Annotated in this window: 60 protein-coding genes (2 of these 60 only partly in view); 21 read left to right on the top strand and 39 right to left on the bottom strand. The window is 69.6% G+C overall.

All coding sequences use genetic code 11. The annotated features are described in order from the left end of the window. Positions 1-1,058, bottom strand: the 5' portion of a protein-coding gene (locus CRP55_RS02195; protein ID WP_245922746.1) for a sensor histidine kinase. It extends 235 nt beyond the left edge of the window; only the first 1,058 of its 1,293 coding nucleotides appear in the window; it begins with the start codon at positions 1,056-1,058; its stop codon lies beyond the left edge, outside the window. A gap of 199 nt (positions 1,059-1,257) precedes the next feature. Between CRP55_RS02195 and phoU the strand changes: the two genes are divergently transcribed. Continuing rightward, positions 1,258-1,911, top strand: a complete 654-nt coding sequence (phoU, locus tag CRP55_RS02190) for a phosphate signaling complex protein PhoU (protein ID WP_097317744.1) — start codon at positions 1,258-1,260, stop codon at positions 1,909-1,911. A 69-nt stretch (positions 1,912-1,980) separates the two neighbouring features. Here phoU and CRP55_RS02185 read toward each other — a convergent pair whose 3' ends face one another. After that, entirely contained in the window at positions 1,981-2,727 is a 747-nt protein-coding gene (locus tag CRP55_RS02185) for a phosphoglyceromutase (RefSeq protein ID WP_179854980.1), read from the bottom strand. A gap of 142 nt (positions 2,728-2,869) precedes the next feature. Here CRP55_RS02185 and CRP55_RS02180 point away from each other — a divergent pair, with 142 nt between their 5' ends. Both CRP55_RS02180 and CRP55_RS02170 read left to right on the top strand, forming a co-directional pair. Beyond that, positions 2,870-4,381, top strand: a complete 1,512-nt coding sequence (locus tag CRP55_RS02180; protein WP_245922745.1) for an MDR family MFS transporter — start codon at positions 2,870-2,872, stop codon at positions 4,379-4,381. 95 nt (positions 4,382-4,476) lie between these two features. Continuing rightward, positions 4,477-5,841: an MDR family MFS transporter gene (locus CRP55_RS02170; RefSeq protein ID WP_097317742.1), complete on the top strand. Its 1,365-nt coding sequence runs from the start codon at positions 4,477-4,479 to the stop codon at positions 5,839-5,841. 718 nt (positions 5,842-6,559) lie between these two features. On the opposite strand, the gene CRP55_RS02165 is transcribed toward CRP55_RS02170, so the two are convergent. The 3 genes from CRP55_RS02165 to mshA form a co-directional block, all read right to left on the bottom strand. Then, entirely contained in the window at positions 6,560-7,315 is a 756-nt protein-coding gene (locus tag CRP55_RS02165) for a hypothetical protein (protein ID WP_245922744.1), read from the bottom strand. A gap of 80 nt (positions 7,316-7,395) precedes the next feature. After that, positions 7,396-7,884, bottom strand: a complete 489-nt coding sequence (locus tag CRP55_RS02160) for a type III secretion system chaperone family protein (RefSeq protein ID WP_097317741.1) — start codon at positions 7,882-7,884, stop codon at positions 7,396-7,398. Continuing rightward, a complete protein-coding gene (gene mshA / locus CRP55_RS02155) occupies positions 7,878-9,146 on the bottom strand; it encodes a D-inositol-3-phosphate glycosyltransferase (protein ID WP_097317740.1) in 1,269 nt (422 codons plus the stop codon). Before mshA ends, CRP55_RS02160 begins: the two co-directional genes overlap by 7 nt. Before the next feature lie 139 nt (positions 9,147-9,285). On the opposite strand from mshA, the gene CRP55_RS02150 reads away from it, so the two are divergent. Together CRP55_RS02150 and CRP55_RS02145 are read left to right on the top strand one after the other, a co-directional pair. After that, the gene (locus CRP55_RS02150) at positions 9,286-10,041 is read left to right on the top strand and encodes an SDR family oxidoreductase (RefSeq protein ID WP_097317739.1); all 756 of its coding nucleotides are present in this window, start codon (positions 9,286-9,288) and stop codon (positions 10,039-10,041) included. Then, the gene (locus CRP55_RS02145) at positions 10,041-10,793 is read left to right on the top strand and encodes an SAM-dependent methyltransferase (protein WP_097317738.1); all 753 of its coding nucleotides are present in this window, start codon (positions 10,041-10,043) and stop codon (positions 10,791-10,793) included. The genes CRP55_RS02150 and CRP55_RS02145 overlap by 1 nt, the downstream gene beginning before the upstream one ends. A gap of 191 nt (positions 10,794-10,984) precedes the next feature. Here the strand turns inward: CRP55_RS02145 and CRP55_RS02140 are convergent, their stop codons facing one another. Both CRP55_RS02140 and CRP55_RS02135 read right to left on the bottom strand, forming a co-directional pair. Further along, entirely contained in the window at positions 10,985-11,371 is a 387-nt protein-coding gene (locus tag CRP55_RS02140; RefSeq protein WP_097317737.1) for a response regulator, read from the bottom strand. Between the two features lie 71 nt (positions 11,372-11,442). Continuing rightward, entirely contained in the window at positions 11,443-12,339 is an 897-nt protein-coding gene (locus tag CRP55_RS02135; RefSeq protein ID WP_281260747.1) for a S8 family peptidase, read from the bottom strand. A 245-nt stretch (positions 12,340-12,584) separates the two neighbouring features. Between CRP55_RS02135 and CRP55_RS02130 the strand changes: the two genes are divergently transcribed. Both CRP55_RS02130 and CRP55_RS02125 read left to right on the top strand, forming a co-directional pair. Next, positions 12,585-12,797 carry a DUF7455 domain-containing protein gene (locus CRP55_RS02130; protein ID WP_097317735.1) on the top strand — a complete coding sequence of 71 codons (213 nt, stop codon included), beginning with the start codon at positions 12,585-12,587 and terminating at the stop codon, positions 12,795-12,797. A gap of 78 nt (positions 12,798-12,875) precedes the next feature. Beyond that, a complete protein-coding gene (locus CRP55_RS02125; RefSeq protein WP_245922743.1) occupies positions 12,876-14,279 on the top strand; it encodes a sensor histidine kinase in 1,404 nt (467 codons plus the stop codon). A 3-nt stretch (positions 14,280-14,282) separates the two neighbouring features. Here CRP55_RS02125 and CRP55_RS02120 read toward each other — a convergent pair whose 3' ends face one another. From CRP55_RS02120 to CRP55_RS02085, 8 genes are all read right to left on the bottom strand, one after another. Next, positions 14,283-15,059, bottom strand: coding sequence for an SRPBCC family protein (locus CRP55_RS02120; protein WP_245922742.1), 777 nt, complete (start codon positions 15,057-15,059; stop codon positions 14,283-14,285). A gap of 82 nt (positions 15,060-15,141) precedes the next feature. Next, entirely contained in the window at positions 15,142-15,876 is a 735-nt protein-coding gene (locus CRP55_RS02115) for a hydrolase (protein WP_097317733.1), read from the bottom strand. Between the two features lie 88 nt (positions 15,877-15,964). Further along, positions 15,965-17,524, bottom strand: coding sequence for a methyl-accepting chemotaxis protein (locus CRP55_RS02110; protein ID WP_097317732.1), 1,560 nt, complete (start codon positions 17,522-17,524; stop codon positions 15,965-15,967). 93 nt (positions 17,525-17,617) lie between these two features. After that, positions 17,618-17,860, bottom strand: a complete 243-nt coding sequence (gene csrA / locus CRP55_RS02105; RefSeq protein WP_097317731.1) for a carbon storage regulator CsrA — start codon at positions 17,858-17,860, stop codon at positions 17,618-17,620. A gap of 82 nt (positions 17,861-17,942) precedes the next feature. Then, positions 17,943-18,341: a flagellar assembly protein FliW gene (fliW, locus tag CRP55_RS02100; protein ID WP_245922741.1), complete on the bottom strand. Its 399-nt coding sequence runs from the start codon at positions 18,339-18,341 to the stop codon at positions 17,943-17,945. 41 nt (positions 18,342-18,382) lie between these two features. After that, positions 18,383-19,237, bottom strand: a complete 855-nt coding sequence (locus CRP55_RS02095) for a flagellin N-terminal helical domain-containing protein (RefSeq protein WP_245922740.1) — start codon at positions 19,235-19,237, stop codon at positions 18,383-18,385. Positions 19,238-19,310: 73 nt separating this feature from the next. Further along, positions 19,311-20,720: a flagellar hook-associated protein FlgK gene (gene flgK / locus CRP55_RS02090; protein WP_097317728.1), complete on the bottom strand. Its 1,410-nt coding sequence runs from the start codon at positions 20,718-20,720 to the stop codon at positions 19,311-19,313. Next, complete coding sequence (locus CRP55_RS02085; RefSeq protein WP_097317727.1) at positions 20,720-21,205, bottom strand: flagellar protein FlgN; 486 nt, start codon at positions 21,203-21,205, stop codon at positions 20,720-20,722. The genes flgK and CRP55_RS02085 overlap by 1 nt, the downstream gene beginning before the upstream one ends. Before the next feature lie 267 nt (positions 21,206-21,472). On the opposite strand from CRP55_RS02085, the gene CRP55_RS02080 reads away from it, so the two are divergent. The 14 genes from CRP55_RS02080 (at position 21,473) to CRP55_RS55530 (ending at position 35,222) form a co-directional block, all read left to right on the top strand. After that, a complete protein-coding gene (locus CRP55_RS02080) occupies positions 21,473-22,696 on the top strand; it encodes a flagellin N-terminal helical domain-containing protein (protein ID WP_097317726.1) in 1,224 nt (407 codons plus the stop codon). Positions 22,697-22,823: 127 nt separating this feature from the next. Beyond that, the gene (gene fliD / locus CRP55_RS02075) at positions 22,824-24,170 is read left to right on the top strand and encodes a flagellar filament capping protein FliD (protein ID WP_097317725.1); all 1,347 of its coding nucleotides are present in this window, start codon (positions 22,824-22,826) and stop codon (positions 24,168-24,170) included. A 45-nt stretch (positions 24,171-24,215) separates the two neighbouring features. Continuing rightward, on the top strand, positions 24,216-24,596 hold the full coding sequence (fliS, locus tag CRP55_RS02070; RefSeq protein ID WP_097317724.1) for a flagellar export chaperone FliS: 381 nt from the start codon (positions 24,216-24,218) through the stop codon (positions 24,594-24,596). A 7-nt stretch (positions 24,597-24,603) separates the two neighbouring features. Further along, the gene (locus tag CRP55_RS02065) at positions 24,604-24,933 is read left to right on the top strand and encodes a hypothetical protein (protein WP_097317723.1); all 330 of its coding nucleotides are present in this window, start codon (positions 24,604-24,606) and stop codon (positions 24,931-24,933) included. A 167-nt stretch (positions 24,934-25,100) separates the two neighbouring features. Then, entirely contained in the window at positions 25,101-25,448 is a 348-nt protein-coding gene (flgB, locus tag CRP55_RS02060; RefSeq protein ID WP_097317722.1) for a flagellar basal body rod protein FlgB, read from the top strand. Positions 25,449-25,450: 2 nt separating this feature from the next. After that, positions 25,451-25,843, top strand: coding sequence for a flagellar basal body rod protein FlgC (locus CRP55_RS02055; protein WP_097317721.1), 393 nt, complete (start codon positions 25,451-25,453; stop codon positions 25,841-25,843). An 8-nt stretch (positions 25,844-25,851) separates the two neighbouring features. Further along, positions 25,852-26,199, top strand: coding sequence for a flagellar hook-basal body complex protein FliE (gene fliE / locus CRP55_RS02050; protein WP_097317720.1), 348 nt, complete (start codon positions 25,852-25,854; stop codon positions 26,197-26,199). Position 26,200: 1 nt separating this feature from the next. Next, on the top strand, positions 26,201-27,829 hold the full coding sequence (gene fliF / locus CRP55_RS02045) for a flagellar basal-body MS-ring/collar protein FliF (protein ID WP_097317719.1): 1,629 nt from the start codon (positions 26,201-26,203) through the stop codon (positions 27,827-27,829). A gap of 67 nt (positions 27,830-27,896) precedes the next feature. Further along, on the top strand, positions 27,897-28,928 hold the full coding sequence (gene fliG, locus CRP55_RS02040) for a flagellar motor switch protein FliG (RefSeq protein ID WP_245922739.1): 1,032 nt from the start codon (positions 27,897-27,899) through the stop codon (positions 28,926-28,928). Continuing rightward, positions 28,912-29,586: a FliH/SctL family protein gene (locus tag CRP55_RS02035; protein WP_097317718.1), complete on the top strand. Its 675-nt coding sequence runs from the start codon at positions 28,912-28,914 to the stop codon at positions 29,584-29,586. Before fliG ends, CRP55_RS02035 begins: the two co-directional genes overlap by 17 nt. 11 nt (positions 29,587-29,597) lie before the next feature. Continuing rightward, positions 29,598-30,911: a FliI/YscN family ATPase gene (locus tag CRP55_RS02030; RefSeq protein ID WP_097317717.1), complete on the top strand. Its 1,314-nt coding sequence runs from the start codon at positions 29,598-29,600 to the stop codon at positions 30,909-30,911. A 727-nt stretch (positions 30,912-31,638) separates the two neighbouring features. Next, positions 31,639-32,085: a flagellar FliJ family protein gene (locus CRP55_RS02020; RefSeq protein ID WP_097317716.1), complete on the top strand. Its 447-nt coding sequence runs from the start codon at positions 31,639-31,641 to the stop codon at positions 32,083-32,085. Next, complete coding sequence (locus CRP55_RS02015) at positions 32,082-33,095, top strand: transglycosylase SLT domain-containing protein (protein WP_097317715.1); 1,014 nt, start codon at positions 32,082-32,084, stop codon at positions 33,093-33,095. The genes CRP55_RS02020 and CRP55_RS02015 overlap by 4 nt, the downstream gene beginning before the upstream one ends. A gap of 33 nt (positions 33,096-33,128) precedes the next feature. Further along, positions 33,129-35,222 (top strand): flagellar hook-length control protein FliK, encoded by a 2,094-nt coding sequence (locus tag CRP55_RS55530; RefSeq protein WP_097317714.1) that lies wholly within the window; start codon positions 33,129-33,131, stop codon positions 35,220-35,222. Positions 35,223-35,276: 54 nt separating this feature from the next. Here CRP55_RS55530 and CRP55_RS02005 read toward each other — a convergent pair whose 3' ends face one another. The 24 genes from CRP55_RS02005 to CRP55_RS01890 all read right to left on the bottom strand — a co-directional run. Next, positions 35,277-35,510, bottom strand: a complete 234-nt coding sequence (locus CRP55_RS02005) for a hypothetical protein (protein WP_097317713.1) — start codon at positions 35,508-35,510, stop codon at positions 35,277-35,279. Next, positions 35,507-37,093, bottom strand: a complete 1,587-nt coding sequence (locus CRP55_RS02000) for a flagellar biosynthesis protein FlhF (protein WP_097317712.1) — start codon at positions 37,091-37,093, stop codon at positions 35,507-35,509. The genes CRP55_RS02005 and CRP55_RS02000 overlap by 4 nt, the downstream gene beginning before the upstream one ends. Then, positions 37,083-39,125 carry a flagellar biosynthesis protein FlhA gene (gene flhA / locus CRP55_RS01995; protein ID WP_097317711.1) on the bottom strand — a complete coding sequence of 681 codons (2,043 nt, stop codon included), beginning with the start codon at positions 39,123-39,125 and terminating at the stop codon, positions 37,083-37,085. The genes CRP55_RS02000 and flhA overlap by 11 nt, the downstream gene beginning before the upstream one ends. 92 nt (positions 39,126-39,217) lie before the next feature. Further along, entirely contained in the window at positions 39,218-40,309 is a 1,092-nt protein-coding gene (locus CRP55_RS01990) for an EscU/YscU/HrcU family type III secretion system export apparatus switch protein (RefSeq protein WP_097317710.1), read from the bottom strand. Positions 40,310-40,322: 13 nt separating this feature from the next. Continuing rightward, positions 40,323-41,087, bottom strand: a complete 765-nt coding sequence (locus tag CRP55_RS01985; RefSeq protein WP_097317709.1) for a flagellar biosynthetic protein FliR — start codon at positions 41,085-41,087, stop codon at positions 40,323-40,325. Further along, positions 41,084-41,932 (bottom strand): flagellar type III secretion system pore protein FliP, encoded by an 849-nt coding sequence (gene fliP, locus CRP55_RS01980; protein ID WP_245922823.1) that lies wholly within the window; start codon positions 41,930-41,932, stop codon positions 41,084-41,086. Before fliP ends, CRP55_RS01985 begins: the two co-directional genes overlap by 4 nt. Then, positions 41,932-42,375: a flagellar biosynthetic protein FliO gene (locus CRP55_RS01975; protein ID WP_097317707.1), complete on the bottom strand. Its 444-nt coding sequence runs from the start codon at positions 42,373-42,375 to the stop codon at positions 41,932-41,934. The genes fliP and CRP55_RS01975 overlap by 1 nt, the downstream gene beginning before the upstream one ends. A gap of 4 nt (positions 42,376-42,379) precedes the next feature. Then, complete coding sequence (gene fliN / locus CRP55_RS01970) at positions 42,380-43,141, bottom strand: flagellar motor switch protein FliN (RefSeq protein ID WP_097317706.1); 762 nt, start codon at positions 43,139-43,141, stop codon at positions 42,380-42,382. Then, positions 43,138-44,088, bottom strand: coding sequence for a flagellar motor switch protein FliM (locus tag CRP55_RS01965; RefSeq protein WP_245922738.1), 951 nt, complete (start codon positions 44,086-44,088; stop codon positions 43,138-43,140). The genes fliN and CRP55_RS01965 overlap by 4 nt, the downstream gene beginning before the upstream one ends. A gap of 111 nt (positions 44,089-44,199) precedes the next feature. Continuing rightward, positions 44,200-44,649: a flagellar basal body-associated FliL family protein gene (locus CRP55_RS01960; RefSeq protein WP_097317704.1), complete on the bottom strand. Its 450-nt coding sequence runs from the start codon at positions 44,647-44,649 to the stop codon at positions 44,200-44,202. Positions 44,650-44,663: 14 nt separating this feature from the next. Beyond that, a complete protein-coding gene (locus CRP55_RS01955) occupies positions 44,664-45,692 on the bottom strand; it encodes a flagellar motor protein MotB (RefSeq protein WP_097317703.1) in 1,029 nt (342 codons plus the stop codon). A gap of 3 nt (positions 45,693-45,695) precedes the next feature. After that, a complete protein-coding gene (locus CRP55_RS01950) occupies positions 45,696-46,487 on the bottom strand; it encodes a motility protein A (protein WP_097317702.1) in 792 nt (263 codons plus the stop codon). Positions 46,488-46,489: 2 nt separating this feature from the next. Then, a complete protein-coding gene (locus CRP55_RS01945) occupies positions 46,490-46,774 on the bottom strand; it encodes a flagellar FlbD family protein (protein WP_245922737.1) in 285 nt (94 codons plus the stop codon). Between the two features lie 193 nt (positions 46,775-46,967). Beyond that, on the bottom strand, positions 46,968-48,242 hold the full coding sequence (locus tag CRP55_RS01940) for a flagellar hook protein FlgE (protein WP_097317701.1): 1,275 nt from the start codon (positions 48,240-48,242) through the stop codon (positions 46,968-46,970). A 27-nt stretch (positions 48,243-48,269) separates the two neighbouring features. Then, positions 48,270-48,842 carry a flagellar hook assembly protein FlgD gene (locus CRP55_RS01935; protein WP_097317700.1) on the bottom strand — a complete coding sequence of 191 codons (573 nt, stop codon included), beginning with the start codon at positions 48,840-48,842 and terminating at the stop codon, positions 48,270-48,272. A gap of 121 nt (positions 48,843-48,963) precedes the next feature. Continuing rightward, on the bottom strand, positions 48,964-49,452 hold the full coding sequence (locus CRP55_RS01930; RefSeq protein ID WP_097317699.1) for a hypothetical protein: 489 nt from the start codon (positions 49,450-49,452) through the stop codon (positions 48,964-48,966). Between the two features lie 7 nt (positions 49,453-49,459). Further along, positions 49,460-49,822 (bottom strand): response regulator, encoded by a 363-nt coding sequence (locus tag CRP55_RS01925; RefSeq protein ID WP_097317698.1) that lies wholly within the window; start codon positions 49,820-49,822, stop codon positions 49,460-49,462. Beyond that, positions 49,819-50,304: a chemotaxis protein CheX gene (locus CRP55_RS01920; RefSeq protein WP_097317697.1), complete on the bottom strand. Its 486-nt coding sequence runs from the start codon at positions 50,302-50,304 to the stop codon at positions 49,819-49,821. The genes CRP55_RS01925 and CRP55_RS01920 overlap by 4 nt, the downstream gene beginning before the upstream one ends. Then, the gene (locus CRP55_RS01915; protein WP_097317696.1) at positions 50,301-50,687 is read right to left on the bottom strand and encodes a response regulator; all 387 of its coding nucleotides are present in this window, start codon (positions 50,685-50,687) and stop codon (positions 50,301-50,303) included. The genes CRP55_RS01920 and CRP55_RS01915 overlap by 4 nt, the downstream gene beginning before the upstream one ends. Before the next feature lie 7 nt (positions 50,688-50,694). Further along, positions 50,695-51,540, bottom strand: coding sequence for a CheR family methyltransferase (locus CRP55_RS01910; RefSeq protein ID WP_097317695.1), 846 nt, complete (start codon positions 51,538-51,540; stop codon positions 50,695-50,697). Beyond that, complete coding sequence (locus tag CRP55_RS01905) at positions 51,537-52,730, bottom strand: protein-glutamate methylesterase/protein-glutamine glutaminase (protein WP_097317694.1); 1,194 nt, start codon at positions 52,728-52,730, stop codon at positions 51,537-51,539. Before CRP55_RS01905 ends, CRP55_RS01910 begins: the two co-directional genes overlap by 4 nt. A 14-nt stretch (positions 52,731-52,744) precedes the next feature. Further along, positions 52,745-53,617: a hypothetical protein gene (locus tag CRP55_RS01900; protein ID WP_097317693.1), complete on the bottom strand. Its 873-nt coding sequence runs from the start codon at positions 53,615-53,617 to the stop codon at positions 52,745-52,747. Then, positions 53,617-54,054: a chemotaxis protein CheW gene (locus tag CRP55_RS01895; protein ID WP_097317692.1), complete on the bottom strand. Its 438-nt coding sequence runs from the start codon at positions 54,052-54,054 to the stop codon at positions 53,617-53,619. Before CRP55_RS01895 ends, CRP55_RS01900 begins: the two co-directional genes overlap by 1 nt. Position 54,055: 1 nt before the next feature. Next, on the bottom strand, positions 54,056-55,854 hold the 3' portion of the coding sequence (locus tag CRP55_RS01890) for a chemotaxis protein CheW (RefSeq protein WP_097317691.1). The gene runs 574 nt beyond the window's last position; only the last 1,799 of its 2,373 coding nucleotides appear in the window; its start codon lies beyond the right edge, outside the window — the gene reads right to left on this strand; the stop codon is at positions 54,056-54,058.

Raw genomic sequence — 55,854 nt, 5'->3', positions numbered from 1 at the left:
CGGTCGACGTCGTGCGGCGCGATGCCGATGCCCTGGTCGGCGACGTCGATCTCGACCCAGTCGTCGTCGTTACGCAGGGTGAGCTCGACCTTAGTGTCATCTCCGGAGTACGCGATCGCGTTCTCCACGAGGTTGGTCACCGCGGTCGCCACCTGACTGTCGCTGCCGTAAACGGTAGCGCCCTTGGGACCGGAGTAGACGACCTCGATGTTCTTGGCCGAGGCGGTGGTGCGGGTGCGGTCGATCACCTCGGCGATGATCCAGTCGACGGCGACCGGCTCGGGGGTGGGCAGCGGCTCGGCGCCCTGGAGCCGGGTCAGCTCGAGCAGCTCGTTGACCAGGCGGCCCATCCGGGCCGACTCGTGGTGGATCCGCTCGGCGAACCGGCGGGCCGCGAGCAGGTCCTCGTTGGCCTCCTCGCCCTCGACGGCCTCGGCCGCCGGCACCTCGGTCGCGTCCAGCAGCGCCTCGGCCAGCAGCTGGAGAGCGCCGATGGGGGTCTTCAGCTCGTGGCTGACGTTGGCCACGAAGTCGCGGCGCACGCGGGCCAGCCGGTGCGACTCGGTGACGTCGGCCGCCTCGACCGCCACGTGCGTCGAGTTCAGCGCCACCGCCCGCAGGTGCAGGCCGAGCGGCGCCTGAGCGGCTCCGGCCCGTCCATGCGGAAGATCAAGTTCGACTTCCCGCCGTACGCCCGTGCGCCGCACCTGGCCGGCGAGCGTGCGCAGGATCGGGTGGGCCGCGATGGTGCCCGGGGCGCCGCCGGAGCGGAGCAGACCCATCGCCCGGGCGGCCGGGTTGACCAGCACCGGGTGATCCTCGGCGTCGAGGACCACCACGCCGACGCGCAGCGAGTCGAGGCTCTTGCGGCCGAGCCCCTTCATGCTGTGCTTGCCGGTGTGCGGCTCGTCCGTGTCGATGGCGCGTCCTCCCTCATCTTTCCGGGAGGCAGCGGCGTCCGACCCGGGCGACCTACGGGCACGGGCGATGAAGACCCCCGCAGCCACGCCGACAGCCAGCGCGACGAGGGTCAGGAGAGTGCCGTACACCAGGTCCACGCTGCGATCGTAGGGTCATTGTTTACCTGAGCCCTAGGGGTATCCGGACAAACCGGGCGCGCGTCGAATAATGTTCACCACTGCGCCCGGCGTCGTTCATCGCCGTTCACGTGTCCGCTGCTGGTTGCCCCTAGCCTGGACGACAACCAAGGTCGCGCCCTGTTTCGGGGCGACCGCGAGCCCCTGGGGACGAGACAACATGCGCGAGGAGTTCCAGGCCGACCTCAACGAGGTCACCCGCCTGCTGGTGACCATGGCAGAAGGGGTGCGCACCGCGCTGCGGAACGCGACCACGGCGCTGCTGACCGCCGACCTCAAGGCCGCCGAGTCGGTCATCGAGCGCGACGTCGAGATCGACGCGATCTACAGCCAGGTCGAGACGAAGGTGGCCGACACCATCGCCCGCCAGGCGCCGGTCGCCTCCGACCTGCGGATGGTCATCACCGCCCTGCACATCTCGGCCGACATCGAGCGCATGGGCGACCTCGCCGAGCACGTGGCCAAGACGGCCATCCGCCGTCACCCGTCGCCGGCCGTCCCGGCCGAGCTGCGCCCGGTCTTCAAGAAGATGGCCGAGGTGGCCGACGCGATGGCCGGCGAGATCACCAAGCTGCTGGCCCACCCCGACGCCGAGCTGGCGGCGGCCCTCGAGACGGCCGACGACAAGATCGACGACCAGGAGCGCGAGCTGTTCCGCATCATGCTGGCCGACGACTGGCCGTACGGCGCCGAGACCGCCATCGACGGCGCCCTGCTGGGCCGGTTCTACGAGCGGTACGCCGACCACGCCGTGAACGTCGGCGCGCAGCTGGTCTACCTGATCACCGGAGACAAGGTGACCGGCCAGAGCTGAGCACCTCGCTCGCCTGGACGGAGCAGGGCCGGGACGCCACGGGGCGTCCCGGCCCTTTGCTGTGTGCTTCTAACGGCCCTGGTTGGCGACGGCCGCGGCCGCTTCCTTGGCCGCCTCGGGGTCGAGGTACGTGCCGCCGGCGGTGACCGGGCGCAAGTTGTCGTCCAGCTCGTAGCGCAGCGGGATGCCGGTCGGGATGTTCAGCTTGGCGATCGCCTCGTCGGAGATGCCGTCGAGGTGCTTGACGATGGCGCGCAGCGAGTTGCCGTGCGCGGCGACCAGCACCGTCTTGCCGGCCCGCAGGTCCGGGACGATCTCGTCGTACCAGTACGGCAGCGCGCGGACCAGCACGTCCTTGAGGCACTCGGCCGTGGGCAGCGCCTCCGGCGGCAGCAGCGCGTACCGCGGGTCGTCGAACTGGGCGAACTCGGAGTCGCGCTCGATCGGCGGCGGCGGCACGTCGTACGACCGGCGCCAGAGCATGAACTGCTCCTCGCCGTACGCCTCGAGCGTCTGCTTCTTGTCCTTGCCCTGGAGAGCGCCGTAGTGGCGCTCGTTGAGGCGCCAGGAGCGCTTCACCGGAATCCAGTGGCGGTCGGCGATGTGCAGCGCGATCTCGCTGGTCCGGATGGCCCGGCGCAGAACGCTGGTGTGCACCACGTCCGGCAGCACGCCCTGCGCCTTGAGGAGCTCGCCGCCGCGGCGGGCCTCGTCCTCACCCTTGGCGTCGAGGTCGACGTCGACCCAGCCGGTGAAGAGGTTCTTGGCGTTCCACTCGCTGTTGCCGTGTCGCAGCAGCACCAAAGTCCCTGTCATGCGCTCCATCCTGCCGCAGCCGGATCGGCGGCGGGCGCGGACCCACCAGTGGCGACCACCACGTGGAAACGGAGTTGCGCGCTCACCTAGGTTGTAAGGCAATAACGCTTGATCACTACTTACTTCACGATCGGGGTGCGGCGTGCAGCGCTGGTTCAGCCAGGCCATCGGTGGTCTGCCACGGCAGTTCTGGCTCCTCTGGACCGGCACGCTGATCAACCGCCTCGGCTCCTTCGTGGTGATCTTCCTGGCGATCTATCTGACCGGCGAGCGCGGCTTCTCCCAGAGCCAGGCCGGCCTGGTCATCGGCCTGTACGGGGTCGGCGGCGCCCTCGGCACGACGGCCGGCGGGGTGCTGGCCGACCGCTGGGGACGCCGGCCGACCATGCTGGTCGCCCAGTTCGGGGCGGCGGCGCTGATGCTCGCGCTCGGCTTCGCCCACGAGTACGGGCAGATCCTGGCCACGACGTTCCTGCTCGGCTTCTTCAGCGAGGCGGTGCGCCCGGCCTTCTCGGCCATGATGGTCGACGTCGTGCCCGAAAAGGATCGCGTCCGGGCGTACTCGCTGAACTATTGGGCGATCAACCTGGGCTTCGCGCTGTCGTCGGTCGGCGCCGGCCTGGCCGCCAAGGCCGACTACCTCCTGCTCTTCGTCGTCGACGCGGCCAGCACCCTGATCACGGCCACGATCTTCCTGATCTTCGTCAAAGAGACAAGGCCGGCCCGCATTGACGTACGGCGGCAGGCAAGCCCCGGCGGCCTCGGCACGGTCCTGCGCGACCGGATCTTCGTCGGCTATCTGCTGGTCTCCCTGGGCGGCGTCGTCGTGATGATGCAGCACATGTCGACGCTGCCGATCGCGATGACCTCGGACGGCCTGTCGGCGGCGACGTACGGCGCGGTCATCGCCGTGAACGGCGTGCTGATCGTGCTGGGCCAGCTCTTCATCCCGAAGCTGATCGGCAACCACGACAACGCGCGGGTGCTGGCCGTGGCCTCGCTGATCATCGGGGTGGGCTTCGGCCTGACCGCCTTCGCGAACGCGGCCTGGTTCTTCACCCTGACCGTGGTGATCTGGACGCTGGGCGAAATGCTCCAGTCCCCCTCGAACGCGGCAACGGTGGCGGGCCTGTCCCCCGCCGCGCTGCGCGGCCGCTACCAGGGCTTGAGCTCCTTGTCGTGGTCGGCCGGCACTGCCCTGGCTCCGATCCTGGGCGGCTTCACCCAGGAACATCTGGGCGACGCGGCCCTGTGGCTGGGCTGCTTCGCGGTGTGCGCCCTGGTGGCCCTCGGCCACTTGCTGGCCGCCCCCAGCCGCCGCCGTCGCATCGCCGCGATGGCCACCGCGGACCCCGCGCCGGCGCCCTCCCTCTCCACTGCCTCCACCTCCGCGCCCTCCCTCTCCACTGCCTCCACCTCGGCCGCCGACCCTTCCTCCGCGCCCTCCCCCTCCACCGCCTCCACCTCGGCCACCGCCTCCACCTCGGCCACCGACGCCGCCTTCGCCACTTCCGCCTCCGCCTCGGCCGCCGACCCCGCCTTCGCTACTCCCGCCTCCGCCGCCACCGTGGCGCTCGGTGCTTTGCCGCCGGCCGAAGCGGAGCCCGTGGCGGACATTCCGCCCGAGATCATCAAAGAGCGCTCCGCCCGATAGGAAACCGAATCCCGATAGGAAACAGAGAAGACACCCGGGCCTCCGCGCGCTAACCTCCGCTAGGACTGTTAACAAGGTTTCCTAACGGGGGCGCGGTGCGCGGCTGGCTTCGGGACACGGCGGGCGGGCTCCCGGCGACCTACTGGTATCTCTGGACCGGCATCCTGATCAACCGCGTAGGCGGTTTCGCGGTGCTGTTCCTCTCGCTCTACCTGACCGCCCAGCGCGGCGCCGGCACCGCACAGGCCGGGTTGATCGTCGGCACGTACGGCATAGGCGGCATCCTGGGCACCCTCGCCGGCGGCGTCCTCACCGACCGCTGGGGCCGGCGTCGCACCCTGCTGCTGTCCCACTTCATCGTGGCGGCGACGCTGGCAGGCCTGGCCCTCAGCCCCGACCTCCGCGTGATCGCCGCCCTGTGCCTGCTACTGGGCCTGTTCCAGTCGATGCCGCAGCCCGCCTTCGTAGCCGCGATCATCGACGTGGTCCCGGTCGAGCGCCGGTCCCGAGCCTTCAACCTTCAGTTCTGGGCCTTCAACCTGGGCATGGCCCTCGCCTCCCTGATAGCCGGCGTCCTGGCCACCTGGAGCTACGTCGGCCTCTTCCTGATCGACGCCGCGTCCACCCTGGCCACGGCCCTCCTGATCGCCTGGAAGATCCCCGAAACCCTCCCCCGCCGCACCACCTCCGCCGCAGGCCATGCGACCGCCGAGGTGCCGCCCGCGAAAACGGAGTCCGCCCCCTTCCCGCCCGCGGAAACAGAGTCCGCCCCCTTCCTGCCCGCGGAAACGGAGTCCGCCCCCTTCCCGCCTCGGCCCTCGGAGCCCGGGCGTGGCCGGCCCCGCGGCCTGGGCGTGGTGCTGACCGACCGGATCTTCCTGGTCTTCGTGGGCCTGACCGTGCTGCAGGCGCTGATCTACACGCAGGCCAGCACGATCGTGCCGCTGGCGATGCAGGACGACCACCTCAGCCCGTCGGCCTACGGCGTGGTCGTGTCACTGGGCGCGGCCTTGATCGTGGTCGGCCAGCTCTTCGTGCCGCGAATCATCGACGGCCACCGCAAGCACCGAATTCTCGCCGCGGCCCTGCTGGTCAACGGCCTCGGCTTCGCCGTGCTGGCCTTGGCCGACCACCTACCGCTCTACCTGCTGGCGGCCGTCATCTGGACGATCGGCGGCATGCTGGCCGCCCCTCCCAACGCCGAGATCAACTCAGAGCTGGCCCCACTGCAGCTGCGCGGCCGCTACCAGGCAGTCTTCTTCCTGGCCTTCCCGGCCGCGTCGTTCCTGGCCCCCGCCCTGGGCGGCGCCGGCCTGCAATACCTGGGCGACGCACACTGGCTGCTAGTAGGCACCCTGGGCGCCATCGCCGCGGCCCTGCACCTGCTGGCAGGCCCCGCCCGCGAACGCCGCGTAGCCGCCATCCGCTCCCAAACCGCCGAAACAGTGACCACATCCTGACCGCACTCTCACGGGCCACGCCTCTGCGGACAAGCCCCGGGGCCCGTGGCCGATGGGCCGGGAGCCCCTGGGGCAGCGAGGCGAGGTGCCCGCACCGACCAGACGGCAGCCGAAAGCGCCACCGGCAACCAGCGGCGAAGACGAGCAGCGGCAGCAGCAAGCGACGGCGGCGAGCAGCACCGGCGCCCGGTCACGGTCCGCGCAAAGCTCTGCCCACGCCGCAGCCGCGCGCGGCTGCGGCGTATGACCAAGGTGATCAGCGCAAGTGAAGGCAGCGAGAGTGAGCCACCGGCGGCGGCCCGGCGGAACTGCGCGGGCGGGCCGCAGGGTGAAGCCGCGGGCGCACGTTACGGCGTACGACCGAAAGGGCTGAAGAGAGAGCCGCCGGAAGGGCTTGGCCGTTGAGAGCTGTTGCACCGGCGGCGGCGGACGACGCCCATCCCCATAGGCGTCGCCCGCACTAACCGCCGGTCTCGGGTCGCGCCGTCCCCCAACGGCATATGCCACCCGTCCCCAAACGCCGGCCGCGGTGACCGTCTCCGGTCAACCAGTTCCCCGAACTAACGGTCCGGCGTCCATTGATTACGCTAGTTGGGCCGGTCAAGCCTTACAAGCCACTTGGCTGTCTGCCATCTGTCTGGACCGTCACAGTCACCGACTTTTGGCCGATCGGCGGATGACCAATCACACATAAGTCCTGCTGACCGGCCCAAGATGGTCACTCGTCCGGGTTCTCGAGCTGGAAGAAGTTGCTCCTCTTACCGCTCGTCAGCCGCTGCTGGTAGATGAAGTTCAGCCGGCGCTTGTCGAAGGCCTCGAACCACTCCGCCCAGCTGACCTCGACGAGCCGGTCGGATTCGTCGTATCCGGGGAAGTCGAAGCGGAGCACGCCGAGGTGGCCGTCGTGCTGGGTGCCGGCGACCGTGGCCGGGACGGCCTTGCGCGCCTTCGCCCACTGGCGGATCACCTCGTGGTCGGTGGTGACCAGGGAACGGCCGAGACGTTCGGGTTTGTCGCCGGTCGAGGTGATCTCCTGGGAGTACTTCAGGGACTTCGACGCCTTCTTACCGGTGCGCTTGCCGCCGCCGGAGCCGGTGGAGCCCGACTTGGTGAGGGTCTTGACGAGCTTCTTGACCAGCTCGGGCTTCTTGAGGTCGGCCGTTCCCTTGACCCCGCGCGCGGACAGGCGCGCCCGCAACTCGGGCACCTTGAGCCGGGCGATCTCGCTCTCGTTGACGCCTGGCGTGTTCGGGGTGTCGTTGTGGCTTGTCGGATTCTTGCCGGCCTCGCGACGAGCGGCCTTGACCATCTTCTTGACGAGGTCCGGCTTCTTCAGGTCGTCGGTGTTCTTGACGCCACGGCTCTTCAGCTCGCGGCGCAGGTCGGCGGCCTTCATCCGGGCGATCTTGCTCTCGCTCACGTCCGGCGTGTTCGGAGTGTCGTTTCGGCCCTTGGCGGTCTTCGTGGAAGCCACGCCAGTTCACCTCACTATTCCATCGGCGTTGTCCGATCGTTTCTTTCAGTACCCGGACAATTCACGCCGACACACGTGAGTCAGGAGCCGTCCTCCGATGGGGCGAGGTGTTTGAACGCCTGGAGATTGGCCAGGGACTCGCCGCGCTTCACGCGCCACTCCCACTCGCGGCGGATCGACGAGCCGAAGCCGATCTCCAGCATCGTGTCGAACGACTCGTCCGAATAGGTCAGTACCGAGCCGAGCAGACGGTCCAATTCGTCCTCGTCCAGGCCTTTCAGCGAGACCCGGCCGGTGAGATAGACGTCGCCCACCGCGTCGATGGAGAACGCCACCCCGTACATCCGGGCATTTCGCCGCAGCATCCATGCCCACAGTTCCTCGTGCCGCTCGTCGGGGCGGCGCATCACGAACGCCTCCACCCGCAACGAGTGCTCGCCCACGATCAAGTTGCAGGCCGTCTTCAGCTTGTGGGTGCCGGGCAGCGTGACCACATAGGAGCCGGGACCGGTGGTGTCCCATTCGAGCTCCCGCTCGGCCAGTGCCTTTTCGATGAGGTCCGTCACCATGCGTAGGCCTCCAGGCGTTGTCTGATCAGCTCGCGGTGCTCGGTCACCGCCTCACGGTAGACCCGGAGCAGGCCTTCCGCCGTGCGGTCCCAGGAGAAGTCGGACGCGTGCGCGACCGCCGCCGACGACAGCAGTTCGCGGCGCCGCGGGTCGGCGAGCAGGTCGTCCAGCACCCGGGCCCAGGCCGCCGGGTCGTGCCCGTCGACCAGCACCCCGCTGACGCCGTCGCGGACCGCCGTGACCAGGCCGCCGACCGCCGCCGCGACCACCGGCGTTCCGCAGGCCTGCGCCTCCAGGGCGACCAGACCGAAGGATTCGTTGTACGAGGGGACGGCCACTACGTCGGCGCTGCGGTAGAGCGCGGCCAGCCCGTCGCCGTTCTGCGGCGGGAGGAAGCGCACCGACTCGCTGACGCCCAGCGAGGCCGCCAGCTCGATCAGCGAGGTCGGCCGGTCGAGGCCGCTGCCGCTGGGGCCGCCGCAGATCACCACGGTGACGTCTTCGGTCCGCATCGCGGCCAGCGCCGCGATCAGCACGTCGGGCGCCTTGAGCGGCTGGATCCGCCCGACGAAGGCGATGACCTTGCCGTCGGCCGGTAGCCCGAAGCGGGCCCGGTCGGACGGGCCGGGCCGGAAGCGCTCGAGGTCGACGCCGGGCTGGACCACCGCGGTGCGGGCCGGGTCGGCCTCGTAGTACGCGACCAGGTCGCGGGCCTCGAAGCGGGTGTTGGCGACGAGCCGGTCGGACTCGGCGATGACCTGCTCCTCACCGATCACGCGGGCGCGGGGCTCGGGCCGGTCGCCCGCCGCGATCAGCCTGTTCTTGACCTTGGCCAGGGTGTGCGCGGTGTGCACGTGGGGCACGCCCCAGCGTTCCCGGGCCAGCCAGCCGACCTGGCCGGAGAGCCAGTAGTGGGAGTGGATGAGGTCGTAGTGGCCCGGCGGCCGGGCCGCCTCGGCCCGCAGCACGCCGTTGGCGAAGGCGCAGAGCTGGGCCGGCAGCTCTTCCTTCTCGAGGCCTTCGTACGGGCCGGCGGTGACGTGACGGACGAGCACGCCGGGCGCCATCTCGACGCAGGGCGGCAGGTCACCACGGGTGGCGCGGGTGAAGATCTCGACTTCGACGCCGCGCCGGGCGAGGCGCTTGGCGACCTCGACGATGTACACGTTCATGCCGCCCGCGTCGCCGGTTCCCGGCTGTTCGAGGGGGGACGTGTGCACGGAGAGGGTGGCGATGCGCCGGGGGGTCGGCCATTCTGCCACGATTTATCCTCCATTGTCCGGCATATACGCGGGGATTATTGCGCAGTCATTAATCTTCCCCGTCCCGGTGGGCCGAACCACCATGCAGCCCACCCGGGGTGACCCATCTCATCGGGAGCCCAGAAGGAAGGATGGGGGCATGCAGAACATCGCAGTGGTCACGGGCGCGTCCAGCGGCATCGGCGCGGCGACGGCCCGCCGCCTCGCCACCGAGGGCTTCCACGTCGTGGCGGCGGCCCGGCGCGCCGACCGGCTGGAGGAGCTGGTCAAGGAGATCGGGCCGGCCGCGACGGCGGTCGCGTGCGACGTCACGTCCGACGAGTCGGTGTCGGCCCTGGCCGGCGCGGTCACCGGCCTCGGCGGCCCGGTCACGCTGCTGGTCAACAACGCGGGTGGCGCCGCCGGTCTCGACCCGGTCGAGTCGGGCTCGGTCGCCGACTGGCAGTGGATGTACGACGTGAACGTCCTCGGCTCGCTGCGGATGACCAAGGCCCTGCTGCCGGCCCTGGAGGCGAGCGGCGCCGGCACGATCGTGACGGTCGGCTCGACCGCGGCCTTCACGGTCTACGAGGGCGGCGGCGGGTACACGGCGGCCAAGCACGCACAGACCGCGCTGGTCGGGACGTTGCGGCTGGAACTGTCCGGCAAGCCGGTGCGGATCATCGAGGTGGATCCGGGCATGGTCCGTACTGACGAATTCTCGCTCAAGCGCTTCGGCGGCGACCAGGCCAAGGCCGACGCGGTCTACCAGGGGGTCAAGGAGCCGCTGACCGCTGACGACATCGCCGACATCATCGCCTTCGCCGCGACCCGTCCCCACCACGTCAACCTCGACCGCATCGTCGTCCGCCCGATCGCCCAGGCGGCTCAGCACAAGGTCTACCGGGAGAAGTAGTGAAGCCGGTTGGCGAGATCACCCGGGGGACGACCAATCCCAACCGGCTGCGTCGCGTCGACAACTTCATCGCGTTCCGCTGCGGCGCGCTGCTGCGCGACGCGCCGCAGCCGCTGGTCATCGACCTCGGTTACGGCGCCACGCCGGTCACGGCCGTGGAGTTGCGGGGCCGTCTGGCGACGGCGGTCCGCGCGGATGTCGCGGTGGTGGGTCTGGAGATTGATCCCGTACGGGTGGGAGCCGCGCAACCGTACGCGGATCCTCCGCTGCTCGACTTCCGGCGCGGCGGTTTCGAACTGGCCGGCCTGCGCCCGGTCGTGGTGCGGGCGTTCAACGTGCTCCGGCAGTATCCCGAGGAGGAGGTCGGCGCCGCCTGGCGGCAGATGACCGCCACCGGGGCCGTGCTGATCGAGGGGACCTGCGACGAACTGGGCCGCATCGCCACCTGGGCGGTGATCGAGGACGGCGTGCCGGGCACCCTCACGCTGTCGGCCCGCTTGTCCGATCTGGATCATCCGGCGACGTTCGCCGAGCGGCTGCCCAAGGCGCTGATCCACCACAACGTGCCCGGTGAGCCGGTCCATGAGCTGCTGCGCGCGCTGGGCCGGGCCTGGGAGACCGAGGCCACCCCGTTCGGGCCGCGGCAGCGCTGGATCGCGACCGTGCGCCGGATGCGCGACGAAGGGTGGCCCGTACAGGACGGCCCGTCCCGCTGGCGTCTCGGCGAGCTCACTCTGCCGTGGCCCGGATGAACCCCCGGATAAAAGGCCGGGCCGGTCCTCCGCAGCGGACCGGCCCGACCCCAGGGGGTGAATAACGTCTGCCCTCAGAGTCGGGCGACGGTGGTGCGGACGCGGTCTCGGCACGGTTGCCGATCGGGAGCAGCGCAGCAAAAAGGCGCCGCCGTCAGGGGACGGCGGCGCCTTCTCGGGGACGGGACGGGTCAGAGCACGGAACGCAGCGTCTCCACCAGCGCCTCGCTGCTGAACGGCTTCTTCACCAGCAGGGCGTCCTCGGCGATCAGGCCGTCGGCGACGGCGATCTCCTTGGGCAGCCCGGAGATGTAGACGACGCGCATCTCCGGGCGCAGCTCGGTGGCCGAGCGGGACAGCTCGCCGCCGGAGACGCCGGGCAGCCCGAGGTCGGTGATCAGGATGTCGATGTCGCCGGGATGCTGCCGGCAGGCCTCGATGGCCTGCGTCGAGTCGCCGGCGGTCAGCGTGTCGAAGCCACGCCGTTCCAGCATGCGCCGCATGATGTCGCGCAGGTCCTCCTCGTCGTCGACGACCAGGACGGTGGGTCGCGTGTCGGTTTCGGGCGCCTGCGACATGGGTCCTCCTGTGACTGACGAACCGGGCCGAAACCTCACGCTATCCGCGCGAGGTTGCACGAAAGGCCCTTTCAGCGACTGAGGTAACCCGTGTAGAGCATCCGGTTGGGCGATCCCTTGCCGGGATTGCGGATCGAGCCCGTTCCGGCCTGCGCCACCAGCTCGTCACGGACCTGAGCCGGGGTGTACGAGGGGTGGGCGGCCAGCACGAGCGCGGCCGCGCCGGCCACGTGCGGCGCCGCCATCGAAGTGCCGCTCATCAGCTTGACGGCGGTGTTCGACGCGGTCGACGCCCCCTCGATCCGGACTCCGGGGGCGAAGATGTCGACACAGGACCCGTAGTTCGAGGACGACCACCGGGTGTCTTTCTGGTCGGTGGCGCCCACGGTGATCGCCGAGGGGGTGCGCGCCGGTGACTGCGTACACGAATCGCGGTTGTCGTTGCCCGCCGCGACGACGACGGTGATCCCCTTGGCGACGGCCCGGTCGACCGCGTCGTCGAGCGCCTTGCTGGTGGTGCCGCCGAGGCTGAGGTTGGCCACCGCGGGACGGGCGGTCTGCTTGGCGACCCAGTCGATGCCCGCGATGATCTGCTTGTAGGAGCCGGTGCCCTTGCAGTCGAGCACGCGCACGCCGACCAGCTTCACGTTCTCGGCGACACCGTACGTCGCGCCGCCGATGGTGCTGGCGACGTGGGTGCCGTGGCCGTTGCAGTCGCCGTCGGTCCCGTAGCCGTCGGTGGCCCGGCCGCCGAACTCCTTGTGAGTGGTGCGGATGCCGGTGTCGACCACGTAGACGGTGACGCCGGCGCCGGTGGGCGCGGCGTACGAGGACGACAGCGGCAGCGCGCGCTGATCGATCCGGTCGAGTCCCCAGGTGGTGGTGGTCGCCGGTGCGGCCACGGCCGCCACCGGAACGGTGCAGGCGAGCGCGACGGCCGCGCCGGTCAGCATCGTGGCGATACGCAAAAGTTCGTCCTCTCAGTTGCTTCGGCCACTTCCCCGGGGGTGGAAGGCATGCCGAAGGGCGTCTGAGGGAAAGGGTGCGGTGGGTCGCGAAGCGCTGGAGGATCCGCACGGTTGCACGTGGGTTGCAACCCCCTCGGAGCGGTGCTCAGCCCCAGGAAGATCGAAGTGAAGAGCTAAAGCCGTGCGGCGGAGGACCGATCTACCCGGAGTACCGCTACACACCGCCACCGAGCAAGGAGAGCGATATGTCCAGCCTGCTGTCGCCCGAGATCGTCACCGTCGATTCGCTGACCGACCGCTGTGACCGTTGCAGCGCGGCCGCCCGTCTGACGGTCACCCTGACCAGCGGCGGCGAGTTGGCCTTCTGCGGGCACCACGCGAACCGTCACCACGAGGACATCAGCCGCGTCGGCGAGCGGATCACCCTCGAGCAGGGCTTCGAGTGGGCCGGGAAGTAACCGCTTAATGGTGATTCGCCGCGTTATGCTCGTTTCCTCATATCTTGAGGGGACCGTGTGCAGAGTGCGGCGCATGACGTGGGCAGGCTGTCCCGGCTGACCGCCGGGTGCGCCGGTGTCGCGGTCGCCGTCTTCGGCGCCGCGGCGCTGCTCATGTCTCTTCGAGGTGCTCCGCCGGACGGCCTGCTGACCGATCCGGCGGCCGCGCTCGTCCCGGCCGGACTGGGCCTGCTGCTGCAGGTCCTGCCGGTGTCACACCGGATCGCCGGCCGGGTCGTGCACGGCCTCGCCCACCTTCTGATGATCTTCGCCGCCGCTGTCGGAGTGCTCGGCGTGGACGACGAGACCGGACCGGCCATCGCGACCCTCGTCGCGGTGGCCGCTTTCGTGTTGCTGGGCCACCTCGTCCGTACGCTCCACGGCGCCGAACGCCATCAGCGGCGGCTCGTCGGCGAGCTCGAGGACCGCGAGAAGTTCGCGGCCACGCTGCTCCAGTCGATGAACGAGGCCGTCATGGTGATGGACGCCAACTATCACGTCATCGACGTCAACCGGCGCTGGCGCGAGCTCACCGGGCACGGCGCCGACGAGCCGGTCCGGTTCGATCCCCCGCCCGTGCCGCCGGCCGGCGGCGACTGGCTTCTTCCGCGCGTCGACGGCAGCACGGTCCCGGTGCTGGCCACGGTCGCGCCGATCCCCGACGAGCAGGGTGCTCCACGGGCGTACGTGGCCACCTACGTCGACATCGCCGACCGCAAGCGGGCCGAGGAGACGCTCAGCGACCATGCCGCCGAGCTGGAACGCGGGAACGCCAACCTGCGCGAGGCGAACGCCCGGCTCGAGGCGGCGCTCACCTTCAAGAACGACCTGACCTCGATGCTCACCCACGACGTGGCCCAGCCGATCAGCTCGATCGCCAGCCTGGCCGAGCTGCTGCGGGCGGACTGGGACGACCTGCCCGACGACATCCGGCTCGAGCTCGCCACGAAGATCGACAAGAACACCCAGCGGCTGATCAAGATGATGAACGACCTGCAGCTGCTGTTCCGGCTCGACATGGGCCGGGTCACCGCGCGGCGGGCGCCGGTGCCGCTGCGCGAGGTGGCCGAGGGGGTGGCCGCGGCCACCGCGTGCGACGTACGGGTCCTGGTGCAGGACGATCTGTCGGCGCTGGCCGATCGTGGGCACGTCACCGCCGTACTGCAGAACCTGGTCAACAACGCGGTCGCCTACGGGTCGCCGCCGATCGAGGTGAGCGCCGAGCGGCAGGGCGAGACGGTGGAGCTGGCCGTACGGGACCACGGGCCCGGCATCGCGGACGAGCTGCTGCCCAATCTGTTCGGGCGGTTCATGCGCGGCGCCGGTCTGGGCCTGTTCATCGTCCGGCACCTGGCCGAGGCGAACGGCGGTTCGGTCCGCTACGAGCAGGCCACGCCGAAGGGGGCGAAGCTCGTCGTGACCTTCGAGCTCGCCCCCGTCTGAGCCTTACACGGAGTGGCTGCCCCGGTCTTCTTCGTTGATCATGCCGTCGCCCCAGGCGTCCTTCTGCGGGGTGCGCCCGCCCATCGGGGCGGTGCCGGCGGCGCCGCTGACCGGGCCGGTCTTGGCGATCCGGCGCCCCGGGGGCAGCACGTCGTCGAGATCGCGGGCGCTGCGGATGCCGGGCGCCGAGGTGATGTCCACATTGGTGCCGGTGTTGGCGGCGAGGCCGCCGTGGTGCGGGAGGTCGACGGTGCTGGCGTTGCTGCGCTCGGCCGCGCTCGTCCCCCAGCCCGCGCCGGGGTGCGGCGGGCGGTGACGGGCCCGGGCGGCGACGGCGGCCGGCGACGGCGCGAGGCGCTTCGTGCTGGCGCCACCCTCGACCATGCCCTTGAAGGCGGTCAGGTCGTCCTTGAGCCGGCGGGTGAGCGACTGCTGACCGTGCCGGTCGTTCGGCATGAGGAACGCGATGTCGGCCTCAAGCTGGGCCACCACCTGGGTCTTCGTCTCGCCCAGGGGCCGCAGCGTGAGGGTCTCGGCCAGCAGCGGGCCCTCCATCGTCGACCACGAGACACGCTCGTCCACCCGGCGCTCGGTGATCTGGGCGTCGAACTCGCGCGTCTTGCCCTCGACGTCCATGATCCAGTGGGTCTGATCGCCGCCGATGGAGGTGACCTCACGGACGCCACGCATGAACCGTGGGTAGTTCTCGAACGCGGCGAGTTGCTCGTACACCGTGTGCAACGGTGCACTCACCTCGATGGCCTGCTGAACCATACTCATCGCATCTCTCCCATGCCTACGGGTGCCGACTGTCGGCATGACTGAGAGTACGTATGTGATAACTGAGCGAAGTCGGTTTCGATCAGACCCGGCGGACGTACTGCCATTGCCCGACCTCGGCCGCGTACCGGGCGTCACTCGCGGGCACCATCGCCACCTCCGCCGCACGCAGCATGGCCACGATCCGGCCCGACGGGCTGCGCCAGGCCTCGCTGATCTCGACCACCGTGCCGGTCTCGCGGCAGGCGGCGGCAAGCGCGGCGACCAGGTCCGCGGAGAGCACCGCGTCGTCCAGGCCGACGTCGGTGAGCAGGCGCAACGGCCGGGCGAGCTGGGTCGGCGCGTAGCGGCAGGCGCGGCGCAGGCCGAGGATCGTGGTGGTCACCAGACGCTCGGCGACCTGCTCGGCGGACATCTCGCCGGCGGCGATCAGGGCCCGTACGTCGCGGGGCCCGAGCACGCCGCGCTCCAGCGGCAGGCCCGAGACGGCCACCGAGACCGCCTCGACGTGCCCGAGATCGGCCGGCAGGGCCAGCCAGCCGTCGGGGCGCACGACCTCGATCTCGGCCGCCACGCGCAGGGTCAGATCGGTGCGGCGGCGGGCCCGGGCGATCGCGTCCGCGTACGCCGGCAGCCAGGTGCTGTCCGGGCCGACCTGGTCGGCGAAGGTGATCGCGGTGAGGCCGGCCTGATCGGCCGCCGAGACGATCACACCGACGCTGTCCCGCCCGGCCGAGAAGCCGGTGTGCACATGCGCGTCCGTCGTCAGATCCAGCGCGTCGACGGCGCTGACGACTGATTCCCGCTCTGCGGTCACGTTCTCTCCTGGCTGGTCGGCTTCCCGTATGACCAGAAGAGTGCGGCAGCGGTGTTGTCAACCCCGGTGTGTGGCCGGTGCGGCTCGGTTAGAGCCGGAAAGTTCCGACCAGGTCGCGCAGCTCGTCGGCGGTGCGCGAGACGTCGCCCGAGGCCTGCCGGGTCTGCTCGACGCCGCGCACCGACTCGGCGCTGGCGGCCGAGACGTCCGAGATGTTGTTCGCGATCCGGGCCGAGCCGTTGGCCACCTCGGCGATGTTGCGGCTCATCTCGCCGGTGGTGGCGGTCTGCTCCTCGACGGCCGAGGCGATGGTGGTCTGGAAGTCGTTGATCTGCGCGATGACCTCGGAGATCCGCGAGATGACCTCGACCGCGCCGCTGGTGTCCTGCTGGATGGCGGCGACCCGGCTGCCGATGTCCTCGGTCGCCCGCGCGGTCTCCTGGGCCAGATCCTTGACCTCGCTGGCGACCACGGCGAAGCCCTTGCCGGCCTCGCCGGCCCGCGCGGCCTCGATGGTGGCGTTCAGCGCGAGCAGGTTGGTCTGCTCGGCGATCGAGGTGATCAGCTTGATCACGTTGCCGATCTCGGCCGACGAGTCGCCGAGCTGGCGCACGGTGTCGGTGGCGCGGGCCGCCTCGGAGACCGCCACCGAGGCGATCTGGGCCGACTCGCTGGTGTTGCGGGAGATCTCGCGGATGGCCAGGCCCATCTGCTCGGAGCCGGCGGCGACCGACTGCACGTTGCGGGCGATCTCCTCGGCCTCGGCCGACGCCGCCGCGGACTGCCGGTCGGTGTTCTCGGCCGCCTCGGAGATGCGCACGGCCACCACGGAGAGCTGACCCGCGGCCTCGGCCAGGGCGTCGGCGTCACGGCCGATCGTGGCCATCGACGTCCGCATCGACTCGAGCGCTCCGTCGAGGCCCGCCGCCATCCGGCCGAGCTCGTCGCGGCTCGTGATGTTGCTGCGCCCGGTCAGGTCGCCGCGGGAGAGCGAGTCGATCACTCCGCCGAGCGTGCGCACCGGCACCAGGATCGAGCGGGCCAGCGGGATGGCCAGCGCTACCAGCAGGACCAGGCCGACGAGGGCAACGATGATGGACAGCGTACGAACGCGGTTGACGGTCTTGGTCATGTCCGCCTGTTCGGAGTCGACCGCGGCGGTCACCCGGTCGACGAGCGCGCCGAGCTCGTCGTCGGTCTTGTTGTTCCGCTCGGAGATCTCGCCGAGCCGGGAGGTCACCGAGCCGGCGTCGGCCTTGGCCGCGGTCGTGAACTCGGTGATGAAGGCGCTGAAGTCGACGAAGTCCGGCCGGTCGTCGGCGAACGTGGCCGCCATGTCGCTGGGCAGGTTCGCCGCCACCACGGCGTCGGCCGCCTCGGTGGACGACTGCACGTCGTCGAGGACGTCCTGCGTGACGTCCTGACCCAGGGCGGAGCGATAGGCGTCCACCTTGAGCTCGCTCTGCCGGGTGTCCAGATGGTTCAGCGCGGCCTGGCCCTGCTGGAGCCGGGACACCAGGTCGGCCTGATCGGCCAGCTTGTCCTGCCCGAACAGCGAGATCGCGGCGAGCACGGCCAGCATGACGGCGCCGACCACCACGATCAGAGTGAGCCTCTTGGCGATACCGAGGTGGGCCAGTCGCGACATCGCATCTCCCTTGGCAACTGTTATGCACCTGCCCGGAGACGCCGTCGGCAACTCGCGTCGCGCACTCTTCTCAGAGTGCGCGAACGCCACGTTTCAGACCGGTGTGTCCGGTGACTGCAGCAACTTCGAGACCGCTTGCACCTCGTCCTCGGTGGGCGAGGCGGCCTCCTGGTTGGCCGCTCGTAGCTCCCGGTACACCTCTTCGCGATGCACCTGCACGTCACGCGGAGCCTGGATGCCCAGCCGGATCACATCGCCGCGCGCCTCGAGCACCGTGATGATGACGTCGTCGCCGATCATCACGCTCTCCCCGGCGCGCCGGGTCAGTACGAGCATCGTCGGTGCCCTCCTCCATCCGTGGACGGACAGCATCGCGAGACGGCGCGGTCGCGGGGACCGCGACCGCGCCCGAGACGGTTCAGTAGGCCCGGTTCATGATCGCGCGGACCGGCAGGCCGGAGCCGCTGAGCACGACCTGCATGGCACGCATGCTGTCCCGGTCGACGACGATCGGCGCCAGCAGGTTCGCCGTGGTCTCGTTCTGGCCGGCCGTGATGACGGTCAGCAGGAGCAGGCGGTCCGGGTCCTTGCTGTTCAGGGCCGCGAAGACCTCCTTCTCGATCTCCGGCGCGTAGTCCGGGAAGAAGGGCTCCGGCGGCGCCACGAGGAAGCGCAGCTCCGGGTCCTCGATGGACGTGAACGCGTAGAGCAGACCGTCGTCGTTCAGCCGCACCAGGACGAACTCCCGGTGGGCCGGGAAGCCTGGCATGGGCACCGCCATGGTGATGGTCGGCAGGCCCATTGACGCGTCGGTCATGGAGGCCTCAATCGGTCGGTACGCGGTGCGAGTACTCATGGTCACCTCAGGAAATCGATGAGCGAGGGCTGGATCACCTTGGCCGAGGCGGCCAGGGCGGCCTGATACGAGGTCTGCTGGATCTGCAATTCCATGATCGCCTTGGGCAGGTCGACATCCTCGATATCGGACAGCTGCGACGTCACGGACAGCAGATGGTCGTCTGCTGACTGCTTCATCTGCGTAATCCGATTATATCGGGCGCCAACGTCCGAAAGGGTGGACTTTAGTAAATCGTGGGCCGAATCGAGTCGACCCAGCGCATCGTCCAGCGCCTCGTGATCGTTGTCGTCCAAAGCCTTGGAAATGTCACTCAGCACCGTGAAGAGCTGAGTGTCGCTGTCGTTGGCGCCGAACGCGTCGACACCGTTGGACTCGATGCGCACTTTGGCGTTCGGTCCGACCGTGCGGGTGGTCTCGGCGGTGTTGCCGACGTATTTACCGGTGTCGTCGAAAGCCACGTCGCCCGGAGTGGTACCGCCGAAGACCGGCCGGCCCATGTATTTGGTGTTGGCGTCGCCGATCAGCGACTGCCGGATGTTGTCGATCTCGTACTTCAGCGCATCGCGGGCGCCATCGTCGCCGGACGCCGCGTTGAGGCCCTGAACGGTCAGGTCGCGGACGCGGATGATCTGGCTCGAGGCGGCGCCGAGCTTGTCCTGGATCGTGCCGAGCCAGCCCACGCCGTCGTCGGCGTTGCGCGTGTACTGCTGAGTGGCCCGCAGCTCGCCGCGCAGTTGCAGCGAGGAGACCGTGCCGGTCGGCGAGTCGGACGGCTTGCTGAGCAGCTTGCCGCTGGAGATCTGTCCCTGCAGCTTCTGCCCGCGGGCCATGGTGCGCTGGAGGTCACCGAGCATGCGATGCGACATGCTCGAATCGGTGACTCGACTGGGAATCGTCATGCTGTCCCCCTAACCGTCGTCAACCACGTCATCGGCCGACCAGGCCGGTGCGGTTGATCAGCTGGTCGAGCATCGAGTCGATGGTGGTCAGCACCCGGGAGGCGGCCTCGTAACCCCGCTGGAAGGTCAGCAGGTTGGTCATCTCCTCGTCGAGGTTGACCCCCGACTCGGCCTGGCGCGCGGTGTCCACCTGGTCGGTGACCGCGTTCTGGATGTCGCTGCGCCGGGCCGACGCCTGCGAGGCCACGCCGAGCTTGCCGATCATGCTCTGGTAGACCGAGTCCGGCCCGTCCGGCGAGACGGCCATCTCGGCCAGCGAGTCGGCGATGCCGTGGTCGATCGCGGCCTTCTCGGGGTCGAGGTCCTTGGGGTTGCCGGCCGAGAACGCCACCTTGTCGGGCGTGGTGATCAGCACCTTGATCTCGCCGGCCGTGGTGCCCTCGAAGAACGCGGTGCCCTCGTCACCGTTCTTGTCGTAGCCGGCCATGACCGCGTCGTTGACGGTCTTGGCGAGCGAGGCGGCCACGTCGTCGAGCTGACCCGAGATGGTCGGGATGATGTTGTTCATCGTGTCGAACATCGCGCCCATCTGACCACCGGTCGTCACGGGCGCGTCGGTGTCCGTCCACTTGAGAGCTACCTGGTTGTCCTCGGTCCAGGCGGCGAGCGACGGCGGGCCGGTCAGCTCCACTGTGCGCGTACTGAAATCGCTGACCAGCGGCGCGGTGCCGAGGAAGACGTTGACGGCGCCGTTCGTCTTGCTCTGCGTCGTGGCGCCGGTCAGCTCGGACAGCTGCATGATCTGCATGTCGCGCTGGTCCATCAGCTCGTTCGCCTCGAGGCCGGCCGCGTGCGCGACCACGATCTGCTGGTTCATGTCGGCGATCTGCGACGACAGGTTGTTGACCTGGCTGACGAACGCCTGGGCCTGGGTGCGGTTGGTCGTGAACTGGTTGTCCAGCGAGGCGTGGGTGTCGTTGAGAGTCGTCGCCACGGTCTGGCTGCGCTCGATCAGCGCGGTGCGGGTCGACGGGTCCTGCCAGTTGTTGGCGACGTCGTTCCACGCGTCCCACATGTCGTGCATGCGCGCCTGGAGCGCGGTGTCGCTGGGCTCGGCGAGCACGCTCTCGATCTGCTCGTACGACCCCTTCTGGGTCGCGAGGTACGACGAGTTCGCGTGCTCGGTGCGCCCGCGCTGCTCCAGATATTCGTTGCGGCCACGCTCGACCGACGAGACCGTGACGCCGTTGCCGACCTGGGTGGTCGTCGCGTAGACGCCCGGGTTCAGGCTGCCGGTCTGCGACTGCATGCGGACCTTCTGCCGCGTGTAGCCCTCGGTATTGGCGTTGGCGACGTTCTGCCCGGAGATGTCCAGGCCGCGGCGCTGCGCGTAGAGCGAGGTGAGCGCCGTGTTCAAACCGCCGAAGGAACTAGCCATCAGATTGCCTCATCAACCAGGCTGGAGCGGCGGACGCCGCCCGAAACGGTCTGCCCTTGCGGTCCGTACGTTTCCACAGTTTCGGCGAACGCGAGCATGGTTTCGCGGGCCGCGCGCTGACCGGCGGTGAGCAGGTCACGGTTCACGTCGGCGAGGGCGCTGATCTCGGAGGTCAGCAGCAGGAAGGCCTTGCGGTGCTGGTGCAGCAGGTCGCCCCAGGGCTCGGGGGCGGCGTCGGCGAGCTCACCGAGCGAGGCCTCGGCCGGCAGGCCGAACTCGACGGCGCAGTCCTGGGCGTAGGCAGCCCGGATGACTTCGGTCTGGCGGATCTGGTCGAGGACCACCTCGACCTCGCGGGTGGCGTGGCTCAGCCAGCGGGAGCGATTGGTGGCGAGGAGCAGCTGCTCCTCCTCAAGCTTGAACAACAGCATCTCGAGCAGCTCACGTGACCGCCACAGGACGCTGGCCAGGTCGGTCAGACTCACCCCTGGACCTCCGTCTCGCCTCGGGTCGGGCACGTCCCCACTGACGAGCCCGCTCATTCGGACAGGTCGGCACGTCCCCGACTCCGCTGAGGGATTTCCCCCGAATCGGACCATTTACGGGTTCGCCGCCTTTCCGGGTTCGCCGGAAAAGAGCGAAGAAATCTCGCACACTGCTTCATGAACCGTCGGCGACGCGCCGAACGGAACGGCGTACGCCTCGGCTCCAAGGACGGGCCGGCAAAGAGACCCCTCAGGGAGGAACTACTCATGGGTCTTCGTATCAACCAGAACATCGCCGCGCAGAACGCCTACCGGAACCTGTCGGTCACCGACAGCCAGATGTCGAAGTCGCTGGAGAAGCTGTCCAGCGGTTTCCGGATCAACCGGGCGGCGGATGACGCGGCCGGCCTCTCGATCTCCGAGGGCCTGCGCTCGCAGATCGGCGGTCTCAAGGTCGCCGTCCGCAACACCCAGGACGGCGTGAGCGTCGCACAGACCGCTGAGGGCTCGCTGAACGAGGTCACCTCGATCCTCCAGCGCATGCGTGACCTGTCGGTGCAGACGGCGAACTCGGGCGCCACCGACACCGAGGCCGCCAAGGCCTCGAACAAGGAGATGCAGCAGCTGAACGCGGAGCTCGACCGCATCGGCGACACCACCGCCTTCGGCAAGTCCAAGCTGCTGGGCGGCGCCTTCGGCTCCACCCACAAGACCGAGGCCGGCACCTCGCAGAGCGCGCAGGACATCAAGGACGCGATGGTCGACACGACCTTCACCATCGACAAGATCGGTGGCAAGGAGATCGTGGACGCCGACGGCAATGCCGCGCCGATCACGGTCGACATCAAGGCCACGGACTTCACGAGCGCCAAGGCCGAGACCGGCCAGGACGCCGCCGCGGTGATCAACGAGAAGATCTCGGGCGCGTTGAAGGCCGCCGGCTACCAGGGCAACGAGCTGTCCGTCTCGGCCCGAACCAAGATGGAGGACGTCAGCGGCACGCCGACCGCGATGACGTCCTTCCAGCTGAACGGCTCCGGCGACTTCGAGACGAGCTTCGCGGCTCTCGGAGTCGGCACCACCACTGAGGCCATCGAGGGTGGTAACAGCGGCAAGTTCCAGGTCGGCGCGAACCGCACCGAGAACATCAACATCAGCATCGGGGCCGTCGACTCGGAGACCCTGGGCACCGGCACTCTCGACCTCACGAAGGACCCGGACGCTGCCATCGACGTGATCGACAAGGCGATCCAGTCGGTCTCCGACAGCCGGGCCTCGCTCGGTGCTGTCCAGAACCGCTTCGAGCACACCATCAACAACCTGAACGTGGCGGTGGAGAACCTGTCCGCGTCGGAGTCGCGTATCCGTGACACCGACATGGCGCAGGAGATGGTCTCCTTCACCCGTTCGCAGATCCTCACCCAGGCCGGCACCTCGATGCTGTCGCAGGCCAACCAGTCGGCGCAGAACGTTCTCTCGCTGCTGCGCTAACCGAATTGCCACCGCCGGGAGCTGAATCTTCCGGCCGTGTGACCGAATAGGTGGGGGAGACGGCGGAACATGCCGGCTCCCCCACTTTGTTTTGCAGCACCTCTTTCGCACCGAAAGGCAGGCGCCCGTGTCCACTTCGGTTGACGGCCTAGTCAGTGGTCTCAGCACGTCGAACGTGATCTCGCAGCTCATGCAGGTCGAGGCGGCCCCGCAGAACCGGCTCAAGACCAAGGTCTCCACGGCGCAGACCGCTGTCACCTCCTACCAATCGGTCAACTCCAAGCTCTCCGCCCTCAAGACCGCCGCCGAGGACATCGGCAAGCTCGCCACCTGGCGCGCCGTGAAGCCGACGTCGAGCTCGGCCACCGTGACGGCCACCGCGACCGGCGGCACCAACACCGCCTCCGGCACCACGATCTTCAACGTGGGCGCCCTGGCCAGCAATCAGATCAACACGGCTCGGGTCGCCAAGGACGGCGACATCACCGGCGCGAGCACGATCGAGTTCACCGTCGGCGGCACCGCCAAGACGGTGAACCTCGGCGAGACCAAGACCGCCCAGGGCGTCGCCGACGCGATCAACGCGGCCGGCATCGGCGTCAAGGCCGTCCTGGTCCAGACCGGCGGCAGCGAGAACATCCTCCAGCTCAGCGGGGCCAAGACCGGCACCGCGGCCGCTTTCAGCGTCGACAGCGGGCTCGACGGCATCTCCCTGGCCGAGGTGGCGCAGGCCAAGGACGCCCGCCTCGACATCGGCGGCGGCGAAGGCGTCCCCGGCGGCTACAGCGTCACGAGTGCCACCAACACCTTCACCACGCTGATGCCGGGCGTCACGATCAGCGTCTCGAAGATGGAGAATGACGTCACGATCAGCGCCGAGTCCGACGTCAGCGGCATGGCCGCGAAGATGCAGGCGCTGGTCGACGCGGTCAACGGCACTCTGACCGAGGTCAAGAACCAGACGGCGTACGACGCCGCGACCAAGAAGAGCTCGCCGCTGACCGGCGACTTCATGGTCCGCAACATGTCGCAGGCGATCCTCAGCAAGATCAGCCTCGGCCTGACCTACGACAACCCGGCCTACGACGAAACGACCAACCCGGGCGTCGACAAGACGCTCAGCACCACGCTGGCCAAGCTCGGCGTCGAGCTCGACCGCACCGGTCAGCTCACCTTCAACACCAACACCTTCAAGGCCAAGTACGCCGAGGACCCGACGGTCTTTCAGGGCGCGGCCATCGCGTTCGGCGACCAGATGCGGGAGCTGTCGCTCGACCAGACGAAGAACGTCACCTCCGTGATCACCGGCCGCAACAACGAGATCGACAGCCTCACCAGCCAGATCAACAACTGGGACCTCCGGCTGGAGGCGCGCAAGGCGGCGCTTCAGAAGACGTACTCGGACCTGGAGGTCTCCCTCGGCAAGATGAAGCAGCAGTCGACCTGGCTCGCCGGACAGCTCTCCGGTCTCTGACCCGCCCTCACCCACCAGCCCGTCCGCACCTGACCGAGGAGAACCATGGCCGCCCCGAACATGCGTGACCGCTACCTGCAGGACTCGATCAACACCGCCTCGCCCGCCAAGCTGCTGATCATGCTCTACGACCGCCTGATCCTCGACCTGATGCAGGGCGAGGAGGCGCTGCGGGCCGGCGAGCTGGAGGTGGCCCACGAGAAGATCACCCACGCTCAGGAGATCGTCATCGAGCTGCAGGTCAGCCTCGACGTCGAAGCCTGGTCGGGCGCGCCCGGCCTGGCCAACCTCTACGGCTACGTCCTCACCGAGCTGATCGGGGCCAACATCGCCAAGGACGCCGATCGGGTGGCCGCCGTCCGCGGTTTCCTCGAGCCGCTGCGCGACGCCTGGCGAGAGGCGGCCGCCTCGGCGGTCGCCGGCTGAGCGACCGGTGACCTCCTCGAGCGGCGCCTGGAACGGCGCGTGGAGCGCGGCCCTCGACGAGCTGGAGCTCGACGTGGCCATGGTCGAGGCGATGCTCGCCGACGAGCACCGCCATGCCGAGACGCCGCCGGCCAGCCTGTGGAAGCCGCCGACCGATCTCGGAGCGCTGCCGCTGGAGCTCAAGCCGCGCGCCGACGAGATCCTCACCAGGCAGCTCAAGGCCGCTCAGGAGATCGCCCGGCGGTTGACCGCCAACCGCCAGCAGATCGCGGTGACGACCCGGATCGAGACCGGCGAGGCGGTCAAACGGCCGCTCTACGTAGATCGGGCCATGTGAACGTCCCGGGAACCCCATGGGGTTCCCGGGACTTTTGCGTGCAACCAGTCAGCAACCGTTTGACGCTCAGCGGATCGGCGGTCAGGCCGAACTGCATGGTACGAGCAACGGATTGCTCCCCGGATCGCCACGGAACGGCACCTTGACTCTCCATGCAAGGAGCTGCTGTGTTCGACGACGTCTCCTCGAACTCCCTGAAGGTCGCGGTCGCTGGGCTCGCGCAGCGGCAGAGCGCCATCGCCAACAACATCGCCAACATCGAGACCCCCGGCTACCGGGCCCGTAAGGTCGAATTCGAGGATGCGCTGCGCAGCGCCGTCGCGAAGGGCATGTCCCCGCTCGGCGTCGCCCCGAACGTCCAGAACTCGCTGGAGCCCACGCGGCTCAACGGCAGCAACGTCAACCTCGACCAGGAGACCATCTCCCACATCGACACGACGATGCGCTACCAGCTGACCATGCGGGCGCTGGACTCCAAGTACTCGATGCTGCGCGAAGCCATCAAGGGAGCCTGACGATGAGTACCTTCAACGCTCTCGGTGTCGCCGGCACCGGCGTCACCGTCTACCGCAAGTGGCTGGACGCGGTGTCCGACAACATCGCCAACATGAACAACGTCAGCCGGACCTCGGAGAACGCGTTCCAGGCCCGCTACGTCGTCGCCCAGGAAGCCCAGGACGGCAACGGCGCCCAGGTCGGCGGCGTGCAGTTCGGCAGCGCCGAGGGTGTCCTGGTGCACGAGCCGGACAACCCGCTCGCCGACGCGCAGGGCTACGTCCGCAAGCCGGACATCGACCTCGGGTCCCAGATGGCCCAGATGATGATGGCGCAGCGTGCCTACCAGGCCAACCTGGCCGTGGTGGACCGCGCCCGTGACTCCTACACCGCGGCGATCAACCTCGGGAAGTGAGGTAGGCCATGACTTCCGCGATCAGCCCGATCGGCGGCTTCTCCAGTGTTCCGGGACTCGACGCGATCACCGGCCCGTCCGGCCCCGAGTCGCTCGCCACCGGCACCACCCGCGCCGAGGAGGCGCAGGGCCCCAACGAGAGTTTCGCCAGCATGCTCTCCCGCGGCCTGGAGAGCGTGCAGGCCAGCCAGAACAACGCCGAGGACCTCGCGACCAAGGTCGCCACCGGCGAGCTGCAGGACCCGGCGCAGTACACGATGGCCGCGAACGAGGCGCAGCTCGGCATGCAGCTCACGCTGGCCGTCCGCAACAAGGCCGTGGAAGCGTTCCAAGAGATCATGAGGATGCAGGCCTGACATGACCGACCGCCTTCCCGCTCCGGTTCGCCGCGTCACGGACACGTTCCGGTCCTTCACCCCGGGACAGAAGGCCGTCACGATCGCGGCAGTCATCGCACTCGTCGTCGGTGCGTATTTCTTCGCCACGTGGGCGTCGAAGCCGAACTACTCGATCCTTTTCAACAACCTGTCGAACAAGGACGCCAGCGCGATCGTCGAGTCGCTGCAGAAGGCCGGCACCAAGTACGAGCTGGCCAACGACGGCCAGACCGTCCTGGTGCCGCAGGACCAAGTGAACGAGCTGCGGCTGTCGCTGAGCAGCGAGGGTCTGCCCGGCGACGCCGGCACCGGCTACTCCCTGCTCGACCAGCAGGGCATCACCACCAGCGACTTCATGCAGCACACGAACTATCAGCGCGCGCTGGAGGGCGAGCTCTCCAACACCATCAAGTCCATCGAGGGCGTCGAGGCGGCCACCGTGCACCTCGTCATCCCGCAGAAGGACGTCTTCGCCGACAACCAGGACGTGCCGACCGCCTCCGTGCTGGTCGCGTCGAGCTCGACCCAGCCGCTGAGCAGCGACCAGGTGCAATCGATCGTGCACCTCGTGGCGTCCAGCGTCGAGGGCCTCGACCCGACCCAGATCACCGTGGCCGGCGCCGACGGCAAGATCCTCTCGACCGGTGGTGGTGCGGCCATCGGCACTGGCGGCGACAGCGGCACCGAGGCGCAGACCGTCGCCTTCCAGAACCGGATGAACAGCTCTCTGCAGAAGCTCGTGGAAAGTCTGGTCGGCGCCGGGCACGCGGTCGTGACGACCAACGCCGTTCTCGACTTCGACCAGGCACAGACGCAGACCAAGACCTACAACTCCGACCCGTCGGTGCCGGCGCTCTCCGAGAGCAACAGCCGCGAGGCGTACAACGGGCAGCAGAACTGCGCCGGCGGCGTCCTCGGCCCGGACAACGTCTCCGGTCCCGGCTGCACCACCGGCAACACCGGCAGCGACGCCGGGCAGTACGAGAACAGCACGAGCGTCAAGAACAACGCGATCAACGAGACCCAGGAGACGCGCAAGAGCGCACCCGGCAAGATCAGCAAGCTCAACGTGGCCGTCCTGCTCGACAGCAGCGTCGCCGGCACGGTCGACCCGGCCCAGGTGCAGCAGCTGGTCAGCGCGGCCGCCGGCATCGACGCCACCCGCGGCGACACCATCGCGGTCAGCGCCATGCCGTTCGACACCAGCGCCGCCCAGGCCGCGCAGAGCGCCCTGAGCGCCTCGACCACGGCCGCGCAGCAGGCCAAGCAGATGTCGCTGATCAAGACCGGCGCGCTCGGCGCGATCGTACTGGCGCTGCTCTTCCTGGCCTGGCGGTTCAGCCGCAAGAGCAAGAAGCGCCGCGGGCTCACCCCGGAGGAGCGCAAGCACCTCGAGGACATGCAGGCCGCACTGGAGGCCCAGCGCCTGGCCGAGCTCAACCAGGCGATCCCCGCCCAGATGCTGGAGGCCGGGGCGACCGCCATGGACGACACGAACGTGCAGGCTCGCCAGGAACGCCAGCGGGAGATCGAGCAGATGGTCAAGGATCAACCTGACGAGATGGCGGTGCTTCTCCGCGGCTGGCTGGCCGCGGACGCGACGCACTGACGCCTTGAGCGGCGGCCGGTGATCGCCGGCCGCCGCCTTTTCTGCCGACGCTCCGAGGGAGTACGCGTTGACCACACCCACACCGGCGCTCACCACCATGTCGATGACGGGCGTGCGCAAGGCCGCCATAATGCTGGTCCAGTTCGGCAAGGAACAGTCCGCGCAGATCATGTCGCAGATGTCCGAGAAAGAGGTCGAGATGATCTCGGCCGAGATCGCCCGGCTCGGCAAACTCGACCCCACGCAGGTCGACGACGTGATGGACGAGTTCTACGCCATGGCGACGACCCGGTACGCCGGGTCGGGCGGAATGGACTACGCCCGCGAGCTGCTCGAGGCCTCGCTGGGCAAGGAGCGGGCCGCGCTCATACTGGACCGGCTCGAAGCCTCGATGAACGACATCCCCTTCAACTTCCTCAGCCACGCCGACCCCCGGCAGCTGCTGTCGTACGTGCAGTACGAGCACCCGCAGACGATCGCGCTGGTGCTCGCGCACATCCCCTCGGCGCTCGCCTCGTCGATCCTGGCCGGCCTCTCGCTGGAGGTGCAGACCGAGGTCGCGCACCGGATCGCGGTCATGGACCGCACCTCGCCGGAGATCATCCGCCAGGTCGAGCAGGCCCTGCAGCGCAAGCTGTCGACAGTGCTCCAGCCGGATGAGCTGTCCACCGTCGGCGGCCTGCAACCGCTGGTCGACATCATCAACCGCGCCGACCGGACGACCGAGCGGCTCATCCTGGAAGCCCTGGACGCCCGCAGCCCCGAGCTGGCCGAGGAGATCCGGCGCCGGATGTTCATGTTCGAGGACATCGTCAACCTGGAGGACCGGGCGATCCAGCTCGTGCTGCGCCAGGTGGAGCCGGCCGACCTCGCCACCGCCCTCAAGGGTGTGCCGGAGACGGTCCGCGAGAAGGTCACCAAGAACCTGTCCGAGCGTGGCCGCGAGAACCTGCTCGAGGAGATCGACCTGCTCGGCCCGGTCAAGGTCAAGATGGTCGAGGAGGCCCAGGCCAAGATCGTGTCGGTCATCCGCTCGCTCGAGGACTCCGGTCAGATCGAGGTTCAGCGCGGCGGCGAGGCCGATGAGCTCATCGCCTGAGAACCGTCCCGTCCTGCGGGGCTCGGTGGCCGACTCGGCCGCCGCCGCCCGCTTCTCGGTCGACCTGCGCACCGGCATACCGGCCGACAGCGACGCCATCGAGCGCGCCAAGCAGCAGGCCCGCACCGCCGGCTACGCCGAAGGCTGGGCGCAGGGCCAGCGCGAGGCGGCCGTCGAGGCGCAGGCCACGGCGGCCCGGGCTCAAGCCAGCGCCCAGGCCTTCGAGCAGCGGCGCGCGGCCGCCCTCGTCCAGGCCGTCAACGCTCTCGGCCGGGCCGTGACCGAGCTGGAGAACCAGCTGATGCCGACCTTCGCCGAGCTCCAGGAGGTGCTGCTGGCGCACGCCTTCGAGCTGGCCGAGGCGATCATCGGCCGGGTCGTGGACGATCCGCAGGGCCGCGGCATGGACGCGCTGCGCCGGGCCATGGCCGCCGCGCCCGACGCCGGGCGCCTGGTGGTCAGCCTGCATCCGGACGATTTCCACACCCTGGTCGGCGAGAACGGCGAAGCCGACTTCGAGTACGAGGGGCGCCAGATCAGCCTGCGCCCCGACGGCGGCCTGCGCCCCGGCGACGCGGTGGCCGAGACCGGCATGGGCACGGTCGACGCCACGATCGCGGCGGCGGTCGACCGGGCCCGCGAGGCGCTGCGAATCTAGGGGGGCACCACATGACGGACGTCTTCCGGCATCGCATGAGCGCGGCGCTCGAAGCGGCCCGGCCACTCACCCGCGGCAAGGTGGTCGGCGCGGTCGGCCTGCGGGTCACGGTGGCCGGCATCGACGCCCGGGTCGGCGACCTGTTGCAGATGGGCGAAGGCCCGGAGGCGGTGTACGCCGAGGTGGCCGCGCTCGACGGCGAGAAACTGTCCTGCCTGCCGCTCGGCCCGATCGCCGGCCTTGGCACCGGCACTCCGGTCGTCAACACCGGCGGTCCGCTGCGGGTGGCCGTCGGCCCCGACCTCCAAGGCCGCATCCTGGACGGTCTCGGCCGCCCGATGGACGGCGGGCCGCCGCTGCGCGGGCAGATGGTCAGCATCGACGCGGCACCCCCGTCGGCGATGGAACGCCAGCTGGTCGACGCGCCGATGCCCTTGGGCGTACGGGTCCTCGACACCCTGGTGCCGTGCGGCCGCGGCCAGCGCATCGGCATCTTCGCCGGCTCCGGCGTCGGCAAGTCGACACTGATGAGCATGATCACGCGCGGCACGTCGGCCCAGCTGAACGTGGTGGCGCTGGTCGGCGAGCGCGGCCGTGAGGTCCGCGAGTTCATCGAACACGACCTGGGCGAGGAAGGCCTGGCCCGGTCGGTGGTGGTGATCGCGACCTCGGACACGCCACCCCTGGTGCGGCTGCGGGCCGGAGCGGTGGCCACCCGGATCGCCGAGTACTACCGGGACGAGGGCGCCGACGTCCTGCTGATGATGGACAGCGTGACCCGTGCCGCCATGGCCCAACGCGAGGTCGGTCTGTCGGTCGGCGAACCCCCGGCCACCCGCGGATATCCACCGTCGGTCTTCGCGATGCTGGCCTCGCTGCTGGAACGGGCCGGCCCGGGCGCGCGGGGCAGCATCACCGGCCTCTACACCGTGCTGGTCGAGGGCGACGACCACAACGAGCCCATCGCCGACGCGGCCCGCTCGATCCTCGACGGCCACATCGTGCTCGACCGCAAACTGGCCACCGCCGGCCACTTCCCCAGCATCCAGGCCCTCGACTCGATCTCCCGCGTAGCCAACAAAATCACCACCCCCCAGCAGAAGGCGGACGCCACCGAGATCCGCCGTTTGATGGCCGCCCACCGCGACATCCGCGAACTGGTCGAAATCGGCGCCTACGTGCCAGGAACCAACCCGGACGCCGACCGCGCCACCGCCATCTGGCCGCACATCAACGCCTTCCTCCGCCAGGGCCTGGACGAACGAGTAACCGCCGAACAGGCCTGGGCCCAGCTGCACGCCCTGATCGAGGCCGCCGGCGCCTGACCCAAGCCCCGCACCCGAGGACAGACAGGCAGACAGACCCCGCCCTCCCAGGGGGACCCCCACCTGCAGAGAAATCCTCCCGAAAAACACAAGATCGTGCGCCCGCCCTGTGGATAGAACAGAACGCCTGTGGACAGAGCCCACCACCGCCCAGGGCAGCGCTTCAGGCACGCACGGGACGAAGCGGCCAGCGCACGGGCGAAGCGGCCGGGCACGCGGGCGAAGCGGCCGGGCACGCGGGCGAAGCGGCCGGGCACGCGGGCGAAGCGGCCGGGCACGCGGGCGAAGCGGCCGGGCACGCGGGCGAAGCGGCCGGCGCGCACCGAGCGGAACTGCCAGCGCTGAACAAAGCTGCCAACACACGGGCAAAGCAGCCGGCGGGCACAGGGCGGAACTACCAGCATGGGACGGAGCGGCCGGCACGCAGGATGGCACTGCCAGCACGGGACCAAGGCACCAGCGCACGGCAAGGCAGTCGGCGGGCAGAGGGTGCCAGCACGGGGCGAAGCGGCTAGCGCACGGGAGCGAACTGCCAGCAGGCACGGGGTGAAGCCCCTCAACGCGCACGGGGTGGAACCGCCGGTCGGTAGGCCATGAGCCCCACCCGCGATGCGAAGCGACGCCAGCCAGCTCAGTTGCAGCTCGGGTGCAAGGGCTCAGCGATTCGGTGTACGGGCCGACCGGGTGAGGTGAGGGCGCCATGTGCCCGTGTGCCAGGGAGGCGATCTTGAACCGATTCTTCCGACTCTCGCCCGTGTTGCGCGCCCGCAAGGCGCAGGAGGATGTCGCCCGGGGTGCCGTCAACCAGTCGCGGGCCGAGATCCGTCATGCTGAGGCCCTGGTCAAGCGCCGCCACCTCGATCTGGTCGGCTCCGAGGCGCCCACCGAGGGGACCGCCCGTTCCATCGTCGCGGGGATCGTGGCCCGGCAGTCGCTGGCCGCTTCTCTCATGGGTGCCCAGCGCATGGTGGCCGAGGCCGAGGAGCTCGAGCGTGAGCGCATGGCCGTGCTGGCCGATGCGGCCAAGCGCCGCCGGGCCGTCGAGATGATGGCCGAGCGGCACGCCGACATGGTGCGTGCCCACGATCTGCGTAAGGACCAGGCCAACCTGGATGAGCTGGCGATGACGAGCAAGGCGCGCAACGCCGCCCGGGGTGGCGGGAGCGAGGCGTGAGGGGCGTCGCCGGGGTGCTCAACCGCATCCAGGAGCTTCAGGGCCAGCTCGGCCTGACCCCCGTCAGCTCGGCGCCGGGCACCACCGGCACCGCCGCCAACGGCACCGTGACCACGGCCGGTGGCAGCACTTTCGCCTCGGCGCTGGCGAGCGCCACCGGCGGCGCGCCCAGCATGCGCCTCAACAGCGCGGCCACCGGGCAGTCGGTGGTGGACGCCGCCAAGAAATATCTGGGCACGCCGTACGTGTTCGGCAGCACCGACCCGGACAAGGGCCTGGACTGTTCGTCGCTGGTGCAGCGGGCCTTCGCCGATCTCGGCATCAAGGTGCCGCGCCTGTCGTATCAGCAGGCCAAGGTGGGCGAGGCGGTGCCAAATCTGGCGCAGGCCAAGCCGGGCGACATCCTCGCCTTCGACTCGCCCGTCGATCATGTCGCCATCTACGTCGGTGACAACAAGATGATCGCGGCGCCCAAGCCGGGCGACCAAGTCAAGATCCAGAGTGTGTACGAGAAACCGACGCACATCCGCCGGGTCGTGTCGGACGCCGACACGGGGGCGGTGGCCGCGCAGAACGCCGCGGCGGCGGTCCGCCCGGCGAGTCTTCGGGGTGGCGGCTCCCTGGAAGGCGTGCCCTACGCGGATCTCTTCGTTCAGGCCGGCAACCGGTACGGCGTCTCGCCGAAGTTGCTGGCGGCGGTAGCCAAGGTCGAATCGGGGTACAACCCGGAGGCGGTCAGCAAGGTCGGCGCGCAGGGCCTGATGCAGATCATGCCGTCGACGGCGAAGGGCCTCGGCGTCAAGAACGCGTTCGACCCGGAGCAGGCCATCAACGGCGCCGCCAAGCTGCTCGCCCGCAACTTGCGGGAGTTCAAGTCGCTGCCGCTGGCCCTGGCCGCCTACAACGCCGGCGGCGGCGCGGTGCACAAGTATGGCGGCATCCCGCCGTTCTCGGAGACCCAGGCGTACGTCCCGAAGGTCCAGAAGGCTCTCGCCGCGCTGGGCGGCTGAGCCGATCACAGGGCCACACCGAGGAGAAGTCTCATGAAGAGCCCGAATTCCGTCAGCGGAGCGGACCGCGCCTCGATCGCCGACATCGGACGCCGTCCGGGCGCCAAGCGCGGCGAGGGCGGTGACGAGTTCGACTCCGCGCTGTCGGCCGAGCTGACCCGCCCGGGCCGGGACGACGGGCGGCAGGGCCGGGCGGACGAGCGGCGCGCCGCCGACCGGGCCGCCACCGACCGCGCGGCCGAGCGGGCCGCGGACCGGGCCACCGAGCAGGCCGCCGATCAGCGGGCCGCCGCCGGCCGCAGCGCCTTGCAGCGCGAGGTTGCGGAGCGGGCGCGCCTCAACCGGTCCGACGCCGACCGGGCCGCAGCCGACCGGGCCGCAGCCGACCGGGCCGCAGCCGACCGGCGCGCGGCCACCGACCGCCGCGACATGACCGACCGCCGCACGGACCGGGCCGACCGGCCGGACCGGACGGATCGGGCTGACCGAGGAGACCGGACGGATCGGGCTGACCGGGGAGACCGAGCAGACCGGGCCGACCGGGCCGACCGGGCCGACCGGGCCGAGGGAACGGGCCGAGGGGATCGCGCGGACAGAAACGACCGGACCGACCGAGCGGACGGGACCGGCCGGGCCGACCGTGCGGACGACCGGCGTACGACCGGCGACGAGGACGGCCAGCGGGCCGGCACCGAGCGGGCCGACGGCGACCGGCCCGGGGACGAGCAGACCGAGGGCACGCAGGCCGCTGGCACGCGCGCCGGTTCGAAGCGGGCCGACGGCACCGGTTCTCCGGACGCCGCCGAGGCGACCGACGCCGAGTCGCAAGCCGGTGAGGCCACGGCGGCACCGGAGGTGAAGGCGGCCGAGACGCCCGGCGCGGCGATGCTCGCCCAGACCGGAACCCTGGCCGGGGCCCTGGCCGCCGCCACCACGGGACCGGCCCAGGCCACCCAGCCCGCCGCCACCGGCCAGCAGACCACCACGGAGACTCAGGGCGGCCGGAGTTCGGCGATCGGCGGGGTCACGCTCACCGGCGGCTCGGCCACGCCCACAGCGGCCGCCGCGACACCGGCCGGCCCCGGCCTGCCACCGACCGGCGCCCACCTGAACCCCGAGGCGCAGGCCGCCGCCGCCCAGGCGGCCACTGGCCGTTCGGCGCTCGGCCTGGGCAGCGGCAGCGGCGGCGCCGTCGCCGGTGCCGGTGCCCAGCCCGGTCTGGCGGGCCAGCCCGGCACGCCCATTCCGGCCGAGTTCGCCGCACAGCTCGCGCAGGACGGCGTGTCGGTGATGACCCCGGCCACCGCCCTGGACGGGCCGGGACGGCTCGCCCTCCAGGACCCCGCCGCGACTCTCACGGGAGCGGCCACGGCCGCGACGGCGACCGCGACCGCGGGGACCGGGCCGGCGGAGACGGCCGGCACACCGGCGACCGGCGCGGAAGCGACGGGCACGGTGACGACGCCGGCTCCGGCCGCGACTTCGGCCGACGCCACACCGGCCGCACCCACCGACGTACAAAATCAGGGCGAAACCGCGCCCACCGCCAATCCGGTCAATCCGGCCGCCGCGCCCGGTGTGGCGCCCGACGGCGCCGCCAATCCCGGCGCGCTCGGACAGGCCGGGATGGCCGGCGTCTCCGGACCGCAGGCCGCCGCGCCGGCCGCACCCACCGCCGCGGCCGCGCCGCCGCCTCCGCCGGCCCAGGTGCCCAGCCCGCCCGCCGCCCAGCTCGCGATGCGGATCGTCCCGCTCAAGCTGGACGCCGACGGCGTGCACCGGCTGACCGTCCACCTGCACCCGGTCGACCTCGGGCCGGTCCAGGTGGTGGCCGAGATCCGCAACGGCGACATCACCGTGCAGCTCTCCGGCAGCACCGACGCCGGCAACGAAGCCCTGCGCAACGCCATGGACGACCTGCGCCGCGAGCTCAACGACGCCGGCTTCGGCAACACCAACCTCGACCTGCGGCAGGGCAACCAGCAGGAGCAGGCCCGGCAGCAGTTCGCGGCGAGCTTGTCCGGCGCGGGCCGGGCCGAGCGGGCCGAGACCGCCCTGCCGACCGAGCCGGCCCCGGCGATCCGGCGGGCCGCCCCGGGCGACAGCCGCCTGGACATCCACGCCTGACCGGCCCGGATACGAGAAAAGGACCGGCGAAAAGCCGGTCCTTCTCTCTGTCGATCAAGCTTCCTTGCCCTCGAGCGGCGTCGGCGTCACCGGTGTGCCCTGCTCCTCGTCCTTGCGGCCGTAGCCGGCGGTGACGAAGCGCAGCCCGGCCAGGAGCAGGGCCGCGATCGGCACGGCGATGATGAAGCGGATCAGCACCTGGGTGATGTCGACCTCGTCGAGCACGTAGCGGTAGAGCGCCGGCGCGCTCATCAGGAGCGCGAACAGCAGGACCGACGGGCGTATCACGGCTGGCGGGCCGATCGGGTGACCCGGCGGGGCGCGGCCGCGACCGGCGCCACGTCGGAGGCGATCCGCGCGCAGAGCATGGCGGCCCAGGCGTGCGGGGTGGCCGGCCGATCGTCCAGCGAGTAGATCGGCAGGTCCAGGCCGAGCACCGAGCCCGGATCGGCGGTCAGCTCGACGCTGTGCACGACCAGGGCCTCGACCTCACCGAGGGTGCGCAGGTGACGGGCGGTGTCCGCGGTCTTGCGGGTGGCGTCGACGACGCCCCAGAGCGCGGTGGCGCCGATCGCGTCGCACATCTCGTTCACCCAGAGCGGGTCGGTGCCGCCGACCGGGGCGTCCAGGACGACGACCCACGACTGCTCGGCCTGGTGCAGCTTCTCGGCGCGGGCCTCGGCCGCCTCGGCGGTGGAGATCAGCCGGGACGAGTGCAGCCCGGTGCCGGCCGTCGACGGCGCGGCCAGCAGCAGGTGGTTCTCCGGCACGTCGATGTTCTCGAGGAGCTGCCGGGCGATCGGCACCGCGATGTTGATGTCGCCGGCCAGGACCAGGATCTCGCCCGGGCCGTCCGGGATGTTCGGCGCCGACGGGCGGGCCGCCAGCACGCTCAGCACACCGGCGTACGTGTCGGAGCCGGTGATCTGCCGGGCCATCGCCTCGGGCATGCCGACCGAGACCAGGTTGCTGACCACCTGCTCCGAGGCCGACGGCGGCTCGGGGGTGGCGGGCACCGCCGAGACCGGCGTGACCTGCCGGAACTCGTAGGCGTCGGGCGCAGGCGAAGGGGCCGGCGGCTCGTCCACCTCGACCTCGACGGCCGCGAACCCGCCGATGTGCTCGGCCAGGTTGTGCCCGTGGGCCGGCGACTGCGGTGCCGCCTCGGCCACGGGGGCCGGGGGCGGCGTGGTGGCCGCGGCCGGCGACTGGGGCTTGATGTTCTGCATAGGCGGCGGCTCGAAGGCAGGCGGCGGCTCAAAGGCAGGCGGCGGCTCAAAGGCAGGCGGCGGCTCGAAGGCCTGCGGTGTGGCCGGCTTGGCGCCCGCGTTCACCGCCGACTCGGTCGCCGCGGCCGGGCGGAACGGCCGTACCGTCGGCGTCTCCTCCCGCGGCGGCGGCTTGGGCCGCGACCGCTCGGTGGCCGTGCCACCGGTGGCGTCGAGCCCGGCCATCAGCTCGGCGAACGCCGCGCCGGTGTCCCCGATGGCGGCGTGCCGGCCCGCGTCGGCGTCGAAGTCCGCCGGCGGCTTGGGCCGGGCCGCGGCGAAGGACGCCGGGGTCACCGAGCGGGGCGTGGCCGTGCCGAACGCCGGGCGTGCCGGCTCGTCCATCCGGTCCTGCGACTCGGCCCGTTCGAGGAGCCGTTCCAAGCTGTGCTGGCCGCTGTCGGCCGTCTTCGATCGTGGCATGTCGTTCCCGTCCTCGTTCCCGTCCGGCACTTCCACGGAAAGCTCGTAATGCTGCTTCGCGAAGAAGCCGCCGACGCCGCCACTGCGGACCTTGTCGGCTGAGATGATCCGGACACGGGAGCCGTACTCATCGCGCACCTGAGCCAGCAACGGCTCGATGGCCGGCCCCTCAAGCAGCACCCGCGTAGGCACCGTTCACCACTCCTATCGTCTCGATCTGTGCTGTGGAACCAGAGATTTCGCCGTACGACAGCACCTGCACCCGGCGGGAGCCGGCGCGCAGTAGCCGCATCAGTGGCAGCCGCAGCTGTGGCGAGCAGGCCAGCACCGGTGCCAGTCCCTGCTGTTCCGCGGTCTCGGCGAGCCGGGCCGCCTCGGTGACGATCGCCTCGGCACGCATGCCGTCGATCGCCATGAAGGCGCCGGTCTCGCTGGGCCGCAGCGATTCGAGCAGTTGTTGCTCGAGCATGGGGTCGAGCGTGATCACCGTGAGCCGGCCGCCGGTCGCGTACTGGGCGGCGATCGCCGGGCCCAGCGCGCCGCGGGCGGCCTCGACCAGGGAGTCGGGGTCGACGGTGTGTTTCGCTCGAAGGGAGAGCGCTTCGAAGATGCGGACCAGGTCGCGGATCGGCACGCCCTCGTCGAGCAGTGCCTGGAGCACCTTCTGGATCTGGCCGAGGCTGAGGATCGACGGGGTCAGCTCCTCCACCACGACCGGGTGGGTGCGCTTGACCATCTCGGTCAGCGCCCGCACGTCCTCGCGGCCGAGCAGGCGGCTCGCGTTGCTCCGGACGACCTCGGCCAGGTGCGTGATGATCACGCTGGCCCGGTCGACGACCGTCGCGCCGGAGAGCTCGGCCTGATAGTGCAGCTCGGAGGGGACCCACTTGCCGGGCAGGCCGAAGACGGGCTCCACGCCGGCCCGGCCGGGCAGGCCCTGCAGGCCGTCGCCGATCGCGAGCACGGTGCCGGGCGGCGCCTCGCCGGTGCCGGCGTCCACCCCCGAGATCCGGATGGCGTACGAGGAAAGTGGCAGGTCGAGGTCGTCGCGGGTGCGCACCGGCGGCATGATCACGCCGAGCTCCATCGCCATCTTGCGGCGCAGGGCGCGGACCCGGTCGAGCAGGTCACCGCTGCTGGCGTCGACCAGGTCGACCAGGTCGGGCGAGAGGGCGAGCTCGAGCGGGTCGACCCGCATCTCGCCGAGCAGCTGCTCGGGCGAGTCGGCCGGCGGCATCTCGACCGCCTCGGCCGCGGCCACCTCGGCCTCCGGCACCGGGTCCTTGATCCGCTGGGCGAAGACCAGGACGGCCACGCCGACCACGAGGAAGGGCAGCTTGGGCAGGCCCGGGATGATGCAGAGGGCGAGGGCGGCGGCGCCGCCGATGCGCAGCGCCAGCTTGTTCTGGCTGAGCTGGGCGGTGACGCTGGAGCCCATGTCGCCCGAGGTGGCCGAGCGGGTCACGATCAGACCGGTGGCCACCGAGAGCAGCAGGGCGGGGATCTGCGAGACCAGGCCGTCGCCGATGCTCAGCAGGCTGTAGTGGTTCATCGCGTCGGAGGCCGACATGCCCTGCTGGGCGACGCCGATCGCGAAACCGCCGACCAGGTTGATCAGCGTGATGATGATGGCGGCGATGGCGTCGCCCTTGACGAACTTCGAGCCACCGTCCATCGCGCCGTAGAACTCGGCCTCCTCGGCCACCTCGGCCCGGCGCTTCTTGGCCTGGTCCTCGTCGATGAGGCCGGCGTTGAGGTCGGCGTCGATGGCCATCTGCTTGCCGGGCATGGCGTCGAGGGTGAAGCGGGCGCCGACCTCGGCCACCCGCTCGGCGCCCTTGGTGACCACGACCATCTGGACGATGACCAGGATCAGGAAGATCACCAGGCCGATGACGAGGTTGCCACCGACGACGAAGCTGCCGAAGGCGTGGATCACCTTGCCGGCGTCGCCGTCGCGCAGCACCAGCCGGGTGGCGCTGATGTTGAGCGCGAGCCGGAACAGGGTGGCCACCAGCAGCAGGGCCGGGAAGACCGAGAAATCCAGCGGCTTCTGTACGAACATGCTGGTCAGCAGGATCAGCAGGGCCGCCGTGATGTTGACCGCGAGCAGCAGGTCCAGCAGGAAGGTCGGCAGCGGCACGACCATCATGAGGATGATGCCGATGACCCCGACGGGCACGGCAAGCCGGCTGAGATTGCGGTTCTTCACGGCACCTCCCAGGAGTGGTCGCCGTCGGCTCACTTACGAGCCGATCTTCTCGCGTTCGCGGTACCGATGTGAGGAAATCTCCGTATTTCGTGTTATGCGGCGGCTGAGGCGGAATTGGGGCTGCGGTGCAGGCCTGCCGCCGAGCCCTTGGCCTTCAGGCTCATCACGAACGCCAGCACCTTGGCCACCGAGCCGAAGAAGTCGGCCGGGATCTCGGCGCCGACCTCGGTGCCGGCGTAAAGGGCCCGGGCCAGCGGCACGTCCTCGACCATCGGCACCCGGTGCTCGGCCGCCAACTCGCGGATCTTGAGCGCGAGCGGGCCCTGGCCCTTGGCCACCACCCGGGGCGCGCCCTTCTGCGGCTCGTAGCGCAGCGCCACCGCGACGTGGGTCGGGTTGACCAGCACCACGTCGGCCGTCGGCACGTCGGCCATCTGCCGGTTGCGGGCCATCGCCATCTGCCGGGCGCGGATCTGCGCCTTGATCAGCGGGTCGCCCTCGGTGTTCTTGTACTCCTGCTTGACCTCTTCCTTCGTCATCCGCAGCTGCTTGTTGGTGCGGCGGCGGACCACGAAGTAGTCGGCGGCGGCCATCACGATGCCGGCCACCGAGGCGGCCCGGATCAGGCCCAGGATCGAGTCGGTGACCTCGCCGAGCAGCGAGGTGAGCGGAAGCTGCCCGGCGGTCATCAGCACCGGGATGACGTCCTTGGTCGTCGTGTAGAGCACGCCGGCCAGCACGGACGTCTTGACCAGGGCCTTGATGCCCTCCCAGAGCGCCTGCGGCCCGAACATCCGCTTGATGCCGGGCAGCGGGTTGAGCCGGCTGAACTTCGGGATGAACAGCTTGGTCGCGACCCGGATGCCGCCCTGGGCGCCGGCCGCGGCCACGCCGACCGCCATCATCGTCATGGCCAGCGGCAGCACGGCCCAGGCGGCGCCGAACATCGCCTCTTTGAGGATGTAGAGGGCCTGCGACGGCTGGGGGTTCGCGATGACGTCGGGGACCTGGACCATGACCTCCTCGGCGTGCTTCATGGCCGATTCCATGGTCCGCGGCAGCAGGATGCTCGCCGCGAGCATGCCGAACCAGGCGCCGATGTCCTGCGTACGGCCGATCTGTCCTTCGCGTTTGGCTTTCTTGAGTTTCTGTGGTGTCGGCTGTTCGGTCTTCTCGCCCGACATCGCGCACCCCCCTTCAGCCGCCGGTGAGCTGGAGGACCGCGCTGACCGCGCGCTCCACCACCTTGCCGATCACGCCGGGCAGCGCGGTGATCGCGATGCCGGACAGCAGGAGAACCAGGAAGATCTTGGCCGGGAAGCCGAGCTGGAACGCGTTGAGCGCCGGGGCGACCCGGTTGAGCAGGCCGAACGCGCAGTCGGTGAGGAACAGGACGGCGACCAGCGGGCCGGCGATCTGGATGGCCGCCACGAACATGTCTCCGATGCCCTTGAGCAGCACCTCGCTGAACGTGCCGAGCGAGAACGTGACGTCCAGCGGCACCGTCCGGAATGACTGGAGAAATCCGCGGAGCACCATCTGATGGCCTTCGGTGACGAACAGCAGGGTCACCGCGACGAGGTTGTAGAACTTGCCGAACACCGAGCTCTGGTTCTGCGACAGCGGGTCGTATCCCATGGCCAGGGTGAAGCCGCCGAACAGGTCGAGCAGGTCGCCCGCGGCCTGAAGGGCGGCGAACAGCAGGGCGGTGACGAAGCCGAGCCCGGCGCCGACGAAGACCTGCAGGGCCGCGCTGAACACGATGTCGGAGGTCTCCAGCGACGGCACCGTGCCGCGCAGGTAGGGCGCGAGCGGCAGGGTCAGGCCGACCGAGAGCAGGGCCTTGACCGGGCCCGGGATGAGCCGCGAGTTGAACGGCGGGCAGATCATCAGCCAGGCCCCGGTGCGGGCCGCGCCCAACATGATGGCGAGCAGGTCGGCGACGGCGACGTCGAGATTCATTTGTACGACGCCACGAGCGCCGTGAGGATCAGCCCCCAGCCGTTCACCAGCACGAACAGCAAAAGCTTGAAGGGTAAAGAAATAGTGACGGGTGGCAGCATCATCATGCCCAGCGACATGAGCGACGCCGAGACGACCATGTCGATCAGCAGGAACGGGATGAAGATGACGAAGCCGATGATGAAGGCGGCCCGCAGCTCGGAGAGGATGAAGGCCGGGATGAGGGTGGTCAGCTCGACGTCGTCGCGGTTCTTCGGCCGGTCCTGCCCGGAGAGCTTGACCAGCAGCGCGACCTCGTCCTCGCGGGTGGTGCGCCACATGAAGTCCCGCAGCGGCTTCACGCCGGCGTCGAACGCCTGCGACTGGGTCTTGTCGCCCTTCAGATAGGGCTGTACGCCCTGCTCATTCATCGCCGACACGGTCGGGCCCATGATGAACAGGCTGATGAACAGGGCCAGACCGGCCAGCACCTGGTTGGGCGGCATCGAGGTCAGGCCGAGCGCGTTACGGGTGATGCCCAGGACCATGAAGATCTTGGTGAAGCAGGTGCAGAGCAGCAGCAGCGCCGGCGCGACCGAGAGGACCGTCAGGCCCAGCATGATGATCAGCGACGTCGACGGCCGGCTGCCGTCCGGGTTGGTGCCGTTGATGTTGACGTTGATGTTGGGCTGACCGGGCCGGCTCGGCGGTGACGGCGGCGCCGGCGCCTTTTCCGGGACGGCCACGACGACCGCGGCCGGCGCACGCTCCTGGACCATCGGCTCGGCCGCGGCCGGCTTCGGGCCGGGCAGCAGGACGAGCGCGAGCCCGAGGCTCGCGAAGATCAGCAGGAGCACGCGCCGCATCATCGCCGGGTCGTCCGATCACGCAGGAAGCTCATGGTCTGCGACCAGGTGCGGGGCGAGAGCAGGGAGCCCTCGAGCCGGCCCGGCGCCTGGGCCGCCGGATGCCGGCCGGGCAGGGGCTCGCTGAGCGACGCGGCCTCGGCCGCGGTCAGGTCCGGCCCGACCGGCAGGTGGTCGCGGTGCTCGTGCGGATGCTTCTCGAAGTCCTCGACGTCGGCCTCGCCGAGCAGGCTCACGTTCTGGTCGGTGACCCCGAGGATCATCGCCCGGTCGGCCACCCGGACCACGGCCACCGCCGCGCCCCGGGTCAGCTGCTGCCGGTTGAGCACGACGAGCGCGCCGTGCCCGCGCCCCAGCGGCCGGCGGATCAGGCGCGCCAGCAGCCACATCATGCCCAGGATGACGAAGAGCGAGAAACCGATCCGCAGGGCCAGCTCGAACAAGGCCTTACCCCTCGGCGCCGGGAGCGACGATCTCGGTGATCCGGATGCCGAAGTTCTCGTCCACCACGACCACCTCGCCGCGGGCGATCAGCCGGCCGTTGACCAGCAGGTCGGCCGGGCTGCCGGCGGCCCGGTCGAGCTCGACGATCGCGCCCGGGGTGAGCGAGAGCAGCTCGCGCACGCTCATCCGGGTGCGGCCCAGCTCGGCCGAGACCTCCATCTCGACGTCGTGGAGCATGTCCAGGCCGCCGCGGAGCGCCATCGCCGGTGACGCCGCCGTCTCCCGGCGGGCCACCCCGCCGGCGGCCGCGGGATCGTCGGCCGGCCAGGGCGTCAGGGACAGGGCCAGGACGGCGCGGATCTCCTGGCCCTCGACCAGCGGCACGGCGATGGCGTCGTCCTTGGTGGCCAGCGCGCTGAGCGCGACCCCGGGCTCCATCACCGTGCCCGGATCGAGCACCACCGGCCCGAAGGCGCGGGCCGCGGCCTCGAGCGCGGGCCGGACGGCGGCGGTCAGGTCGAGCTCGCCGATCGGGCTCTCCTTGAGCGCGTCCGCCAGGTCCTGCCCGACCACCACGACCACCTCGCCGGTGGCCGCACCGCTGAACTTGGCGGTCACCGCCTGCCCCTCGGCCAGGATGTCCGCGCTGGCGGTGACCGGGTCGGCGACGGCCAGCGGGCGGCTGGTGGGCAGAACGGCGAGCGCGGCCTCGGCGGCCGTCCGGGCGAGCGCCAGCTGCGGCGCGGTGATGGTGGGCGCGGTCATGGGCGGCCAGACTCCTTGGGCGAGGACTCCTTGGGGGACGGCACCACGAGGCAGGCGAGCCGAGCCCCCTGATTACCGGGAACTGCATGGGCGAAAACGGTCTCGTTGACTGTCACGTCGAGGGGCCGACTGGTCGGGTGGCCCAACGGGACGACGTCGCCGGGGCGTAGGTCCACGATGTCATCGGTACGCATGCGAATGGGCTGAAATCGGATTGCCACATCGAGTGGGGCCGCCGAGAGCCCGGCGGTGATGTTGCGCAGCGCCATGTCCTTGGTGGCCCGCTCGGCGTCGCTGAGCACCACCGCCTCGGTGCGCGAGAGCACCGGAAGGATCGTGTTGAACGGCAGGCAGATGCTGGCCAGGCACTCCTCGGCGCCGATCTTCATGTCGAAGGTGGCGATCACGCAGGCGTCGCCCGGCTGGTGGGTGCGCAGGAACTGTGCGTTGTACTCGATGTCCTTGAGCTTGGGTTGCAGCTCGACCAGGTTCTCGAAGCCGTACCGCAGCTCGCCGAGCATCCGTTCCAGCAGGCCGCGCAGCAGGGGCATCTCGACCTCGGTCAGCGGCCGCTCCGGCTGCGGACCGCCGGGCCCGCCCAGCATGTGATCGATAGCAGACATGACGGCCGAGGTGGACATCTCCATGAGCGCCGAGCCCGGCAGCGGGTCGAGCACCACGACCGCGATCACCGTGGGGTTGTTCAGCGAGGCGACGTACTCGTCGTAGTTCAGCTGCTCGATCGAGACCAGGCTGACGCTGCTCACGGCGCGCAGCCGGGTCGTCAACAGGGTTCCGCAACTTCGGGCGTACGTCTCGAAGGCCATCTGCAACGTACGGACGTGCTCGCGGGAGAGCTTGATGGGACGGCGGAAGTCGTACGGGGCCGGCCCGGTGCCCTGCCCACGACGCGACATCCGGCCCGGGGAGCGTGCGGCGGTGGTCACGTTGTCCCCATCGGCTCGTTTCCGGAGCGGCTGAGCCGGAGCGCCGTTTCGTCCCCTTAAACGCGTTTCGGGCGGGTCCACCGAAGTGAACCCGCCCGAAGCGTTGCGGTCTTACTGGGTCACGAACTGCGTGTAGTAGATGCCCATGACCTCTTTGACGTCGTCCTTGGTCGTGTAGGCCTTCTCGATCTTCGCGAGGAGCTCCTCCTTGATCGCGGTGCGGCCCTTCTCGGTCTCCAGCTCGGCGACCTTCTTGCCGGTGTACTCGTCGATCGCCAGCTCGATCGCCTCGCTGGTGTCGACCGCCTCGGCGGCGTCGGCCGTCTGCTGCAGCGAGAAGGCCAGCTTCAGGTAGTGGCCGTCGGCCAGGTTGATCGTCAGCGCCTCGTCGATCGCGGTGATCACGCCCTTCTCGGGCTCGGCGGCCTCGGCGCTGTCGCCCTTGAGCATGAAGAACGCCCCGGCGCCACCACCCAGCAGCACAACTGCGGCGATCACGATGATCATCAGCATCTTCTTGGACTTCTTCGGCGCCTCGGCGGCCGGCGTCTGCTCGCTCATATCGGAACTCCCCCTCAGTTGTGTGCGGTAGTGGTGGCGGTGCTGGTGCTGGACTCAGTGGTGCTTTCGGTCGTGGTGCTGGATTGCTGAGCGGCCTTCGCGGCCTGGGCCGAGGTCTGGCCGGTGTGCAGCTTGCTGTCCGAGCCGGAGGCGGCCGGCAGGAGCGCGGCCTGGTCGGCGGTCAGCGTGGTCAGGACCACGATGTCGACGCGGCGGTTCATGGTGATCGACCGGGGGTCGGCCGGGTCGATCAGCGGCTTGGTGTCGGAGTAGCCGACGGCCGTCATGCGGTTCTTGGCCAGACCCTTGCCGACCAGGTAGCGGACCGTGGTCGAGGCACGGGCGGCGGAGAGCTCCCAGCCGCTCGGGTAGTACGACGTCTGAACCTTGAGCTGGTTGGTGTTGCCGTCGACCTCGATGTTGTTGGGCAGCTTCTTCAGGGTCGGCGCGATGGCGTCCAGGATCTTCTTGCCACCGGACTTGAGCTCCGCCCGGTTGCCGGCGAAGACCACGTCGTTGGTGAGGACCGTGACCACCAGGCCGCGCCGGTCGATGGTGAACTTGACCGAGCCGAGCAGCTTCTGCGCTGCGAGCACGTCGGAGATCTGGTTCTCGATCTTCTTGAGGTTCTCGGCCTCCTTGGTGGCGGCCTGAGCGTTCTTCGAAGCCTTGGAACGGTCCTCCGCGGCCATCGCCGCCTTGACCGCCTCCTGCTGCTTGGCCGTCAGGTTGGACGAGCCGGCCTTGCCGTCACCCGGGTTGGCGCCCGGGTCGATGGCGACGACCTCGGTGCTCTGACCGGCGCCGTCCAGGGTCGAGGTCTGACCGGAGAACGCGACACTCTGCGCGCCGAAGCCGGCGGACAGACCCGCCGCCAGCTCGGCGAACTTCTTGTTGTCGACGCTGCTCATCGAGTAGAGCACGACGAAGAGCACGAACAGGAGGGTCAGCATGTCGGCGTACGACACGAGCCAGCGCTCGTGGTTGACGTGCTCCTCGTGCTCCTCATGACGCTGCTTACGCTTACCCCCGCCTGAGCTCATGCGTTACGCCGCCTTCTTGGTGTTCGCGGCCGCCTCGGCCTTCTTGGCCTCGTCCGGCGGGAGGAGGCTGCGGAGCTTCTGCGCCACGAGGCGCGGGTTGGAGCCGGCCTGAATGGCCAGGACACCGTCGACGACCAGTTCCATCTCCTCGGCCTCGATGCCGCTGAGGCGGTCGAGACGAGCGGCGAGCGGAAGCCAGATGACGTTGGCGCTGAGCACACCCCAGAGGGTGGCGACGAACGCGGCGGCGATCGAGTGGCCGAGCGTCTCGGGCTTGTCGAGGTTCTCGAGCACGTGCACGAGGCCCATGACCGTACCGATGATGCCGATCGTGGGGGCGTAACCGCCCATGTTCTCGAAGAGCTTCTTGCCGGCCTTGTCGGCCTTCTTCTTGGCCGCGATCTCGGCGTGCAGGACGTCGTGCAGCTCCTCCGGGTCGGTGCCGTCGATCGCCAGCTGCAGACCGCGCTTGAGGAAGGGGTGCTCAACCGTCTTGACCGCGTCCTCCAGGGCCAGCAGGCCCTCGCGGCGGGCCCGCTCGGCCAGCTTGACGATGCTGTCGACCAGCTGCGTCGGCGGCGTGACCTTGGCGAGGAACGCCTTCTGGAGGTTCTTGCCGATGCCCGTCGTGTCCTTGAGGACACCGCCGGCCATACCGGCCATGAGCGCTCCACCGAACACCAGGAGCATCGAGGGGATCAGGATGATGGAGGCCGGGTTACCGCCCTCCAGGATCTGCACCGTGAAGACGATGATGAGGGCAACAACTACACCGACGATCGTTGAGATATCCATGTTCAGCGGTCCTTCCGGTGCAGCGTGAGCACCTGGGCGTCGTGGTCGTCGTCAGACGGGATGGCGGCGGCCGCGGGCTGGGCCTCGAGGCGGGAAGCTTGGGAGATCAGCGAGGCGCGGTAGTGGCGCACTGAATCGATGAACTCGGGCACTGACTCGGCGATGACGTATTTGGTGCCGTCGACCAAGGTGATGACCGTGTCGGGCGTGCACTCGGCGCGCTCGATCAGGTCGGGGTTGAGGGCGAACACGGCACCGTTGATGCGGGTTACGAGGATCACGATCATCCGTCCTTGGGTGGTGGTGTGGTCCTGGGCTGTAGGACCCTCCGTGGCCCTTCACCGTGTACTTCGGCGACCTGACGGTTGCCGATGAGATCCATACGGTCGCGCTTCGGGTGCAGCCGATCGGATAAATGAAGCGGCCGGGACAGGCACTCGAGTGCCTGTCCCGGCCGCCGGCCGGACCGCTGCCGAACTACTAGCGCTTCATGCTGACGAGCTCTTGGAGCAGCTCGTCGGAGGTCGTGATGACGCGGGAGTTGGCCTGGAAGCCGCGCTGGGCGATGACCAGGTTGGTGAACTCCTGGGCCAGGTCGACGTTCGACATCTCGACGGCGCCACTGATCACCTGGCCGAGGCCGGAGCTGGTGGGCGTGCCGACCTGGGCCAGGCCCGAGTTGACGGTCGAGCGGTACATCGAGTCACCGGTCTTCTCGAGACCGTTCACGTTCTTGAAGGTGGCCAGGGCGACCTGGCCGAGGATCTTCTTCTGGCCGTTGCTGAACGCGCCGATGATCTGCCCCGTGTCCGACACGGTGTACGACAGCGAGGCCAGCGTGCCGGCCGCGTTGCCGTTCGAGTCGGAGACCCGGGCCTCGGTGAGGCCGTGGAACATGGTCAGATCGGCGCCGTCGATGGTGAGCTCGTCACTGAGGTTGCTGTTGAGGTCGGAGAGGCCGGCGAACGACAGCTTCGTGTCGGCCGGGTCGAGCTTGCCCGCGGTGAAAGTGAGCTCGCCCCCGTTCTCGGTCATCGGCTTGGCGTTGGCGGCGTCACCGGACAGACCCACACTGACGTCGTACGTGCCGGGATCCACGCCCTTCTCGGAAGTGCGCTTGAAGTACGCCGAGAGGCTGACCGGGGAGCCGAACTTGTCGAACGCCTTGAACGGGATCTCGATGGGATCCATGTCCGCGACGGCGGTGACATCGTCGGGCACGTCGAAGGTCAGGTTGCCCTTCATCTCGATCTTGTCGGTCACCTTCGGGTCGATGCTCTGGCCGAGCGGCATCTTGATGTCGCCGGGCTTGCCGGCCGTGTTGACCACACCGTCCTCGGCGGTCCATCCCTGCACAGGCTCACCGGTAGCGGTGGACAGCGTGCCGTTGGCGTCGAAGAAGAACGAGCCGGCCCGGGTGTAGAGCTCCTCCTGGCCGCGGCGGGTGATGAAGAAGCCGTCGCCCTGGATCATCATGTCGCCGGCCTTGCCGGTGGTCTGCGCCGATCCCTGGCTGAAGTTCGAGGTGATGCCGGCGTTGCGGACACCCAGGCCGACCTGGGCCGGGTTGGTGCCGGCCATGCCGTCCTGAGGCGAGCCGGCGGCGCCGACCATCTGGCTCAGCGTGTCCTGGAACTGCACGGAGCTGGCCTTGTAGCCGACGGTGTTGACGTTGGCGATGTTGTTACCGGTGACGTCCATCATCATCTGGTGGGCGTGCAGGCCACTGATGCCCGAGTAGAGAGAGCGCAGCATGTTCTGGGTCCTTCGCGGTGGAGAGAATTACGGCTTGGGTGTCTCTGAGGTCTTGTCCGCCGGCTCCGTCGCCGGTGCGGGCTTCGGCGCCGCCGGCGCCGGTGCCGGTGCGGCTGCGGGCGGCGTGAGCGGCGCGCTCATCGCCGCCGCCTGAGCCGCGGCGTCCGCCTGCGTCTGGACTTCCATGACCTTGGACAGCTGCACATCCGTGTTCCCGATCCGCAGGGTCGGTTCGCTGTCGCCGTTGAGCTTCGCTGCCGATATGACTCCCGTGAACTTGGCACCGTTCTCGTCCATGTAGGTGACCGTCTTGCCGACCAGGGAGCTGGCGCCGACCAGTTGCTGCGCCTTGAGCATGTCGGCGACCTCGCCCAGCTTCTCGACCTGGGTGAACTGCGCCGTCTGGGCCAGGAACTGGGTCGAGTCGGCCGGCTTGCTGGGGTCCTGATATTTCAGCTGGGCCACCAGCAGCTTGAGGAAGGTGTCCTTGTCGCCGAGCGACTTGGGCTTCTCGGGAACGCCGGCCTTGGCCGCGGCAGCTGCGGCCCCCGCGGCGAATGTCCCCGATGGTCCCGTGGAGCCGGAAGTCGGTGAGGTCATCACGCACTCCTGTCCTGATAGCTAGCTCGAACTACGCTTCGACAGGTCTGCGGATTTGCTTAGCGGCAAAAGAACGCGGGGCCGCCCCGAGAGGCGGCCCCGCGTCTTTTCGTTTCTCACATCACGGTGCGAGGGAGAGGCTGAACTTTCCCTTTCCGTACCGGTTGACCTCGACCATGAGGTCGACCCGGCGCCCGAGTGCCATGAGGTGGGCGCGGGCGTCGGCCGGGAGCGGATCGCCCGGGTAGATCACCTGGTACATCTTGATGTGCGGGCCGCCCTCACGGTTGAGGAGGCTGGTCAGCACGTTGCACAGCTCGAAGACGTTCTCGGCGAGGTTCGGGAAGAGCTTCTTCTCGTCGATGCTGTCCTCCGCGGCGCCGGCCGGCAGGAGGCCGAGGGCGGCGCCGGCGTTGGCCGACAGATTGAGATCCATCCCGAGAACGCCGTAGATCTGCTGTGCGTTGTCAGTGAAGATGGCGATCGTCGAGGTGTTGACCTCGTCCGCGGAGAGCGGGTCGCCGGGGCTGACGGTCACTTCCCGGCCGAGCAGGTCCTCGAAGAGGTTGCGAACGGCCAGGGTGCCTGGAAGAACCGAGACATCAGACATGTCGTAATCATCCCAAAATAGGAGCGAAGACCTCATCGAATCGCTCAGCCGAGAAGGGCTTCACGATGAAAAAAAGTGCACCGGCGGCGTCGGCCTGATCCTTCATCTCAGGCGTGCTCTCCGATGTCACGAAACCGAACTTGATGTCGTTGCCGGCGGCACGGAGCTGCCGCAACACCTCGATGCCCGTCATACCGGGCATGTTCCAGTCCGAGAGGACCAGATCCGGGTTCTCCGACTTGGCCATGTCGAACGCCTGCTGGCCGTCCGCGGCCTCGATCAGCTCATGGTCACCGAAGCCGGCCTGGCGCAGTGTGCGGACCACGATCTGCCGCATCACCCGACTGTCATCAGCGATGAGAATCTTCATTCCGCGCCCTCCTTGTTGTCGCCGCGGCTCTGCCACATGGAAATGGACACCGGCTCGCCGTCCCAGACCCCGTAGACACCGCTGATCCGTTCGGAATGGGGAAAGCGAGCCGTGGTTTCGGGCGCCAGCACCACCTGCGGCAAGGACAGGAGTGCGCCGGGCGGCAACATCGCTTTCACGTTGCCCCCGACGATGTTGGCGAGCTCACCGAGCACATCCGACAGGTCCTCCTCGCTGACCTCGTCCATTTCCATGGCGAGGAACGCGGCGGCGGCACGGCGGGCCGCCGACGTCGAGGAGGCGTAGACGATGTGCCCGGTCCAGGATCCGGTGATGGAGACCGAGGAGTGCACCTCGGAGGGCTGATTCTCGTCGTACGTCGGGATCAGAGGGCTGATGCCCTCCGGATCGAGGTACGACTCCCATACCTGCTCCACCATCTCGGCGAGGTCGTTCTCATTGACCTCGACTTCGACGCTCATGAATTCGCTCCGGTCGGGACGAGGCCCAGCAGGGCCAGCTTTTCGATCATCGCGCCCTCGGTGAAGGGCTTGATCACGTACTCGTGGGCGCCCGCGGCGAGCGCCCGTACGATCTGGCTCTGTTCGCTCTCGGTGGTGACCATGACCAGCGTCATCTCTCGCAGACGCGGGTCAGCGCGGACGTTCGTGACGAACTCGAGCCCGTTCATGTTGGGCATGTTCCAGTCGATGAGGGCCAGCTCGGGCACCTCATCCAGGGTGGCCAGCAGGTCCAGGGCCTCGCGGCCGTCGCCTGCCTCCAGTGCCTCGAAGTCCAGCTTCGAGACGATGCGCTTGAGGATCATGCGCATCGCGCGGGAGTCGTCGATCACCATGGCGCGCATCGCGGCTTCACACCCTTCTCGCTGCGCCCGCGGGCGCTCCGGTACGTGCTCGGTAGGCGGACGTGCGGCCGGCGGCCACCCGCTCGTAGTTGTCGTCGATCCCGATCGTGGTCTCGGCCGCGCCCAGGAAGAGCCAGCCGTCGGGCCGCAGCACCTTGGACATGTTCTGCAGCACGTTGCGCTTGGTGGCGACGTCGAAATAGATCAGGACGTTCCGCAGGAAGATCACGTCGAACGGCTGCATGGCCGGGAACGGCGCGGTCAGGTTCATCAGCTTGAACGACACGTTGCGGCGCAGCTGCTGACTGATCCGCCAGTGCGCGCCGGCCCGCTCGAAGTACTGCACGAGCTGCTGGGCGGGCAGGCCCCGGTTGACCTCGACCTGGCTGTACTCGCCGGTCTCGGCGCGCTTGACCATCTCGGTGGAGATGTCGGTTCCCATGATCTCGTACGACCACCCCGGCGGCAGGTTCTCCTGGAGCAGGATGGCCAGGCTGTACGCCTCCTGGCCGCTGGAGCTGGCCGCCGACCAGATCCGCACCTTGCGGGTCGCGGTGCGCGACTTGACCAGCTCGGGCAGGATCACGTCGGTCAGCGCCGAGAACGGCTCCCGGTCGCGGAACCACGAGGTCTCGTTCGTGGTCAGCGCGTCGATGATCTTGCGCTGGTTCTGCGGGTTGGGGCGGCGCTGGAGCTCCGCCAGGAACTCGCTGACATTGGGGGCGCCGACGGCCCGCGCGACCGGAATCAGCCTGGCCTCGACCAGGTACTCCTTGCCGGGAGCGAGCACGATCGAGGCCTCCCGCCGCACCAGCTGCGAGACGAAGGCGAACTCGGCTTGCGAAAGGGTCATCGGGCCACCGCCGCCGACCGGCTGCTCTTGATCCGGTTGACCAGGTGGGACGCGATCCGGTCGAGCGGAAGGATCTCGTCCGCCAAGCCGGCGCCGACGACCGCGCCCGGCATGCCCCACACCACCGAGGTGGCCTCGTCCTGCGCCAGCACCTCGGCGCCCGCGTCTCTCAGCACTTTCGCACCACCTCGTCCATCGTGTCCCATTCCGGTCAGCACGGTCGCGTACGCCGAAGCGCCATAAAGAGCCGCCACCGACCGGAACATCACGTCCACGGCCGGGCGGCAGGAGTTCTCCGGCGGCGCGCCGCTGAGCTGGGTCAGCGTCGCGGTGCCCCGGCGGTGGAACACCAGGTGGTTGTCACCCGGTGCGATATACGCCCAGCCGGCCGTCAGTTCCATCCCGTCGCCGGCCTCGACCACGCGCAGCGGGGTGCTGCGGTCCAGCCGCTCGGCGAACATTTTGGTGAAGACGGGTGGCATGTGCTGGGTGACGACGATCGGCACGGGAAAGTCCGACGGCAGGCCTTGCAGCACCTTGGTCAGGGCGTCCGGTCCACCGGTGGAGGAGCCGATGCAAAGAATGTCGATGCGGCCGCCGGCGCCGGCCTTCTTGACCGGGCGGGCCGGTGCCGCGCCGCCCGGTGCCGCGCCGGGACGTCCCGGTCCCGAAGGCGGCAGACCCGCGCGGGGCGGGGCGGCGCCGGGCCGGGTGGCCGCGCCGGGCCGGGCCGGAGCGGCGGGGCCGGGCCGGCCCGGTGCGCTCGGCGGTGCGGCGCCGGGGCGTTTGCGGCCGGCCAGCGCGTAGATCTTCGGTACGAGCTCGTTGCGTACGGCGGCGATCGACTCGTTCACGGAACCGACGTTGCTGGGTTTCGTGACGTAGTCGGTGGCGCCGGCCGAGAGCGCCTCCAGCGTCGCCGTCGCGCCCGAGGCCGACAGCGTGCTGAACATGATCACCGGGATGTGCTTGTGGCGCTTGCGCAGCTCACGCACCGCGGCGATGCCGTCCATCTGCGGCATCTCGATGTCCATGGTGATCACGTCGGGCTTGAGCTGGTCGATCTTGGCTTGAGCCAGCTGGCCGTTCGAAGCCGTGCCGACGACCTCGATGTTCTCCGCACCGCTCAGTGCGTCCACGATCAAACGCCGGACCACCACGGAGTCGTCCACGACGAGGACCGAAATCATCTGACCACCTCCCCTCACCCGAGCCACGCGGGGCCGAGAGCGGCGACGACAGGTGCGAGGAGACGATGGGCGGTGGAGGTATCCAGAAGATCCCGCACCACCAGCGCCTGCACCGCGCCGCTGAGCATGTTCCAGACGCCGCCGGCCCGGTCGGCCAACGGGATCGCGGCCGTGTCGACGGCCTGTACCAACAGCATCTGCGCCGCGGCGGCGGTGCGGACGCGATCCGAGAGATAAGCCGCCCACGAGGCGGAATGCACCGCCGGGGACCAGCCGCCGGCGTTGCGCCGGGCGTCCTCCGCCGAGGACACCAGCCGGCTGAGGTCGGCCGAGCGCAGCGAGCGCAACCGGTCGAGCAGCGCCGAGACCGTGTAATGGTGCGGCCCGAGGTCGATCGGTGCGCCGGTGGGCAGCCGGCGCATCGCCGCCACCCAGCCCGCGCCCAGCCGGCGGCGCGTGTCCGAGTCGAGCACCTCACGCAGATAGCTGGCCACGGCCGCGTCGCAGATCAGCCCGGTGGCCGCGGCGGCCACCTCGCTCTGCGTCGCGTCCCGGCCGGTGCCGGTCCACGTCCAGGCCATCACGTCGTAGCGCACGCAGGTCAGCAGCGCGTCGACCGAGCCGATCGGTGCGCGCTCGACCAGGGCCAGGCTCCCCGCCGGGTCGTCCTTGGACATCCCCTTGAGCGAGGGCATCCGGCGGGCGGCGCTCTCCACCTCGACCCACAACGGGCCGCGGACCCCCTCGTCGGGCAGGCGCTCGGCCAGCACCGGCAGATCGTCCGCGCTCAACCGCAGTCCGCGCAGCACGACCTCGGCCGTCGCCGACCCGCCACTGAGGCGGGTCAGGTCGAAGCCGAGCACCGGCGCGCTGACGAGGCTGTACATCAGGTGGTGGCGCGGTGCGTGTCGACGGCCTGGTTGACGTCCAGGGCCAGCATCAGCCGGCCGTCCAGCTTGAACGTGCCCACCACCAGCTCACGGGTCGGCCCGCTGAGCGTGTCCGGTGGCGGCTCGAACGTCGCCTCGTCGAGGTCGACCACCTCACCGATCTTGTCGACGACCAGGCTGACCGGCTCGCCGTCACCGCGCAGGATCACGTTCATGACCGGGCCCTGCAGCGCCTTGCGGACCAGCCCCAGCTGCACCCGGAGGTCGACCGCGGCGATCACCTGGCCGCGCAGGTTGAACAGCCCGCCGACGGCCGGCGGCGCCAGCGGCACGGGGGTGTACTCGTTGTACGAGAGCACCTCCTGCACCGTGTGCACCTCGACACCGAAGAGCTGGTCGGCCACCTCGAAGGTGGCGAACTGCCGGCTCGCCATCTCAGGCCTCCACCAACATCTCGTCGTTCTCCAGGTCGGTGTAGAAGTTCGGGTCGGCGGCGAGGATCGCGCGCCGGACGTCGAGCAGCTCGGTCACCCGCTGCTGGATCACCGCGGTGCCGACCAGGCCGTCCTCCTCGGCGTCGCGGCGGGCCGTCGTCGAGTTCTCGGCGATGTCGACGATCCGGTCGACGACCAGGGCCACGCTGCGGCCGCCCTCGCTGTAGACCACCACCGACACCGTGTCTCCTTCGGGCTCTTCGCCGTACGCGCCGAGCAGGTGGGACAACCGCACGAGGGGCAGGATCTGCCCTCGGTACTGCACGACCTCCCGCGAGCCGGCGTGCTCGATGCGGTCGCGCGGGAACTCCTCGAGCCTCGTGACCGTGTCGAGCGGGATCGCCACCCGCCGTTCGCCGACGGCGGTGACCAGGAGGCGCTCGCCGGTGCCGGCCGCGCCCGCGGCCCGCGACGAGGAGTCCATGCCCTTGCGCTCGGCGTCGGCGGCCAGATGGCTGCGCCGGGCCAGCGACGAGACGTCGAGGATCAGGCCGACCTTTCCGTCACCGAGGATGGTCGCCCCGGCGTACAGACCAATGTCTTTGAGTCTGCTGTTGAGGGCCTTGACGACGACCTCTTCGGTGTTCAGGACCCGGTCGACGACCAGGCCGAACCGGCGGCCGTCGGCCTGGAGCACCATGATGTAAACGCCCTGGTCGCCGGCGACCTCGAAGCCGAGCGCCTTGTCCAGGCGCACCAGCGGGAGCAGCTTGCCGCGCAGCCGGTAGACGGGCGCGCCGGACGCGTACTCGATCTTGGTGGACTGCCCGTCGATGAAGACCAGCTCGAGTACCGCCACCTGCGGCACGACGTAGCGCTGGTCGCCGCAGTCGACGGTCAGGGCCTGGATGATGGCGAGCGTCAGCGGGATGGTGAGCCGCCAGACCGTGCCCTCGCCGGGCGTCGAGTCGACGCTGACCGCGCCGCCGATGTTCTCGATGTTGGTCTTGACCACGTCCATGCCGACACCGCGGCCGGACACGTTGGTGACCTTGGCCGCGGTGGAGAAGCCGGGCTGGAACACCATCGCCATGATGTCGCGCTTGTCCATGTTGGGGATCTGCTCGGCCCGCAGCAGGCCGTTCTCCACGGCCTTCTGGGCGATGCGCTCCACGTTCAGGCCGGCGCCGTCGTCGGCCACCTCGACCGCGACGTGGCCGCCCTCGTGATAGGCGCGCAGCGTCAGCGTGCCCTCGGGGCCCTTGCCGGCCGCGGCACGGCGCTCGGGGTCCTCGATGCCGTGGTCGACCGCGTTGCGCACCAGGTGGGTCAGCGGGTCCTTGACCGCCTCGAGCAGGCTCCGGTCGAGCTCGGTCTCCTTGCCCTCCATGACGAGCTCGACCTTCTTGCCGAGCGAGTTGCTCAGGTCGCGGACGACTCGGGGCAGCTTCGACCAGATGTGCTCGATGGGCTGCATGCGGGTCTTCATGATGCCCTCTTGCAGCTCACTGGTGATCATGCCGAGCCGCTGGGCGCTGCGCACGAGCGTGGCGTCGCCGATCTCCATGACGCCGCGGACCAGCTGATTACGGGCGAGCACCAGCTCACCGACCATGTTCATCAGGGTGTCGAGCAGGTCGACGTCGACGCGGATGGCGCTGTCGGCGATGCTGCGCTTGGGCGCCTGCTGCTGCAGGGCCTCGTTGACCGCGGCCGGCTGCGCCTTGCCCTCGTCGAGCAGGATCGTGCCGAGCTTGCGCTCGTCGCCCTCGATCTGCTGCTGGAGCGCGGAGCTGACGT

This window comes from Paractinoplanes atraurantiacus (assembly GCF_900215205.1).
Lineage (GTDB): Bacteria > Actinomycetota > Actinomycetes > Mycobacteriales > Micromonosporaceae > Actinoplanes > Actinoplanes atraurantiacus.
This window is presented reverse-complemented; position numbering and strand designations above follow the sequence as displayed.

What these genes read in the sequence shown, in the direction of transcription:
- phoU (WP_097317744.1), top strand. Translation starts at nt 1,258, where the DNA reads ATGCGCGAGGAGTTCCAGGCCGACCTCAACGAGGTCACCCGCCTGCTG.
- CRP55_RS02185 (WP_179854980.1), bottom strand. Translation starts at nt 2,727, where the DNA reads ATGACAGGGACTTTGGTGCTGCTGCGACACGGCAACAGCGAGTGGAAC.
- CRP55_RS02160 (WP_097317741.1), bottom strand. Translation starts at nt 7,884, where the DNA reads ATGGTGACGGACCTCATCGAAAAGGCACTGGCCGAGCGGGAGCTCGAA.
- CRP55_RS02150 (WP_097317739.1), top strand. Translation starts at nt 9,286, where the DNA reads ATGCAGAACATCGCAGTGGTCACGGGCGCGTCCAGCGGCATCGGCGCG.
- CRP55_RS02140 (WP_097317737.1), bottom strand. Translation starts at nt 11,371, where the DNA reads ATGTCGCAGGCGCCCGAAACCGACACGCGACCCACCGTCCTGGTCGTC.
- CRP55_RS02130 (WP_097317735.1), top strand. Translation starts at nt 12,585, where the DNA reads ATGTCCAGCCTGCTGTCGCCCGAGATCGTCACCGTCGATTCGCTGACC.
- CRP55_RS02120 (WP_245922742.1), bottom strand. Translation starts at nt 15,059, where the DNA reads ATGAGTATGGTTCAGCAGGCCATCGAGGTGAGTGCACCGTTGCACACG.
- CRP55_RS02110 (WP_097317732.1), bottom strand. Translation starts at nt 17,524, where the DNA reads ATGTCGCGACTGGCCCACCTCGGTATCGCCAAGAGGCTCACTCTGATC.
- csrA (WP_097317731.1), bottom strand. Translation starts at nt 17,860, where the DNA reads ATGCTCGTACTGACCCGGCGCGCCGGGGAGAGCGTGATGATCGGCGAC.
- fliW (WP_245922741.1), bottom strand. Translation starts at nt 18,341, where the DNA reads ATGACCGACGCGTCAATGGGCCTGCCGACCATCACCATGGCGGTGCCC.
- CRP55_RS02095 (WP_245922740.1), bottom strand. Translation starts at nt 19,237, where the DNA reads ATGCTCGGTGACCTCCAGCGCACCATGGCCCGCGGGCAGAAGCTGCAG.
- flgK (WP_097317728.1), bottom strand. Translation starts at nt 20,720, where the DNA reads ATGGCTAGTTCCTTCGGCGGTTTGAACACGGCGCTCACCTCGCTCTAC.
- CRP55_RS02080 (WP_097317726.1), top strand. Translation starts at nt 21,473, where the DNA reads ATGGGTCTTCGTATCAACCAGAACATCGCCGCGCAGAACGCCTACCGG.
- fliS (WP_097317724.1), top strand. Translation starts at nt 24,216, where the DNA reads ATGGCCGCCCCGAACATGCGTGACCGCTACCTGCAGGACTCGATCAAC.
- CRP55_RS02055 (WP_097317721.1), top strand. Translation starts at nt 25,451, where the DNA reads ATGAGTACCTTCAACGCTCTCGGTGTCGCCGGCACCGGCGTCACCGTC.
- fliE (WP_097317720.1), top strand. Translation starts at nt 25,852, where the DNA reads ATGACTTCCGCGATCAGCCCGATCGGCGGCTTCTCCAGTGTTCCGGGA.
- fliF (WP_097317719.1), top strand. Translation starts at nt 26,201, where the DNA reads ATGACCGACCGCCTTCCCGCTCCGGTTCGCCGCGTCACGGACACGTTC.
- CRP55_RS02035 (WP_097317718.1), top strand. Translation starts at nt 28,912, where the DNA reads ATGAGCTCATCGCCTGAGAACCGTCCCGTCCTGCGGGGCTCGGTGGCC.
- CRP55_RS02030 (WP_097317717.1), top strand. Translation starts at nt 29,598, where the DNA reads ATGACGGACGTCTTCCGGCATCGCATGAGCGCGGCGCTCGAAGCGGCC.
- CRP55_RS55530 (WP_097317714.1), top strand. Translation starts at nt 33,129, where the DNA reads ATGAAGAGCCCGAATTCCGTCAGCGGAGCGGACCGCGCCTCGATCGCC.
- CRP55_RS01990 (WP_097317710.1), bottom strand. Translation starts at nt 40,309, where the DNA reads ATGTCGGGCGAGAAGACCGAACAGCCGACACCACAGAAACTCAAGAAA.
- CRP55_RS01985 (WP_097317709.1), bottom strand. Translation starts at nt 41,087, where the DNA reads ATGAATCTCGACGTCGCCGTCGCCGACCTGCTCGCCATCATGTTGGGC.
- fliP (WP_245922823.1), bottom strand. Translation starts at nt 41,932, where the DNA reads ATGCGGCGCGTGCTCCTGCTGATCTTCGCGAGCCTCGGGCTCGCGCTC.
- fliN (WP_097317706.1), bottom strand. Translation starts at nt 43,141, where the DNA reads ATGACCGCGCCCACCATCACCGCGCCGCAGCTGGCGCTCGCCCGGACG.
- CRP55_RS01960 (WP_097317704.1), bottom strand. Translation starts at nt 44,649, where the DNA reads ATGAGCGAGCAGACGCCGGCCGCCGAGGCGCCGAAGAAGTCCAAGAAG.
- CRP55_RS01955 (WP_097317703.1), bottom strand. Translation starts at nt 45,692, where the DNA reads ATGAGCTCAGGCGGGGGTAAGCGTAAGCAGCGTCATGAGGAGCACGAG.
- CRP55_RS01950 (WP_097317702.1), bottom strand. Translation starts at nt 46,487, where the DNA reads ATGGATATCTCAACGATCGTCGGTGTAGTTGTTGCCCTCATCATCGTC.
- CRP55_RS01945 (WP_245922737.1), bottom strand. Translation starts at nt 46,774, where the DNA reads ATGATCGTGATCCTCGTAACCCGCATCAACGGTGCCGTGTTCGCCCTC.
- CRP55_RS01940 (WP_097317701.1), bottom strand. Translation starts at nt 48,242, where the DNA reads ATGCTGCGCTCTCTCTACTCGGGCATCAGTGGCCTGCACGCCCACCAG.
- CRP55_RS01935 (WP_097317700.1), bottom strand. Translation starts at nt 48,842, where the DNA reads ATGACCTCACCGACTTCCGGCTCCACGGGACCATCGGGGACATTCGCC.
- CRP55_RS01930 (WP_097317699.1), bottom strand. Translation starts at nt 49,452, where the DNA reads ATGTCTGATGTCTCGGTTCTTCCAGGCACCCTGGCCGTTCGCAACCTC.
- CRP55_RS01925 (WP_097317698.1), bottom strand. Translation starts at nt 49,822, where the DNA reads ATGAAGATTCTCATCGCTGATGACAGTCGGGTGATGCGGCAGATCGTG.
- CRP55_RS01920 (WP_097317697.1), bottom strand. Translation starts at nt 50,304, where the DNA reads ATGAGCGTCGAAGTCGAGGTCAATGAGAACGACCTCGCCGAGATGGTG.
- CRP55_RS01915 (WP_097317696.1), bottom strand. Translation starts at nt 50,687, where the DNA reads ATGCGCGCCATGGTGATCGACGACTCCCGCGCGATGCGCATGATCCTC.
- CRP55_RS01910 (WP_097317695.1), bottom strand. Translation starts at nt 51,540, where the DNA reads ATGACCCTTTCGCAAGCCGAGTTCGCCTTCGTCTCGCAGCTGGTGCGG.
- CRP55_RS01905 (WP_097317694.1), bottom strand. Translation starts at nt 52,730, where the DNA reads ATGATTTCGGTCCTCGTCGTGGACGACTCCGTGGTGGTCCGGCGTTTG.
- CRP55_RS01900 (WP_097317693.1), bottom strand. Translation starts at nt 53,617, where the DNA reads ATGTACAGCCTCGTCAGCGCGCCGGTGCTCGGCTTCGACCTGACCCGC.
- CRP55_RS01895 (WP_097317692.1), bottom strand. Translation starts at nt 54,054, where the DNA reads ATGGCGAGCCGGCAGTTCGCCACCTTCGAGGTGGCCGACCAGCTCTTC.